At 71.6% G+C, this 55,334-nt stretch carries 52 protein-coding genes and 10 pseudogenes (1 of these 62 running past the window's edge); 30 read left to right on the plus strand and 32 right to left on the minus strand.

Annotated features, from left to right (window positions below; all coding sequences use genetic code 11):
* Positions 1-187: 187 nt before the first annotated feature.
* Positions 188-598 (plus strand): VOC family protein, encoded by a 411-nt coding sequence (locus KUM03_RS21800; RefSeq protein WP_217250966.1) that lies wholly within the window; start codon positions 188-190, stop codon positions 596-598.
* Positions 599-1,315: 717 nt separating this feature from the next.
* On the opposite strand, the gene KUM03_RS21805 is transcribed toward KUM03_RS21800, so the two are convergent.
* On the minus strand, positions 1,316-1,582 hold the full coding sequence (locus KUM03_RS21805) for a hypothetical protein (protein WP_254399734.1): 267 nt from the start codon (positions 1,580-1,582) through the stop codon (positions 1,316-1,318).
* Between the two features lie 168 nt (positions 1,583-1,750).
* The gene (locus tag KUM03_RS21810; RefSeq protein ID WP_217250968.1) at positions 1,751-1,963 is read right to left on the minus strand and encodes a hypothetical protein; all 213 of its coding nucleotides are present in this window, start codon (positions 1,961-1,963) and stop codon (positions 1,751-1,753) included.
* 49 nt (positions 1,964-2,012) lie between these two features.
* Here KUM03_RS21810 and KUM03_RS39285 point away from each other — a divergent pair.
* Positions 2,013-2,390 (plus strand): annotated as a pseudogene (locus KUM03_RS39285) (transposase); the annotation flags it as partial.
* Positions 2,391-2,506: 116 nt separating this feature from the next.
* On the opposite strand, the pseudogene KUM03_RS21820 reads toward KUM03_RS39285, so the two are convergent.
* Both KUM03_RS21820 and KUM03_RS21825 read right to left on the minus strand, forming a co-directional pair.
* Positions 2,507-3,251: pseudogene (locus KUM03_RS21820) on the minus strand (phosphotransferase family protein).
* 112 nt (positions 3,252-3,363) lie between these two features.
* Positions 3,364-4,092, minus strand: coding sequence for an SDR family oxidoreductase (locus KUM03_RS21825; protein ID WP_217250970.1), 729 nt, complete (start codon positions 4,090-4,092; stop codon positions 3,364-3,366).
* Between the two features lie 76 nt (positions 4,093-4,168).
* Here KUM03_RS21825 and KUM03_RS21830 point away from each other — a divergent pair, with 76 nt between their 5' ends.
* From KUM03_RS21830 to KUM03_RS38505, 4 genes and pseudogenes are all read left to right on the plus strand, one after another.
* The gene (locus KUM03_RS21830; protein WP_217250971.1) at positions 4,169-4,546 is read left to right on the plus strand and encodes a MerR family DNA-binding transcriptional regulator; all 378 of its coding nucleotides are present in this window, start codon (positions 4,169-4,171) and stop codon (positions 4,544-4,546) included.
* Between the two features lie 185 nt (positions 4,547-4,731).
* Positions 4,732-5,030, plus strand: a pseudogene (locus tag KUM03_RS21835) (transposase family protein); the annotation flags it as partial.
* Positions 5,031-5,232: 202 nt separating this feature from the next.
* Positions 5,233-5,706: a glycosyltransferase gene (locus KUM03_RS39290; RefSeq protein ID WP_374225376.1), complete on the plus strand. Its 474-nt coding sequence runs from the start codon at positions 5,233-5,235 to the stop codon at positions 5,704-5,706.
* A gap of 24 nt (positions 5,707-5,730) precedes the next feature.
* Positions 5,731-5,912, plus strand: a pseudogene (locus KUM03_RS38505) (VOC family protein); the annotation flags it as partial.
* Between the two features lie 45 nt (positions 5,913-5,957).
* On the opposite strand, the gene KUM03_RS21845 reads toward KUM03_RS38505, so the two are convergent.
* From KUM03_RS21845 to KUM03_RS21865, 5 genes are all read right to left on the minus strand, one after another.
* The gene (locus tag KUM03_RS21845) at positions 5,958-6,374 is read right to left on the minus strand and encodes a peptidoglycan-binding protein (RefSeq protein ID WP_217250973.1); all 417 of its coding nucleotides are present in this window, start codon (positions 6,372-6,374) and stop codon (positions 5,958-5,960) included.
* A gap of 99 nt (positions 6,375-6,473) precedes the next feature.
* Entirely contained in the window at positions 6,474-6,884 is a 411-nt protein-coding gene (locus KUM03_RS21850; RefSeq protein WP_217250974.1) for a hypothetical protein, read from the minus strand.
* 101 nt (positions 6,885-6,985) lie between these two features.
* On the minus strand, positions 6,986-7,411 hold the full coding sequence (locus tag KUM03_RS21855; RefSeq protein ID WP_217250975.1) for a peptidoglycan-binding protein: 426 nt from the start codon (positions 7,409-7,411) through the stop codon (positions 6,986-6,988).
* Positions 7,412-7,746: 335 nt separating this feature from the next.
* Positions 7,747-8,331 carry a peptidase inhibitor family I36 protein gene (locus KUM03_RS21860; protein ID WP_217250976.1) on the minus strand — a complete coding sequence of 195 codons (585 nt, stop codon included), beginning with the start codon at positions 8,329-8,331 and terminating at the stop codon, positions 7,747-7,749.
* A 77-nt stretch (positions 8,332-8,408) separates the two neighbouring features.
* The gene (locus KUM03_RS21865) at positions 8,409-9,368 is read right to left on the minus strand and encodes a helix-turn-helix transcriptional regulator (RefSeq protein WP_254399704.1); all 960 of its coding nucleotides are present in this window, start codon (positions 9,366-9,368) and stop codon (positions 8,409-8,411) included.
* A 178-nt stretch (positions 9,369-9,546) separates the two neighbouring features.
* Between KUM03_RS21865 and KUM03_RS39295 the strand changes: the two are divergent.
* Together KUM03_RS39295 and KUM03_RS21875 are read left to right on the plus strand one after the other, a co-directional pair.
* Positions 9,547-9,693, plus strand: a pseudogene (locus KUM03_RS39295) (hypothetical protein); the annotation flags it as partial.
* A gap of 18 nt (positions 9,694-9,711) precedes the next feature.
* Positions 9,712-10,020: pseudogene (locus tag KUM03_RS21875) on the plus strand (5-methyltetrahydropteroyltriglutamate--homocysteine S-methyltransferase); the annotation flags it as partial.
* Positions 10,021-10,600: 580 nt separating this feature from the next.
* Here KUM03_RS21875 and KUM03_RS21880 read toward each other — a convergent pair.
* The gene (locus tag KUM03_RS21880) at positions 10,601-11,068 is read right to left on the minus strand and encodes a MarR family winged helix-turn-helix transcriptional regulator (protein ID WP_217250978.1); all 468 of its coding nucleotides are present in this window, start codon (positions 11,066-11,068) and stop codon (positions 10,601-10,603) included.
* Between the two features lie 86 nt (positions 11,069-11,154).
* Between KUM03_RS21880 and KUM03_RS21885 the strand changes: the two genes are divergently transcribed.
* The gene (locus tag KUM03_RS21885) at positions 11,155-11,616 is read left to right on the plus strand and encodes an ester cyclase (protein ID WP_217250979.1); all 462 of its coding nucleotides are present in this window, start codon (positions 11,155-11,157) and stop codon (positions 11,614-11,616) included.
* 94 nt (positions 11,617-11,710) lie between these two features.
* On the plus strand, positions 11,711-12,205 hold the full coding sequence (locus KUM03_RS21890) for a SpoIIE family protein phosphatase (protein ID WP_308406378.1): 495 nt from the start codon (positions 11,711-11,713) through the stop codon (positions 12,203-12,205).
* Positions 12,206-12,316: 111 nt separating this feature from the next.
* On the opposite strand, the gene KUM03_RS21895 is transcribed toward KUM03_RS21890, so the two are convergent.
* The 3 genes and pseudogenes from KUM03_RS21895 to KUM03_RS38510 all read right to left on the minus strand — a co-directional run.
* The gene (locus tag KUM03_RS21895) at positions 12,317-12,778 is read right to left on the minus strand and encodes an HAD family hydrolase (protein WP_217250980.1); all 462 of its coding nucleotides are present in this window, start codon (positions 12,776-12,778) and stop codon (positions 12,317-12,319) included.
* 104 nt (positions 12,779-12,882) lie between these two features.
* Positions 12,883-13,623: an alpha/beta hydrolase gene (locus KUM03_RS21900; protein ID WP_217250981.1), complete on the minus strand. Its 741-nt coding sequence runs from the start codon at positions 13,621-13,623 to the stop codon at positions 12,883-12,885.
* A gap of 234 nt (positions 13,624-13,857) precedes the next feature.
* Positions 13,858-13,995, minus strand: a pseudogene (locus KUM03_RS38510) (DUF6086 family protein); the annotation flags it as partial.
* Between the two features lie 127 nt (positions 13,996-14,122).
* On the opposite strand from KUM03_RS38510, the gene KUM03_RS21905 reads away from it, so the two are divergent.
* Positions 14,123-15,313: a DUF418 domain-containing protein gene (locus tag KUM03_RS21905; protein ID WP_217250982.1), complete on the plus strand. Its 1,191-nt coding sequence runs from the start codon at positions 14,123-14,125 to the stop codon at positions 15,311-15,313.
* Positions 15,314-15,465: 152 nt separating this feature from the next.
* On the opposite strand, the gene KUM03_RS21910 is transcribed toward KUM03_RS21905, so the two are convergent.
* Positions 15,466-15,918: a MerR family transcriptional regulator gene (locus KUM03_RS21910; protein WP_217250983.1), complete on the minus strand. Its 453-nt coding sequence runs from the start codon at positions 15,916-15,918 to the stop codon at positions 15,466-15,468.
* A 409-nt stretch (positions 15,919-16,327) separates the two neighbouring features.
* Between KUM03_RS21910 and KUM03_RS21915 the strand changes: the two genes are divergently transcribed.
* Positions 16,328-17,833, plus strand: coding sequence for a SulP family inorganic anion transporter (locus tag KUM03_RS21915; protein WP_217250984.1), 1,506 nt, complete (start codon positions 16,328-16,330; stop codon positions 17,831-17,833).
* Between the two features lie 132 nt (positions 17,834-17,965).
* On the opposite strand, the gene KUM03_RS21920 is transcribed toward KUM03_RS21915, so the two are convergent.
* The gene (locus KUM03_RS21920; protein ID WP_217250985.1) at positions 17,966-18,739 is read right to left on the minus strand and encodes a polysaccharide deacetylase family protein; all 774 of its coding nucleotides are present in this window, start codon (positions 18,737-18,739) and stop codon (positions 17,966-17,968) included.
* A 233-nt stretch (positions 18,740-18,972) separates the two neighbouring features.
* Between KUM03_RS21920 and KUM03_RS21925 the strand changes: the two genes are divergently transcribed.
* The 4 genes from KUM03_RS21925 to KUM03_RS21940 all read left to right on the plus strand — a co-directional run bounded on the left by KUM03_RS21925 (position 18,973) and on the right by KUM03_RS21940 (position 21,988).
* Positions 18,973-19,479, plus strand: coding sequence for a DUF2617 family protein (locus tag KUM03_RS21925; RefSeq protein ID WP_217250986.1), 507 nt, complete (start codon positions 18,973-18,975; stop codon positions 19,477-19,479).
* The gene (locus tag KUM03_RS21930) at positions 19,476-19,877 is read left to right on the plus strand and encodes a DUF4247 domain-containing protein (protein WP_217250987.1); all 402 of its coding nucleotides are present in this window, start codon (positions 19,476-19,478) and stop codon (positions 19,875-19,877) included. The genes KUM03_RS21925 and KUM03_RS21930 overlap by 4 nt, the downstream gene beginning before the upstream one ends.
* Positions 19,878-19,941: 64 nt before the next feature.
* Positions 19,942-20,379 carry a DUF350 domain-containing protein gene (locus tag KUM03_RS21935; RefSeq protein ID WP_217250988.1) on the plus strand — a complete coding sequence of 146 codons (438 nt, stop codon included), beginning with the start codon at positions 19,942-19,944 and terminating at the stop codon, positions 20,377-20,379.
* A gap of 10 nt (positions 20,380-20,389) precedes the next feature.
* The gene (locus KUM03_RS21940; RefSeq protein WP_217250989.1) at positions 20,390-21,988 is read left to right on the plus strand and encodes a polyamine aminopropyltransferase; all 1,599 of its coding nucleotides are present in this window, start codon (positions 20,390-20,392) and stop codon (positions 21,986-21,988) included.
* Here KUM03_RS21940 and KUM03_RS21945 read toward each other — a convergent pair.
* Positions 21,982-22,767 carry a formylglycine-generating enzyme family protein gene (locus tag KUM03_RS21945; protein WP_217250990.1) on the minus strand — a complete coding sequence of 262 codons (786 nt, stop codon included), beginning with the start codon at positions 22,765-22,767 and terminating at the stop codon, positions 21,982-21,984. The genes KUM03_RS21940 and KUM03_RS21945 overlap by 7 nt on opposite strands.
* 196 nt (positions 22,768-22,963) lie before the next feature.
* Here KUM03_RS21945 and KUM03_RS21950 point away from each other — a divergent pair, with 196 nt between their 5' ends.
* Together KUM03_RS21950 and KUM03_RS21955 are read left to right on the plus strand one after the other, a co-directional pair.
* Positions 22,964-23,551, plus strand: coding sequence for a hypothetical protein (locus KUM03_RS21950; RefSeq protein ID WP_217250991.1), 588 nt, complete (start codon positions 22,964-22,966; stop codon positions 23,549-23,551).
* Positions 23,552-23,587: 36 nt separating this feature from the next.
* Positions 23,588-26,119: a DEAD/DEAH box helicase gene (locus KUM03_RS21955; protein WP_217250992.1), complete on the plus strand. Its 2,532-nt coding sequence runs from the start codon at positions 23,588-23,590 to the stop codon at positions 26,117-26,119.
* Positions 26,120-26,129: 10 nt separating this feature from the next.
* Here KUM03_RS21955 and KUM03_RS21960 read toward each other — a convergent pair whose 3' ends face one another.
* Positions 26,130-26,795 carry a maleylpyruvate isomerase family mycothiol-dependent enzyme gene (locus tag KUM03_RS21960; protein ID WP_217250993.1) on the minus strand — a complete coding sequence of 222 codons (666 nt, stop codon included), beginning with the start codon at positions 26,793-26,795 and terminating at the stop codon, positions 26,130-26,132.
* Positions 26,796-27,176: 381 nt separating this feature from the next.
* Positions 27,177-27,863 carry a hypothetical protein gene (locus KUM03_RS21965; protein WP_254399705.1) on the minus strand — a complete coding sequence of 229 codons (687 nt, stop codon included), beginning with the start codon at positions 27,861-27,863 and terminating at the stop codon, positions 27,177-27,179.
* A 196-nt stretch (positions 27,864-28,059) separates the two neighbouring features.
* Here KUM03_RS21965 and KUM03_RS21970 point away from each other — a divergent pair.
* A pseudogene (locus tag KUM03_RS21970) lies at positions 28,060-28,512 on the plus strand (ATP-binding cassette domain-containing protein); the annotation flags it as partial.
* 32 nt (positions 28,513-28,544) lie between these two features.
* On the opposite strand, the gene KUM03_RS21975 reads toward KUM03_RS21970, so the two are convergent.
* Positions 28,545-29,660, minus strand: a complete 1,116-nt coding sequence (locus tag KUM03_RS21975) for a MerR family transcriptional regulator (RefSeq protein ID WP_217250994.1) — start codon at positions 29,658-29,660, stop codon at positions 28,545-28,547.
* 197 nt (positions 29,661-29,857) lie between these two features.
* Here KUM03_RS21975 and KUM03_RS21980 point away from each other — a divergent pair, with 197 nt between their 5' ends.
* Positions 29,858-30,832, plus strand: coding sequence for an aldo/keto reductase (locus KUM03_RS21980; RefSeq protein WP_217250995.1), 975 nt, complete (start codon positions 29,858-29,860; stop codon positions 30,830-30,832).
* Between the two features lie 18 nt (positions 30,833-30,850).
* Here KUM03_RS21980 and KUM03_RS21985 read toward each other — a convergent pair whose 3' ends face one another.
* Positions 30,851-32,314, minus strand: coding sequence for a PLP-dependent aminotransferase family protein (locus tag KUM03_RS21985; protein WP_217250996.1), 1,464 nt, complete (start codon positions 32,312-32,314; stop codon positions 30,851-30,853).
* Positions 32,315-32,424: 110 nt separating this feature from the next.
* On the opposite strand from KUM03_RS21985, the gene KUM03_RS21990 reads away from it, so the two are divergent.
* Positions 32,425-32,889: a GNAT family N-acetyltransferase gene (locus tag KUM03_RS21990; protein ID WP_217250997.1), complete on the plus strand. Its 465-nt coding sequence runs from the start codon at positions 32,425-32,427 to the stop codon at positions 32,887-32,889.
* Here KUM03_RS21990 and KUM03_RS21995 read toward each other — a convergent pair.
* The 3 genes from KUM03_RS21995 to KUM03_RS22005 are packed head-to-tail and all read right to left on the minus strand — an operon-like array spanning position 32,857 to position 35,090.
* On the minus strand, positions 32,857-33,471 hold the full coding sequence (locus KUM03_RS21995; RefSeq protein WP_217250998.1) for an O-methyltransferase: 615 nt from the start codon (positions 33,469-33,471) through the stop codon (positions 32,857-32,859). The genes KUM03_RS21990 and KUM03_RS21995 overlap by 33 nt on opposite strands.
* Entirely contained in the window at positions 33,471-34,043 is a 573-nt protein-coding gene (locus KUM03_RS22000) for a chloramphenicol phosphotransferase CPT family protein (RefSeq protein ID WP_217250999.1), read from the minus strand. Before KUM03_RS22000 ends, KUM03_RS21995 begins: the two co-directional genes overlap by 1 nt.
* Before the next feature lie 33 nt (positions 34,044-34,076).
* Positions 34,077-35,090, minus strand: a complete 1,014-nt coding sequence (locus tag KUM03_RS22005) for a DUF6215 domain-containing protein (protein WP_217251410.1) — start codon at positions 35,088-35,090, stop codon at positions 34,077-34,079.
* 88 nt (positions 35,091-35,178) lie between these two features.
* On the opposite strand from KUM03_RS22005, the pseudogene KUM03_RS39300 reads away from it, so the two are divergent.
* The 6 genes and pseudogenes from KUM03_RS39300 to KUM03_RS22030 form a co-directional block, all read left to right on the plus strand.
* Positions 35,179-35,268: pseudogene (locus KUM03_RS39300) on the plus strand (short chain dehydrogenase); the annotation flags it as partial.
* Positions 35,269-35,349: 81 nt separating this feature from the next.
* Positions 35,350-35,511: pseudogene (locus tag KUM03_RS22010) on the plus strand (XRE family transcriptional regulator); the annotation flags it as partial.
* Between the two features lie 182 nt (positions 35,512-35,693).
* Positions 35,694-38,276, plus strand: a complete 2,583-nt coding sequence (gene lanKC / locus KUM03_RS22015; RefSeq protein ID WP_217251411.1) for a class III lanthionine synthetase LanKC — start codon at positions 35,694-35,696, stop codon at positions 38,274-38,276.
* Positions 38,277-38,333: 57 nt separating this feature from the next.
* Positions 38,334-38,462 (plus strand): SapB/AmfS family lanthipeptide, encoded by a 129-nt coding sequence (locus KUM03_RS22020; RefSeq protein ID WP_018849360.1) that lies wholly within the window; start codon positions 38,334-38,336, stop codon positions 38,460-38,462.
* A 127-nt stretch (positions 38,463-38,589) separates the two neighbouring features.
* Entirely contained in the window at positions 38,590-40,335 is a 1,746-nt protein-coding gene (locus tag KUM03_RS22025) for an ABC transporter ATP-binding protein (RefSeq protein ID WP_308406379.1), read from the plus strand.
* Positions 40,332-42,131 carry an ABC transporter ATP-binding protein gene (locus KUM03_RS22030; RefSeq protein WP_217251001.1) on the plus strand — a complete coding sequence of 600 codons (1,800 nt, stop codon included), beginning with the start codon at positions 40,332-40,334 and terminating at the stop codon, positions 42,129-42,131. The genes KUM03_RS22025 and KUM03_RS22030 overlap by 4 nt, the downstream gene beginning before the upstream one ends.
* A 45-nt stretch (positions 42,132-42,176) precedes the next feature.
* Here the strand turns inward: KUM03_RS22030 and KUM03_RS22035 are convergent, their stop codons facing one another.
* Entirely contained in the window at positions 42,177-42,776 is a 600-nt protein-coding gene (locus KUM03_RS22035; protein ID WP_217251002.1) for a response regulator transcription factor, read from the minus strand.
* A 413-nt stretch (positions 42,777-43,189) separates the two neighbouring features.
* The gene (locus KUM03_RS22040; RefSeq protein ID WP_217251003.1) at positions 43,190-43,726 is read right to left on the minus strand and encodes a hypothetical protein; all 537 of its coding nucleotides are present in this window, start codon (positions 43,724-43,726) and stop codon (positions 43,190-43,192) included.
* A gap of 494 nt (positions 43,727-44,220) precedes the next feature.
* Here KUM03_RS22040 and KUM03_RS22045 point away from each other — a divergent pair, with 494 nt between their 5' ends.
* Genes KUM03_RS22045 through KUM03_RS22055 form a run of 3 tightly spaced genes read left to right on the plus strand, consistent with a single transcriptional unit; the run spans position 44,221 to position 47,638 of the window.
* Positions 44,221-45,513 (plus strand): solute carrier family 23 protein, encoded by a 1,293-nt coding sequence (locus KUM03_RS22045; protein ID WP_217251412.1) that lies wholly within the window; start codon positions 44,221-44,223, stop codon positions 45,511-45,513.
* Positions 45,510-46,931, plus strand: coding sequence for an amidohydrolase family protein (locus KUM03_RS22050; protein ID WP_217251004.1), 1,422 nt, complete (start codon positions 45,510-45,512; stop codon positions 46,929-46,931). Before KUM03_RS22045 ends, KUM03_RS22050 begins: the two co-directional genes overlap by 4 nt.
* Positions 46,928-47,638, plus strand: a complete 711-nt coding sequence (locus tag KUM03_RS22055) for a sulfite exporter TauE/SafE family protein (protein WP_217251005.1) — start codon at positions 46,928-46,930, stop codon at positions 47,636-47,638. Before KUM03_RS22050 ends, KUM03_RS22055 begins: the two co-directional genes overlap by 4 nt.
* Positions 47,639-47,658: 20 nt before the next feature.
* On the opposite strand, the gene KUM03_RS22060 is transcribed toward KUM03_RS22055, so the two are convergent.
* The 7 genes in view from KUM03_RS22060 to KUM03_RS22090 are tightly spaced (at most 59 nt apart) and all read right to left on the minus strand, a layout consistent with a single transcriptional unit that may run on beyond the window.
* The gene (locus KUM03_RS22060; RefSeq protein ID WP_217251006.1) at positions 47,659-48,699 is read right to left on the minus strand and encodes a substrate-binding domain-containing protein; all 1,041 of its coding nucleotides are present in this window, start codon (positions 48,697-48,699) and stop codon (positions 47,659-47,661) included.
* A 59-nt stretch (positions 48,700-48,758) separates the two neighbouring features.
* Positions 48,759-50,174 carry an amidase gene (locus KUM03_RS22065; RefSeq protein ID WP_217251007.1) on the minus strand — a complete coding sequence of 472 codons (1,416 nt, stop codon included), beginning with the start codon at positions 50,172-50,174 and terminating at the stop codon, positions 48,759-48,761.
* A gap of 20 nt (positions 50,175-50,194) precedes the next feature.
* The gene (locus KUM03_RS22070) at positions 50,195-51,466 is read right to left on the minus strand and encodes an NADH:flavin oxidoreductase (protein ID WP_308406380.1); all 1,272 of its coding nucleotides are present in this window, start codon (positions 51,464-51,466) and stop codon (positions 50,195-50,197) included.
* Positions 51,463-52,461: an ABC transporter ATP-binding protein gene (locus KUM03_RS22075; protein ID WP_217251008.1), complete on the minus strand. Its 999-nt coding sequence runs from the start codon at positions 52,459-52,461 to the stop codon at positions 51,463-51,465. The genes KUM03_RS22070 and KUM03_RS22075 overlap by 4 nt, the downstream gene beginning before the upstream one ends.
* Positions 52,458-53,468 (minus strand): ABC transporter ATP-binding protein, encoded by a 1,011-nt coding sequence (locus KUM03_RS22080; protein WP_308406381.1) that lies wholly within the window; start codon positions 53,466-53,468, stop codon positions 52,458-52,460. Before KUM03_RS22080 ends, KUM03_RS22075 begins: the two co-directional genes overlap by 4 nt.
* Entirely contained in the window at positions 53,465-54,499 is a 1,035-nt protein-coding gene (locus tag KUM03_RS22085; protein ID WP_217251009.1) for an ABC transporter permease, read from the minus strand. Before KUM03_RS22085 ends, KUM03_RS22080 begins: the two co-directional genes overlap by 4 nt.
* On the minus strand, positions 54,492-55,334 hold the 3' portion of the coding sequence (locus KUM03_RS22090) for an ABC transporter permease (RefSeq protein WP_217251010.1). 126 nt of this gene lie beyond the right edge of the window; the window shows 843 of its 969 coding nt (coding positions 127-969); its start codon lies beyond the right edge, outside the window; its stop codon occupies positions 54,492-54,494. Before KUM03_RS22090 ends, KUM03_RS22085 begins: the two co-directional genes overlap by 8 nt.

Genomic DNA, 55,334 nt, shown 5'->3' on the forward strand with positions numbered 1-55,334 from the left:
GGCTCCATCACTACAATCACCACCGCCCCCACACCGCAACCGGCGGCAAACCACCCATCACCAGGTTGACCAACGTCCCTGGGCAGTACACCTAGGACCTGTGGTCCAGGGCGATCGGCCGATGGTCGCGCGAGAGCCTGATGCCTAGGCTGCTGAGCAGGAATCGGCAGCTCAGGAAGAGGTCACGATGCCCGTCAACGGTCATAGTCACATCCGCATCGCCCGGCCATCCCGGGACCTGGCAGTGGCCGAGCGGTTCTGGGTGCGGGGGCTGGGACTCGGTGTGGTGTGGCGGGCCGAGAGCGGGCCGGAGCCCGGTGGGCACGACCTGCTGATGGTGGGCTGGCCGGACGCCGACTGGCATCTGGAGCTGGTCCACGAGCCCGCCCGGCCCGTTGAGCCCCAGCCCACCGAGGAGGACCTGCTAGTGATCTACGTCGACGGCCCGGTCCCCGATGACCTGGTCACCCGCCTGGAGAAGCACGGCGGCAAGCGGGTGCCGTCGCCGAACCCGTACTGGAACCAGTGGGGCGTCACGATCGAGGACCCGGACGGCTACCGGCTCGTGCTCTGCGAGCGGGGCTGGTCGAACGCGTAGCGGCGGGTGCTCACCGGGCGCGCTGTCGGCGGGATGGCGCCGAGCTGCTCGAAAACGTCCCAGCCCGCCGGGCGAGGTCGGTCCACGCAGCTCCCAGAGCGACCCAGTAACCGCGGCGGGTGCGGATGGCGCGCATCGTCTCCCACTCTCCGGGACGCCCCAGGTCGTCGATGCCCGACTCGCTGCCACAAGACGGGCGGAGTTTCTCGGTAGGCACACCGTCACGCCAGAACGACGGCCCGGCCGGACCGCAGATCCGGCACACGGTCTCCGCCGTACCCAGCGACCCGGACGCGGCCCGTTCAAGGACTCGCCGTTCCCGGTCGACAGGGAGTGGCGGCGGAGTGCGCCACGGGGCGGGTATGTTCATCACCTGCTGGAACACGTCCCAGTCCCGCGGCTTACTGCGCGGTCTCCCCCACTGGGCGCCGTGGCCGATCCACCATCCCCGAAAGTCGTGCAGGCCTTGAACACCGTCCCACGAGCCGGGCTCCGCACCAACGTCGCCGATGCCAGACCCTCTGCCGCAGCAGCCACAGATGGCGGAGGTCGGCCAGCCGTCCTCCCAGAACGTGGCCCCGCCCCACCCGCACATGCGGCAGAACTCCTCGGGGGAACCGGCGCGCTCGGTATCGTCCCGTTGGCCGGCATCCTCAGCGCCAATCCCCAGGGGTGGTCTGTCTCTGTCGCAAGAGATCCCAGTTTCTCGGTTACCGGTCAGAGGGGATCGGTGAACGAGACCGGCTTGCCGGTGGCGTGGGCGTATGCGATCTCCCTGCTCGTGGACTCGCCGATATAGCCGCCCGGGTTGACGACCAGAACCCGGTCAGCCAGGTCGATCTTGCGCAGGTGGAGGGCGTCCAGCGCGGTCTTCTGCTCTTCGCTGATCAACTTCCCTGCTCCGTGTTCCTCGGCGCGCGGGAAGACGCCTGGCGCGACGACGATGACACCCTCGAAGGTCAGATCACGGTTGGCCGCGCTCATCTCGTCCACGAACCGGGTAGAGCCGCAGATGCAGACAACCTCAGGTCGGTCGGGCACGGCTCAGTCCTCCGGGTAGAACGGGAAACCTTCAGTGTGCGCGTAGCCGTCACGCACGGGCATACGAGCCAACAGTTTACGCAGCGAGAGGGACACCACGCGGCTGCACCGTCACACGCGGGGGGGGCGCGGACCTTGCGGTGCCTGCGCGTTGTCCTCTTCCTCGCCCTTGAGCATGGGCGGTACGGGGCACTTGTGGTGCGGGACGATCAGGCCGGTGTTGGCGTAGGCACCGTCACCGTCACCGAGGACAGTCACTCCATCGCAGTGGGCGGCCAGGCCGGAGTCCCAACAGGTTTTCGTCTCCGCCGCGTTGCCGGGCACCGGGCGGACCGTGGCCACTATCAGGCGCGTCTCCGGATGACCGGGCCGGCGACGGCTGCGGGACTGGAACGAGGCTGAGGTGTGGCAGCGCCTGCACCTGTTGCTGCTCTCCGAGCTGCGGACCGCAGACCTGCTGGACTTCTCCCTCGCAGCGGTCGACTCCAGCCACGTCCGCGCGAAGAAGGGCGGGCCGGTCACCGGTCCGTCCCCGGTGAGCCGGGCAAGGCCGGCAGCAAGCGTCATCTGATCGTCGAAGCGAAAGGCATCCCGCTCGCTGCAATCACCACCGGCGGCAACCGCAACGACGTCGCCCAACTGACCCAACGGATCCGGCTGATCCAGCTCGTCCCGCCGGTCCACGGCAAGCGCGGCCGGCTACTCGCGCCGCCCCAAGCGCCTGTACGCCGACCGCGGCTATGACCAAGAGGCGTTACTACAGGGATAAGACCGCCGGTTCCGGATCACCTCGTACGTCGTGCGCTGCTGCACTGGTTCCGCCGCCTGCGTATCCGCTGGAAGAAGCGTAGCCGGGCCCGCGCCGCCTCACATCCGGGATCTCAGGACGTCGACCTCACAGCCCGACGCGAAGGGGTCGAAGCCGTGCTCGATCAGCCAGCGAACTGCCAGCAGGCTTTCGCAACGACCACCAAGCGTGGAGTACGTGCAAGTCGATGTCGGCGCCATAGCCCGCGATGACGTCGTCGAGGTGCTCCTCATGTCCGAGCGTGAAGGTGGCGAGGTCGTACAGGGCGTCACCCTGGCCGGCTTCGGACCAGTCGATGATGCCGGTGACCTCGTCGCCTTCGACGAAGACGTGCGCGATCTGCAGGTCGCCGTGTGTGAACGCCGGAGTCCACGGCCGGAGTGCTGCCTCGGCGACCTGTCGGTTGCGGTCGACCAGGTCAGCGGGCAGGAGGCCGTTCGCCACGAGCAACTCGCACTCGTCGTCGAGTTCCGCCGCCAGCGCGACGACGCTCCGGCCGGCCCGGCCGGCTCGGGGCGGCAGGGGCGCGTCGTGCAGGGCCCGAATGGCGGCGCCCGCCGCGGCCCACGCCGCCGGCGAACCGGTCGACGGCCCACCGAGGCGCCCAAGTGTGGTTCCTGGGAGTGCGGCGATCGCGAGCACGGGGGGCTTGCGCCACAGGACTTCCGGGGTCGGGACCGGCGCGAGGGACATCGCCTCGACCTCGGCGTCGATGCGCGCCTGGTCGGCGTCCACCTTCAAGAACACGTCGCCGGCGCGCACCGTCACGCGCTCGGAATGGGCGACGACGACTTCGACATCCATGGGCGACCAGTATCCCGGGGATGACCGCCGACGTCGCCGGGTTTCTCACATGCGATTACGCGGCTGACCGCGCCCCTCTGACGAGGCCGGCCCACCACTCTGTCAGTAATTCCTAGGCCGCCATCAGCGCCGCCAGGGCGCGGTCCATCGCGGCGTTGAACTCTTCCGGCGTCAGCTGCAGACGGGACTTGACGTCCCGACTCCACTGGTCGGCGAGGACCTCGGTGGAGCCCGCCTCGACACCGTCGAGCGCCGCGTCGGCCAGGTCCGACGGCGCGATCTTGTCCACGGGCCAGCCCGCGGCCATGTCGGTGTCGGCCAGACCGAGATGTACCGCTGTGACGAGCGTGCCCTGCTCGGCGAGCTCCAGGCGGACGCCGTTGGTCATGGCCCAGGCGGCGGCCTTGGTCAGGTGGTAGGCATTGGCACCGTTGTTCCCGAACCACGACATGGCGGAGAGGACGTTGACGATCGCTCCCCCGCCGTTCCTGGCGAGCGCCGGCGCGAACTCCCGGATCATTCCCAGGTGGCCGAACATGTTGGTCTCCAGTTCGTGCCGCACCACGTCCAGCGAACCGGTCACCAGGTCGGTCCCCGTACTGATTCCCGCGTTGTTGATGAGCAGCGAGACGTCCGGGGCGGCCTCGGCGGCGGCCCTCACGGATGCGGGATCGGCGATGTCGAGGGTCAGCACCTCGACTCCGGGCAGCTCCACGGTCTCCGGCCGCCGGGCCGTCGCGTAGATCTTGCGGGCGCCCCGTTCGAGCAGGCGCTGGGTGAAGGCGCGGCCCAGGCCGCGGTTGGCTCCGGTGACAAGGGCGACGCAGTTGTTGATGTCCATGGCGGGTACGCTAAAACCTGACGTTGGCGTCAGGGGCAAGTGCTGGTCGTCGAGGCCGGCGGTGAGAGGAATCACCATGACTGTCACAGTGGCCGCAGCCGAGCGGCTGATCCGCATCGGCCAGGTGGCACAGGGAGCCGGCGTATCGGTGCGCGCCGTGCGCTACTACGAGCAGCAGGGGCTGCTCATCGCGGAACGCAGCCCATCCGGCCAACGCCTGTACCGGCAGGACGCCATCCCTCTGGTCCGCTTCTTCCAGCAGATGTTCGCCGCCGGCCTCACCAGCCGAAGGATCACCGAACTCCTTCCGTGTTGGGACTCCGGGCACACCGACGCCGAGCAACGAGCCATGCTGCGCGCCGAGCGTGAGCGCATCCAGGCCAAGATCGACGACTTGCAGGCTGTCCTGGGCCGCCTCGACGAGGTCATCGCTGTCACGGACACGCACCCGTAGGCGCGGTCGGCCTGACGTCTCACCAGCGATCCCGTAGGGGTCCGAAGAAGTCGCGCACCGCGTCAGTGAACGCTTCTCATCCTGTGGTCCGCGGGTGATGACGGCTGGTGGTCGGGGGCGTGACGGGGCAGGGCTCCTGATTGTTTCGTCTGGTGACCTCACTCGCCAACGTCTCGGCACAGGAAGTCTCCACCGCCACCGCCAGCCGGTACGTGAGCGAAACCGTCGGCATCCTCGCCGAGCGCGCCCCGAGCCTGCACGAGGCCTCCGCTGGCCGCCGCCCGACGGCTTCGCCATCCTCGACGGCACCCTGATCGCCACCGACCGCATCACGGCGGACGAGCCGTACTACTCGATGAAGCACCGCCGTCACAGGATGAACGTGCATGTCGTGGCCGCCCCAGACGGAACACCCCTGTGGTTCTCGCGAGCGTTGCCCGGCCGCACGCACGACCTGACCGCAGCCCGCGCACATGGTGTGATGGGTGAAACGACACCCACCGACAAGCTCCGCAACCGTCGCGCCGAGCTCGTCTTTCTCGGGCTCGAGAACACCATCGAGCACGACTACGCCGAGCGCGCCGGGACCTCCTTCCGCTACGTCCCCTTCACCGGGCTGCGCCGCCACCGCTCCGCCAACAGCCCGGCGATGCCGATGCCGATGCCGATGCCCTTGGCCGTTGCCCGTGGCGCCCCCGCCGCCTTCACGGCGCTGCGGCGCGAACGGCCCGGGGCTCGTACGTCTCAGTGCCCTTCGGTGTCGGCGCCGCGCTCGCCCGTGTCCCCGTCGTCATCCGCGAAACGACCCGCATCAGCACCGCCGTCCGCGCCCAACTCGGCGCCCCGCGCCAGCGGTATGGCGTCCTGCACGTCGTCTGCAAAGGCAACCTCGCCCCCAGCTCGCCAACCGCCCCGGGTACTGGCAGCTGGAGTACCTCCACGACGACATGCCGCACGCCCTGGCCCTGGCGGGCCTCGTCATCGGCCGGGCGGGAGCCACCACACTGGCCGAACTCGCCACCCTGGAACTGCCCGCCGTCCTGGTGCCGCTGCCGGCCTCCGTCAGCCGCGGGGACCAGGTTCCGTCTGCGCGATCTTGGACATCGAGGGGCCCGGGACCACTCTTGGACGGCCGCTTGGGATCGGCTCATCATCGCTGAGCTGCAGTGTGTGGTGGCGATGGGGCCTTCCAGCGGGCAGCGGACTATCATCCGCCCCTGTGGCCCGACCCATCCCGGCCTCAGCAGTTCCATCTGGACTTCGGCGTCACGGACTTGGACCAGGCCGAAGAACAGGTGCTGGCGGGCGGGGCCGGCGTATCTATGCCGACCCGGCAGGACATACGTTCCGCCTGGTCCGACACTGAGGACGGACCGCCGGATCAGAAGCTCCGGGGAAGACCACAGCTCGGTCAGCAGTAGAGCCGACGCAGGTGGGGCCAGGTCCGCGGGCCGACCTTGCCGTCCTCGGCCAGGTTGGTGTCGCAGGCGTAGTTCACGGTGCGCTGAAATTTCTTGGCCGCTGCCTGGGAGTTGCGGCCGAAGATGCCGTCGATCGTCCCCGGATTGTGGCCGTGGTACTGGAGGAGGCACTGGGCTTCCTTGCCGGCGGAGGTCACCTGCGAGGAGGACGGAACGACAGTGGTGCCGCTGTAGTAGCCGGCGGAGAGGCGGCCGGTGGAGCTCATGCTTACGTTGCACGAGTAGGCCGCAGCAGCGGTGGCGCCGGTCTCGGCCGCGGCGGCGACGCCGCCGGTGGCCGTGCCGCCCAGCAGGGTGAGGGAGGCGAGCACGAGCGAGGTACGCCTGCGGGTTGCGGTGAGTGCCATGGAGGGCTCCTGGAGATGAGTGTGGTCGATCTGGACCCTGAGCTGCCAGGTCACGTGCGGCGACGGCCGGCAACCCGTTGCTGAGCTACGTCGGGCCCGTCAGCAGCTGGAAGCGGTGTCGATGCGGATCCCGGTCACCGTGAAGGTGTTGCTGAAGTTCTGGTTGTGGTTCGGATCCACGCACAGATAGGACGTCGCACCGGTGCCATTGTGGATGTAGCGCAGGTAGACCCGGTCGTCGTTGCGCGTGTTGACGACATAGTTGGCGCCTCGGCTCCGGGAGCCGAGATTCTGGTAGGAGGTCGTGACGTCCTGGAACGCGGCCGTGGGGTCGTCGTCGTTCCAGTCGCTGGAGGTCAGATAGAAGCAGACGCGCGGCCAGTCGCACCCCCTGCGGGAATCAGCCGAAGCGGCCGGCGCCGTAACCATCGTGGTGGTGGCGAGGGCAGCGGCCGCTGTCGCCACAACGGCCGAGCGCTTGGTCGTCCTGCGGTTCGCTCGTACGCGCACAAGAATCAGCTCCCGTGTTGCTCTGGTGGATACACGTCCGGACAGGCACACCTGACTGTCTCCGCAGCACAGGCGCCACGGATACCGTCAAGGGATGCGGTTCAGCAGACCGTGGGGTTCAGGTCACGCAGCTTCGGCCAGGTCTTCGGGCCGATCGAACCGTCGGCTTTCAGCCCGTTCTTCTTCTGGAAGCGGATCGTCGCGGCCCTGGTGTCGTCACCGAAGATGCCGTCCACCGTGCCGGGGCTGCACTTGACGTACTCCAGCAGGCACTGGGCCTCCTTGACGATGTTGCCCTGGGAGCCCTTGGAGATGATGGTCGTCAGCGTCTTGCTGTAGTCGTAGCCGTGGTAAGGAGTGCCGTCGACGGTAAAGGCGATGTGGCGGTCCGTGCAGGGCGCGCTGGCCGTCACCTGCACTTCCTTCAGATCATCCTTGGCATGGGCCGAGCCCGCGAAGGCCGTGCTCGCGAGGGCGACGGTCGCGATGCCGATACCGGTGAGCCGAGGAGTCTTCGTGATGGTCATGGTCTCTCCCCGTCGTGGTCCATGGGTGAGGCGTTGCTCGCCCGCCCCAGTCTGGGGACGTCTCACGGCCGGCGGAACCTGGAACATTGCAGGTATGTGGCCGCCCGGCGGCGCGGCCCGCGCCGGAGCCGGCTGCCCCGGCGCGGGCCGCGGCCGGCGCCGCCGCCTTGAGCACGACTCGCTGAAGGGATCCGGCGAGCCGACCCGCTCGACCGCGCGTGCCTCGGACGGTCCTGCACCATTGGGCCCGCGCTGTGGCAGATCACGCTCTCCGGCGGTCCGCAGCAGCGGGTGCCCATTGGCTCGCTCGCCTCATTGGGCTAGCGGCGCCGCCCTCAGCAGACCCGGACCCCGTCGATCATGTTGTTCCAGGGGGTGTTCGCGAGGCTGTCCTCCGTGTGGTAGGCGTGGCTGTCGAACTTGTAGACCCAAGATCCCTGCCAGTTGTAGAACCGAGCCCGCGTGCCGGTGGTCTGGTTGTTCTTGTACGAGGTGAGGCGGTCGTTGAAGCCGTAGTCGCTCAGGTCGCGGAGTGCACACACGTACAACGACAGCTTGGTGCCGGTCCAGTTGGCGCCGTCCCACATGCACAGGTACGTGTAGGAACAGCCGGTGCCGGCCGCCGCGCCGGGCACGGACACCGTGATCTTCGCGCTGCCGTCCTTGGCACGGATCTCGTTGTAACTCACCTGTTCCGCCGGGACCTTGATGTCCGCCAGTTGGGCGTCCACCCGGTCTTGCAGCTGAGCCGCCTGCCGGGCCGACAGGCCGACCGCCTTCGCCTCCGCCGCGTACGTCGACTCGGCCGACTGCGTGGCCCGGTCGGCGGCGGCCGCGGTACCGCTGCCGACTCCGAGTGCCAGCGCCATGCCGCAGAGCAGGGCAGTCGTGCGCTTCGTGGTCCTGGCCTTGAACTTCATGGATTTCCCCTCCGTCGGGACCGTGCCTCATGAACAGGTTCCGACCGAGGGTGACTGTCGCGCACCACACTTTGGCCTCAGCCACATCGAACACCCAACAAGTCCAGTCCCATGGGCGTCGCCGTGTGCAGTACGTGCTTGCCGTCGCGGCGGCTGGTCAGCAGACCGGCTTCCCGCAGCACCGCCAGCTGCTGACTGGCGCTCGGCAGGGAAATGCCCACTGCCGCCGCCAATTCCGAGGTGGTGCCGCAGTCGCGCGCCGCCGTCTCGCGGAGCAGGAATGCCCGGGTTGAGCCAAGGAGCCGGGCAAGTTCGGGGGCGGCGGCCGAGAGCGGGGCGACCGTCTTGTCAGCCGGGTAGACCAGCACCGGCCGGAGTGCCTCGTCGATCAGGGTGATCGGCCGGCGCCAGCAGAAGTAGGAAGGGATCAGCCGCAGGCCGCGCCCGTGAAGATGCAGGTCTCGCTCGACCGGGTAGTCCACCTCCAGCACGGGCGGATGCCACACCGCCATGGGCCGGAACGTCTCCAGCAGGGCCCGTGTACCGCCGGCCGCCAGGGTGCGGGACCGCCAGGCGACGTCGGCGCGGACAGTCGCGTCGATCCGGTCCCAGGCGGGTGCCAGAAACGCCTCGTGGTAGGTCCGCAGTCCCTTGCCCAGCAGGCACAACGCCTCAATGTCGCCCCGGGCCAGAGCCGGGTAGGCGACCGGCTTCCTGGCCGCTGCCTCCAACGCTGTCAGCTCCGCGCGCAGTTGGCGTCCGGGCGTGGACAACACCCGGTCGATTCCGGCCGTCAGGCTGACGTTCTCACCCTCGAGGTGGGGAGTCAGGAAGTCCGGCATGTAGACGGCGTACGGCATCAGGGTTCGCAGCATTCGCACCGCCCACTGGGGCGCCCCGCCGCTCCTGATGCGCGTACGAACCGCCCGCCGCCAGGGGTCGAAGGCGATGGATCCGCCCTTGCTCTGAAGTCGGCAGACGCTGCAAACAATCTCCCAGAGCGGGTCGGGACTTCGGGCGATCCGGATGTTCTCCAAGTCCTGACTGGTGAAGTGGATCCTCAGCAACGACTTCCTCCGACGTCCTGGACGTGGGCACGAAACGCGCAAGGCCCAGGCTGAGGGCCTCGCATAGCCATTTGATCGACGTGGGATAAACGCGGCCGTCCGGGCGCTGCGTCGTAGGGATCACGTTCGTGCGCCGAGCGGCACGCACGTGGGAGGTGCGATCACCGCCCGGGGCCGTCCGGCGTCCGCGGCCCAGCGCGCCCACCTGCGCCTGCCGCTGCTGCCCACGACAGCCATCGGCTCGTTCCCGCAGACCGGCGAGATCCGGACCGCCCGCGCCGATCTGCGCGCCGGCCGCATCGACACCGCCGGGATCGTCGAGGCCATCGACGACCTCGACGCCGACGTGATCAGCCTGGAGACCGCCCGCTCACACATGCGGGTGGCCCGGGAGTTCGCCGCCCACGGCTACCCGCGGGAGGCCGGACCGGGTGTCTACGACATCCACTCCCCGCGCGTGCCGAGCACTGAGGAGGCCGCGGAGCTGCTGCGCACCGGCCTGTAGGCGATCCCCGCCGAGCGGCTCTGGGTCAACCCCGACTGCGGCCTGAAGACCCGCGCCTCGCTGGGGAACCTGGTAGCCGCCGCACGCGCCGTCCGCTGTGAGCTGCCGGCCTCCTGACGGAGGAACGCGGCAGGAATTGGGCCAACGGTGCGCGGCAAACCGCTCCAGGTCGGCGTGGACGGCAGGCCCGTGATCAGCCATGGCCGAGAAGGAGTTGGAGAGTCTGCCGGACATGCGCGGACAGCTCGGCAGCCCGACCGCCAGGATGCGGATGCTGCGTGACACGCGCTGGCCGACGTGGGCGGGTTTCTGGACTCTGTGGCCGAGGCGCTCGACGCCGACGCCCAGGACGGCGGCATCCCGAGCGTACGATTCCGAGACGCTTCGGTCCCCGCCCTGCTCACCAGCGCCCGACCGTGGAACACCTTGCCGTGACCGTTCCGGACGCGCGACCGGCACATGCAGCCCGTGAGTGGGAAACGAAAGCCGTCGATGTCACTGGGCCCGCGTCCCGCGCGGGCCGTACGTGTGGCCGCGCCTCCTTGCCTGTCGGTGTTCAAGGCCCGGTATGGAGGAGGACCGGGTGCGGGACCCAGCCGGTTCGCGTCGGCCGGCCGCGGCCACCCGGGCCGGCCGGCGGGTGCGCGCGGCCAGGTGTACGCCGGCGTCCGCGTCCGCCGCGGCGAGGTCGAGTGGGTCAGCGGGTGCGCAGGCGTGCGGTCTGTTCGGTGCCGACGTCGGTGGTGCGCCGCAGGTATCGCTCGATGACGGTGAGCTCGTCGTCGGTGAAGTCCTCCAGCGCCTGGCCGAAGGCTCTGCCGGGGGTGTCCCAGGCGGCTTCCACCTCGGGGGCGCGGCCACGGGTGAGGGTGACGAGCATCTTGCGCCGGTCGCGGGGGTCGGGGTGGCGTTCGACGAGGCCGGCTTTCTCGAGGCGGTCGACCAGACGGGTGGCTGATCCGGAGGTCAGTCCTGTCAGCTCCGCGATCTCGCCCGTGGTGCGGGGTCCGGGTTCGAGGGCGAGCAGGCTGACGCACTGGAGGTCAGTGGAGTGCAGGCCGAGGCGTTCAGCCATGGCCTGCTTGAACAAGGTGTAGGCGGCGTGGTGGCGCCGGGCCGTCACGGTGACCGCCTCGACCAGCTCCGCACGATTTCGCTTTGACATGGAATCGCCTCGCATCCTACTTATATTTGCGTCACGCAGATACTGTGTGGTGCAGATACTTTGTAGCACGACTCTTTGGGGGACCCATGACCACCCGCACTCCCGAGCACCTGCGGGCTCTCTACGGCCGCTGGAGCGACCTGTGGCGCGGCGACTTCGGCCACGCCGAGGAAATCCTCGACCCCGGCTTCGTCATCCACCAGGCCCGCCCGGACGGCAGCGACTCCGAGGCCACCACCGGTCCCGAGCGCCTGCTGCCCGAGATCGAGCAGACCATGGCCGCCTTCGGCGACATCACCATCACCACCGACCTCGGCCCGATCGTCGACGGCGACCTGATCTCCGCCCGCTGGACCATGCACGCCACCTACACCGGCGGCATCCCCCAGGCAACAGCCCCCGTCGACACGAAGATCTCCTTCAGCGGCAATGACATCCTGCGCGTCCACGACGGCCGGTTCGTCGAGTACTGGACCTGCACCGACGTCCTCGACGGCCTGTCCCAGCTCGGCGCCGTCTCCGGCCCCAACGGCCCTGCCCAGCGCTGACAGACACGACCGAACGCGAACAGGCAGCGGCGCAGGCAGTCGACGTGCCGATTGCTGAGCGGGGAGACGCGGGCACGTACCCGGCGACAGGGTCGTGTCCCTCGGCACGGCGCTGGGCGACGGCGGTGTCCAAGTAGCGGGTGTGCCGCGGGACGACGGCGTTGAGGACGAGGCCGAGGGCGGCGAGTTGCGGCAGTTGCTGCGCTGGGTGTCTGCCGGACACCCCACACCGGTGCTGGTCCGCGACGGGCGCGCCACGTCCCTGCCCTCCCCGCCCGGCGGACCGGGACTCCCCCTCGGTGTGCTGCCCGGCACGTCCTACACCGCCGACGAGACCCCGCTGCGGATCGGCGACATCGTCCTCATCTACTCGGACGGCCTCACCGAGCGACGGGACGGCGACCCGGACCTGGACACACTGCGCTTCCTCGACGCCGCCGAGTCCTCCTTGCGGACGGCGGCCCCGGGCCCGGTCCGGGAGGGGTTGCACGCCTACGCCGAGCACCTCGTCGCACGCCTCGACGGCCCGCACCGCTCGGACGACGCCACCCTCCTCGCCCTGCGCCGGATCGCCCCGCACAGCGGATAACGCACTGACCGACGTCGCGGTCCCGATCGCGGCGTACGCGTCGGCACGATGGGCTCCGCATGGGCTCACGGACCCGTTCTGATCCTCCAAGCGGCTCTGTCCGCAAGCCACTCACCGGTTGAGCAGCCCGGCCAGGGCCCCTCTCAGATCGTCGACGGTGCGAAAGAGCACCGCAGTCATCCCCAGCTCACGTGCCGCCTCGACGTTCTCCTCCCGGTCGTCGACGAAAAGACATCGGTCAGCGCGGGCACCGGCCTGCTTCGCGGCCATTTCATAGATGCGACGGTCCGGCTTGGCGACACCGACGAGCGAACTGTTGATCACGCTGTCCGCGAGGTCGGCCAGCCCGAGCGCGGTCAGGTCTTCGTCGAGCCACACAGTCGCGTTCGTGACGAGGACGACCGGACAATGCCTCCGGGCCTGACCGAGGAGGCTCACCACCGCTTCATCCGCCCAGAAGTCAGCTTCGGTGAACGCCTTGGCCAGCGCACGAGCGTCACTCAACGACGCGTGGGCTCCGAGGCCGTGCACGATCGACTGCGCCCACGCGTCCCTGGTGACCTGTCCGAGCAACAGCGGCAGGTCGTTCTCCGACGGCGTCGAAGGGCAGTTCAGAAGCTTCTGTCGCGGTCCTCATGCTGCATGGATACCACTGAAGTTGGCGTGGAACGCCGGCTTCACTTCAGGTGCCGAGCCAGGAACCCGGCCGCCGCTTCCCCCGCGAACTCCGGGACGCCGGTGTGACCGCCCATGTTGGCGTGCAGTGTCTTCTCCTGGGAGCCGAAGGCGTCGAACAGGTCCAGGGCCGACTGCCGGTCGTTCGCTTCGTCGTCCCACTGCAGCAGGACGTGCAGCGGGATGGTGACCCGACGAGCCTGCTCGAGGATGGCGCGAGGCACGAAGCTCCCGGCGAACAGGACGGCGGCCGAGACCCGCGGCTCCACCACCGCGAGGCGGACGCCGATGGAGATGACTCCGCCCGAGTAGCCGACCGGGCCACCGATCTCCGGCAGTGACAGAAGTGCGTCCAGGGCCGTCTGCCATTCCGGGACCGCCCGCTCGACCAGCGGCAGAACGAGGGCGTCGACGACCTCGTCGCCTACCCGCCGACCCGCGCTCATCGTACGGCGCAGATCGGCGCGGGCCTGCTCGACGGCGGGCCAACGGGGCCGGTCACCGCTTCCGGGGAGTTCGATGGTGGCCGAGGCGAAACCGTCCGCCGCGGCGCGCCGGGCCCGGGCCACCAGTCGGGGGTACATCCGCTGGAGTCCGAGCGGCGGGTGACCGAGCAGGATCAGGGGTGCAGATGCGGACGGGGATGCGGACGCGGGTGTCCACAGGATGCCGGGGATCTCGCCGATGGTGAACGGGCGCTCGCAGACACCGTCGTCGAGGCGTTGTTCGGAAGTGAACCGCATGGTTGTGCCTTTCGGGAGGGCTGTTGAACGGCGCTCCCGGACGACCTATCGCCCGACCGTGACTCCGGAGGAGAGCACCCATGTGGATTCGCTCACGGGTACCACCTCCTCGATCTCTCGCACGGCCTCCGGAAACGTAGCAGTGAGCACGGCTGTCCGCCAGTCATTTCTTCGGCGGCGCCCAAGCCGGAGAGGCCGTGGCCGGTCGGACTCTTGATACTCGGCTGGTCAGCGGAAGACCGCCACCTGACGCCGGAACATGCGGGATGCTCCGTTGGACGGGTCCCACAATGTCTCGTCACCGATGTGGAAGTACTGGCTCATCGCGGCACCTTTCAGTGGGTCATGACCGACCAGGGTGTTCGACCGGATCCTTGCGACCAATGGCTCTCAGTGCGCACCACGGGTCGAGCGCCCCGGAGACAGCCGTGTACGAAAGTCATGAGGCGATCGACTTATGGCTGATGCACCGTGCGTCTGGGCGCCGTTGACTGATCGAATGACGACCCAAGTGCCCGAACCGACCGCTCTCGCCGCGCGTGCCCTGGCGCCCGACTTGGCGCGAGGCTTCATGCTGCTGTTCATCGCGCTGGCCAACTCCCACTACTTCCTGAGGGGGCCGTCAGTGCTCGGAGGCTACCCACAGGGCGGCTCGCCTTCGGACTCGATGGTCATCTGGCTGATCTCGACGTTCGTCGACGGCCGGGCGTTCCCCATGTTCGGGCTCCTCTTCGGCTACGGCGTCGCCCACATCGTGCGCCGGCAGGAGGCCCGCGGGCCACGGTCGGTGCGGCGACTGCTGTGGCGGCGCAGTCTGGTGCTGGTTGTCGTCGGTTTCCTGCACGCGGTGCTGCTCTACGTCGGTGACATTCTGGCGGCATACGGTGTGCTGCTGTTGGCAGGCGCATGGATGGTCCGCTGGAAAGACCGCTGGCTGCTGCTGACCGCTCTGCTGTTCTTCGTACTCGTCTCCCTGCCGAGCGGCGACTCGGCGACCATCAGCGGCGATCCGCCGGACAGCTCGATGCTTCCCACGGACGTGCTCACGATGGTCACCGAGCGGGTACAGGTGGCGCCCTTGGTCGCGTTGTTCGGGCCGCTCGGATTCATGTGTCCGTTCGCTGTCGGACTTTGGGCAGGACGCCGACGGATCCTGGAGCAACCGGAACGGTATCGGATACTGCTGCGTGTCACGGCCTCCGTCGGAATCGCCGCCGCCGTACTCGGCGCCCAGCCCATATCGCTGATGCTTGCCGGCGCCGTGGGCGTTCCGGGCCAACCGGTACTGGAGCTGATCGGGCCTCTGCACGACTCGACGGGCATCCTGGGAGGGTTCGGGTACGCGGCTCTGGTGTCACTGCTTACCCGTCGGCTCGAGCTCCGACGGGGAACGATGGTGAACGCGATCGCCGCCGTCGGTCAGCGGTCGATGACCTGCTATCTGGCACAGTCAGTCATCTGGGCGCTGGTCTTCACTCCCTTCCTCCTCGGCCTCTCCGCGGCCCTGTCCGTCACCACTACGGCACTTTTGGCCCTCGCAACCTGGATCGCGACGGTGCTGCTGGCGCACCGCATGCACCAAGCGGGACAGCGCGGCCCGTTCGAGGTGCTGGTCCGGCGTGTCACCTATCGGCGCCCGGCCCGATCCGGGCGGGACCGCCCGGATCGGGCCGCACGACCGTCCCCGTGAGGTGAGTGGACCCCAGCTGGGTTGCGGCATCTACGCCAGGGACCGGCCCGGTCGACTTGGGCAACGGCGTGGCACTCGACCGAACCAACGTCCGGGGGCTGCTCGGGAGCCCGCGGGACGAACGACGTGAGCGCCATGGGGTGCTGTGATCCTCATGGCTTCCGGATACGGCCCGGTGCGACGCCGTGGTTCTGGACGCGGGCGTCCGGAGCGTTCTGGGCCAGGCGGGCGGCCAGGGTGGCTGCGAAGTCCTCGGCGCGGGCCAGCTGGACCCGCAGTTTCTCCACCTGTTCGGCGGCGGCCTGCTGGTACGTGCGCACGCGCTCCAGCAGGGCCTCGCGCTCGTCGGTGTCGAGAACGCCGTCGCCGTCCAGACGGTCGGTGGCGTCCAGCAGGTCGCGCATCTGCTCCAGGGTGAAACCGAGCGGCTTCATCCGGCGGATGACCATGAGCCGGGCGACGTCGGTCTCGGTGTAGAGGCGGAAGCCTCCCTGGGAGCGGGCGGAGGGAATGACCAGGCCGGTCTCCTCGTAGTGCCGGATGGTGCGCAGGGACAGCTCCGTCCGCGCGGCGACCTCGCCGATCTGCATGTGCTTGTCGTCCACGCCGTTCTCCTGGCTCTCCCCGTCGTGGCGGGCCGCTTCCCGTGCGACCCCACCCACCTCTACTCTAACGTTAGGGTAGAGTTGTCGACGGTGAGGGCGGCCCGGCTGTCCTGCCTCTGCCGTTTCCGGGGCCGATGACGCCCCCGGCGAAGACCCGATTCTTGCAGGAGTGAGCGTGCGCGAGCCCATGACGCCCATCGCCGCCGCCTGCCCGCCGTGACCCTTCGCCCGCGGATGTGAGCCGCCCGGCTGCCCGTGTGCGCCGCCCCGCCTCGCGTCCCTCCCCTTTCCGACTCAGCGGCCCGCTCTGCGGGTCGTCCGCGGGGTGCCGGTCCGGCCCCTGCTCGCCCTTCCCGCACGCCCCGGCCTGCCGCCGGCGTGCGCCCGAGCACGACAGGTACGCATCTCCTTGTCTTCTGCTGCTGTGACTCCTGCGGCGCGCCTGCGTGGCCTGCGCCCCGACTGGCTGAACAACCCGAAGGTCTGGCGCACCGAGGTCCTGGCCGGCCTGGTCGTCGCCCTGGCCCTGATCCCTGAGGCGATCTCGTTCTCGATCATCGCCGGTGTCGACCCCGCGGTCGGCTTGTTCGCCTCGTTCACCATGGCCGTGACGATCTCCGTCGTCGGCGGACGCCGCGCGATGATCTCCGCCGCCACCGGCGCGGTCGCGCTCGTCATCGCGCCCGTCAACCGTGAGCACGGCCTTGGCTACCTGGTCGCGACCGTCATCCTGGCGGGGCTCTTCCAGATCGTCCTGGGCGCGGTGGGCGTGGCCAAGCTCATGCGGTTCGTGCCTCGCTCCGTGATGACCGGCTTCGTCAACGCCCTCGCCATCATGATCTTCATGGCGCAGGTGCCGGAGATGCACGACGTGCCCTGGCCGGTGTACCCGCTGATCCTCGGTGGTCTGGCGCTGATGGTTTTCTTCCCGAAGGTCACCAAGGTGATCCCGGCGCCCCTGGTGTCCATCGTCATCCTCACCGTGATCACCGTGGCAGCCGGGATCGCGGTGCCCACCGTCGGCGACAAGGGCGAGCTGCCGTCCTCGCTGCCGGTGCCCGGCCTGCCCGACGTGCCCTTCACCCTGGACACCCTGACGACCATCGCCCCCTACGCCCTCGCCATGGCGCTGGTCGGCCTGATGGAGTCGCTGATGACCGCGAAGCTGGTCGACGACATCACCGACACCCACTCCTCCAAGACCCGTGAGTCCATCGGGCAGGGCATCGCCAACATCGTCACCGGCTTCTTCGGCGGCATGGGCGGCTGCGCCATGATCGGCCAGACCATGATCAATGTGAAGGTGTCCGGCGCCCGCACCCGCGTCTCCACGTTCCTGGCGGGCTCGTTCCTGATGGTGCTGTGCATCGCCTTCGGGCCCGTCGTCTCCGACATCCCCATGGCCGCCCTGGTCGCCGTCATGGTCATGGTCGCCTTCGGTACCTTCGACTGGCACTCGATCGCGCCCAAGACCCTCAAGCGGATGCCCACCGGCGAGATCGCCGTCATGGTCATCACCGTGATCGTCGTGGTCGCCACCGACAACCTGGCCATCGGGGTCGTGGTCGGCTCCCTCACCGCCATGGTCATCTTCGCCAAGCGCGTCGCGCATCTCGCCCAGGTCACCGCCGTCACCGACCCTGACGGCAGCACGGTCGTCTACCTGGTCACCGGCGAGCTGTTCTTCGCCTCCTCCAACGACCTCGTCGGCCAGTTCGACTACGCGGGCGACCCGGAGAAGGTCGTCATCGACCTCTCGGCCGCCCACATCTGGGACGCCTCCTCCGTCGCCGCACTCGACGCGATCGAGACGAAGTACAAGCAGCGCGGCAAGACGGTGGAGATCACCGGCCTGAACGACCCCAGCGCCGACCTCCACGGCAAGCTCACCGGCGAACTCGCCGGCAGCCACTGACCCCGGCGCCGCACGCCCACAGCAGAGGACCCCGGCCCAGCAGGACCGGGGTCCCCTGCGCCCCTGAAGAGGGCGGACTCGCAGCAGGCGTGCGGGCCTGGTTCCGCTTCGCGGAGTCCGGCGAGTACGCGGTCAGTGGACCGGAAAGCCGAACGAGTATCCCTGCTCCTTGAGCCAAGGGAGGACCTTGCGCAGGGCTTCGACCGTCTGGGCGCGGTCTCCCCCGGCGTCGTGGAAGAGGATCGTCGGCCCGTTGGGCAGCTCGCGCTGAACGGTGGCGACGATGGTGTCCGTGCCGGGCCGCTCGAAGTCCTTGGTGTCCACGTTCCAGCCCAGTGGACGCATACCCCGGGATGCGGCCAGCTTGCGGCTGTGGGGGGTGAAGGCGCCGCCGGGGGCCCTGTAGTACATCGGCCGTACGCCCCCGGACGTCTCGGTGATCATGCGCTCGGTGTCAAGGATCTCCTTGGACTGGTACGCCTCGGACTTCTTGTCCATGGCGGTGTCGTGCGACACCGAGTGGTCGCACAGCCGGTGCCCGGCCGCGACGACGTCCTTCACGAGGTCCGGGTGGGCCTGGGCCTGCGTGCCCGTCATGCAGAACGTGGCCCTGACCCCGTACTCACGCAGCAGGTCGAGCACTTGCGGCGTCCAGGCGGGGTCGGGGCCGTCGTCGATGGTGATGTTGACGCCCCGCGCTCCCGCGTCGGAGGCGTGCGCGATGGCCGGGTCGACCGGGTCGACGTCACTGCCCGGCGTGGCCGACGCGGTCGCCTTCGGTGCCGCTGCGTCCACGGGTCCGGCCTGCGCGGTCCACACCGAGGCGCCGACCGCGAGGACCGTCACTCCGAGCGCCGCCCCGACCACTTTGCCGTACCAGGCCCGTCCGCCGCCGTGCCGCGCCATGTCCGTCCCGCCTTCGCGTAGTTCCTCGCCGTTCCCCGGTCCTGTCGGGACCACATGGCAGGACGGAAGACCGGGGCCGGAGGATGCGTCCGTTACCGATCACGGAGCTCGAGCGGCGACGGCCGGCGCGGCGGTTCGGCAAGGACCTGCCGCGGGCACCCCGCCGTTCGGACACCCGACGGCCCGTGTGCCATACTCAGCGCCGCTCATAGCAATATCGGACCGGGGGCCGCATGCACGCACTGTCACTGCAAGCCCCCTATCTGGACACGGACGCGGACCAGCTCTGTTTCTCACTGGACCTGGGCGAGCGGCCGGCGCTCGCCGAACGTGAAGTGCTCGTGGGGGGACTGACCGTACGCATGCGGCTGCTCGGCGCCTCACACCAGGTGTTCGCCGGACCCGTGCGGGAGACCGTGGCGTGCCTGCCGGGTGCCGCCCGAGGGCTGCCGGCCGGACTCACCCGGCAGCTGGCGGGCTGGACCTACGACTTCAACGCCTCCACCGCGCGTCTCGAACCTGCCGAGTTCAGCGCGCGGGTGGCGAGGATCCTCGGCCGGTCGGCGGACGCGGAGCACAGCCTGTGCGGAACCTTCCCGGGTTCGCCGGAGGCGGTGACGGCGGTGGTCGTCGAGGCGTCCGACGAGGCGTCACGTCCCCCACTGGCCTGGCGCACCTGGCACACGTATCCGCAGAACGGGCAGATCGTATCGACGCGCACCCGACTGGAGGCCCGATGAACAGCGCCCGACTCGTCCGCGCAGCGGTGGCGGCCGCTCTGCTCACCGTTTCGCTCGCGGCCTGCTCCAGCGACGGGGACGACGGGGTTCCCCGCTCCTGGATCCGCGACCAGTACACCGCCAGCGGGTCCCGGTGGCTCGACAAGGACAGCGCCCCGACTCGGGTCGCCGACGCGATCGACGACAAGCGCGAGGCCCTCGACCGGTCTTCCGGCGGCGGCATGCAGTTCCTGCGCTACGGCGACGACATGGTGACCGTCTCGCCGTACCGGGGCGGCAGCATGATCGAGATCGAGGACTACCGCAACGGTTACCGCCGCCACCAGCAGCACCTCGTCAACTGGCCCAACCCGAACAGTCAGAGTTACCGCGGCGGCGGTCCGGGCGAAGGCAAGTGAGCCCCGTGCCGGCCAGGCAGTACCACCTCCTCGCTCCGACGACGCTCTCCAGAAAGGCATCCCTGTGACCGAGATCTTCGAGTCGGCCGGTCAGGCCCTGCTCTACGGAGTCGTGGGACTGGTCGTGATGGCCGTCGGCTTCGTCGCCCTCGACCTTGTCACGCCCGGCAAGCTCTTCCACGTGGTGTGGCGGGACCGCAACCGCGGGGCGGCCGTGCTGCTGGGCAGCCAGTCCGTGGCGGTGGGCCTGGTCGTCATGGAGGCCATCCGGGCGAGCGAGTCGGAGGAAGGACTGGGCCAGGGCCTGTTCAGCACGCTCCTCTACGGCTTGGCCGGCGTGCTGGTGATGACACTGGTCGGCATCGTGATCGGCAAGCTCGCGCCGGGTCAGATGGGCGCGGTCGCCCTGGAGGACAGCGGGGACCGCCCGCACCCCGCCGCATGGGTGCAGGCCGGCATGTACCTGGGCACCGCCTTCATGGTCGGCGCGGCCCTCTCCTAGAACGGCTCCCATGAGTTCCACCACCCTGGACGACCGCGACACCACGGCCACCTCCCGCCCCCCGGGGACTCCTTCGCCCCGGGGGGCGCGGTTCCTTCTGCTGCTCGCCGTCTTCCTCTGTGCCGCCTGCGGCCTCGTCTACGAACTGGCGCTGACCGCGCTGGGCAGCTACCTCGTCGGCAACTCGGTGCTGCAGACCTCTGTGGTCATCTCCGTGATGGTCTTCGCCATGGGCGTGGGCTCGCTGGCGGCCAAACCGCTGCGGCGCCGCGCGGTCGTCGCGTTCGCGGTGCTGGAAGGCGCCCTGGCGCTGATCGGCGGCCTGTCCGTCCTGGCCCTGTACGCGGCCTTCGCCTGGCTGCAGCTCTACATGCCCGCGATGATCGTGGTGTCCCTGGTGGTCGGTGTTCTGATCGGCGCCGAGATCCCGCTCCTGATGACCCTCCTGCAGCGGATCCGCCGGCAGGACGCGAGCAGTGCCGTCGCCGACATGTTCGCCGTCGACTACATCGGTGCCCTCGTCGGCGGCCTGTGCTTCCCGCTGCTCCTGCTGCCGGCCTTCGGCCAGTTGAAGGGCGCACTGGTGGTCGGCTCGGTCAACGCGGTCGCCGGCGTCATCGTCGTGGTGTTCATCTTCCGCCGCGAGCTCCGCCGTATGGTGAAGGCGGGTCTGCTGGCGGGCGTCGCCGCGGTGCTTGCCGTGCTCTGCACGGCGTACGTGTTCGCGGACGACCTGGAGGTCACCGCGCGTCAGCACATGTACGCCGATCCCATCGTGCACGCCGAGACCACGCAGTACCAGGACATCGTGATCACCCGGTCCACCGCCTTCACCGGGGACCCCGACATCCGGCTGTTCCTGAACGGCGATCTCCAGTTCAGTTCCGTCGACGAGTACCGCTACCACGAGTCCCTCGTCCATCCCGCGCTGTCGGGCCGTCGCTCCAACGTGCTGATCCTGGGAGGCGGTGACGGGCTCGCGCTGCGCGAGGTGCTGCGGTACGAGGACGTCCAGCACGTCACCCTCGTCGAACTCGACCCTGCCATGACCCGGTTGGCGCGGGATTACGGGCCGCTGCGCACGCTCAACCGGGACGCGCTGGACGACCCGCGGACCGAGGTGGTGAACGCCGACGCCTTCAACTGGCTGCGCGGTGCCCGGCAGCAGTACGACGCGGTCGTCATCGACTTCCCCGACCCTGATTCGGCGTCGCTGGCCAAGCTGTACTCGGTGGAGTTCTACCATCTGCTCGGCCGGGTCCTGACGCCGCAGGCCAAGGTGATGGTGCAGAGTGGATCGCCGTTCTTCGCGCCGAAGACCTACTGGTCGATCGCGAAGACGATCGAGGAGGCGGGGTACGCGACCACCGAGTTCCAGGTCGATGTGCCGAGCTTCGGCAACTGGGGGTTCGTGCTCGCCGCCCGCGGCAGCGAGGCACCTGAGCTGCGGCTCGCCGCCGAGGCTCCCGAGTTGCGGTACCTGGACGACGCGGTGCTCAGGGCGGCGGCCGTGTTCCCCGTCGACCGCCGCCGCACCGACGTACGGCCGAGCACGCTGATGGATCCCGCGGTGCTCGAGTACGTCCTGGACGAGTGGCGCAATTACTGAGTCCCGGCAACCGGCCGGGCCGGTGCCGCCAGGCGGAAGCCCACGCCGATCGCCGCGAGGTCCGGTTCGTAGGCGCCGTGCCGACGGGCGCACCGGGCCAGGTCCCGGTCGTGACGGAACGCGCCGCCCCGGGTGATGTGCGGGTCGAAGGCCCAGTCTTCGGTGCTCGGCACCTCGGCGGGGGCGCCGGGGTAGGGAGCGTAGAGGGTCGAGGTCCACTCGTCGGCGTTGCCTGCCATGTCGAGCACGCCGAAGGGGCCGGCTCCGTCGGGGAACGAGCCGACCGGCGTCGTGGTGCCGATGCCGAGGTCCACGAGATTGGCCAGACCGGCGCGGTACTCGTCGCCCCACGGGAACTCCCGGTCGTCGTCGCCGCGCGCGGCGCGCTCCCACTCGTCCTCCGTGGGCAGCCGCACGCCGAGGCCGATGCGGTTCCCGAGCCACCGGCAGTAGGCGGTCGCCGCCTCCCAGGAGATCCCGATGACGGGGTGGTCCGCCGGCGCCGCCGGGACCGATCGGCCGGAGGCCGCCGCGAAGGGCGCCCACTGGCCGACCGTGACCGGCGTGCGGGCGATCCGGAACGCTGGAACGTGGATCTCCGCACGCGGGACTTCCTTCCTGTACCAGTCCACCGGCACCCCGGTGTCCGCGTAACGGCGGGCCACCGCCGCCACTTCGTCGCCCGGCGTACCCCGACGCAGCGTTCCGGCCGGGACCTCGACCCAGTCCACCTGCTCCACCCGCACGGCTCCTCCTCCGCTTGAACGGACGACTCCCATGATCGCCTCGGTGGCGGTGGCGGGCTTCGGCCGATGGTCCCGTCCCGACCGCGACCTTGGAACGAGGACCTCGCTGCGGCCCGCCGCCCTGCTCGAGCATTAGCTAAAGCGTGACCCTTGCCGCTCTGCTGTATGTACAGTGAGCGGTCGGAGTGGGCACGGCCCTGCCTCGCGCACACGTTGGAGGTTCACGCACATGCGCATCATCGACGGAACGCCCGAGGAGATCGTGGAGTACGAGCGACTCACCGGCCGCGCTTCCCGGAACTCGCTCGCCGACGCCGCCCTCTCCCCCGACGAGAGCGCCGAGGCACAGACGGCCGAGGAGACGACCGCGCTCAGCACGGCGGCGCCCTTGCCGGCCGCGGACCACGTCGCCCTGATGAAGTTCATCTACGGACGGGCCGGCAAGAACCCGGAACGCACCTTTCAGACCGAGAGGTTCATCAAGAGGCTCCTGGACGAGGAGGAGGTCGTCGTGGCCTTCGGCCGCTCCTCCAAGACCCCTGACGGCCTCGCCGACTACCTGATGATCCGCGACAACGGACCGCAGCGCTACGGAGCAGTCGCGTACCTGCGGCCCATCAACGGAGGCCTGACCATACGCCTCGGCCCCGACGACCTCCACCGCCTCGGCATCGACGGGACGGACGACCGCATCCAGCTCCGCAGCGTCGCTCCTTCCGACCCCTACAAGCTCAACTGCCCTCTCGCCCACGACGAAGCCGCCGAGCTCGCCTCCACCCTCGTCCGCGCCGCGCTGGCCATCGTGCGCAGCGAATGACCCCGCCCCCACTTCCCCTCAGACAGGCACCTCACCATGCCGCACCCCCAGCTCCGCCCGCACCAGCGGGAAGCCGTCGATGCCGTGCTGCGTGCCCTCGAATGCCCGGCAGGGACGACGGTGCCGCCGCGAGGACTCCGCACCCAGGTGATCATGGCGACCGGGTCGGGCAAGAGCCTCGTGGCCGTCCGGAGCGCTGAAGAGCTCCGCGCCGGCCGTGTGCTGGTACTCGTCCCCTCGCTGGACCTGCTGACCCAGACCGAGACCGCCTGGCGCGAGGGAGGCCGCACGGGCCCGGTGGTCGGGGTCTCCTCCCTGCGGGGTGAGGACGGGGCCTTTCCCAACACCACGGATGTGCGGGAACTGGTCGACTGGGTAAGGCCGTTCGACAAGGTGACGGTGTTCGCCACGTACGCCTCCCTCGGGCTCGGCACGCTGGAGCGCGCCCACCGGGCCGGCCTTCCGGGCTGGGACCTGATCGTGGTCGACGAGGCGCACCGGACGTCGGGCCGGCTGGGCAAGCCGTGGGCGGTCGTCCACGACAACACCCGCATCCCCGCCCTGCGACGCCTGTACATGACGGCCACGCCCCGGCTGTGGCAGTTGGACGAGGACGCCGGCCGGGGCGCGCCGGGCGATCTGGTGGCGAGCATGGAGGACGATCCGGAGGGTCCGTTCGGCAGCCGGGCCTTCAGCCTGTCGTTGTCGGAGGCGATCGACCGGGGGATCAGCGCGCCGTACCAGGTGGTGTGCGTGGACATCACCGACACGCAGCTCCAGGCCGCCCGGCTCCTGGGCGCCGAGGGGCTCTCCGACGAGGTCCGCGGAGCCCGGCTCGCGGCTCTGCAGACGGCGCTCGTGAAGGCGTCGGCCGAGGAGGGATTCGACAGGACGCTGGTCTTCCACCATGTCGTGAAGGAGGCCGAGGCCTTCGCGGCCGGCCTGCCGGACGTCGCCGCGCGGCTGCACGCCGCCGACCCGGAACGGTACCCGAAGTCGGTCTGGGCGGACTGGTTGTGCGGTGAGCACAAGCCGGGCCACCGACGACGGGTGCTGGACGAGTTCGCCGACGGTGTCGCCACGGACGGCACAGCTGTGGCGAAGCGCTGTCTGGGGTCGGTGAAGGTGCTGGGCGAGGGAGTCGACACCAAGAACTGCGACTCCGTCTACTTCGCCGACGTACGGGGGTCCATGCCCGACCTCGTCCAGGCCGTCGGCCGCGCTCTGCGGATGCGGCCCGGCGAGGGCAAGCTCGCCTCCCTCGTGGTTCCGGTCCTGCTCGGGCCCGGCGAGACGGTCGACAACATGCTCACCAGCAGGGCGTACGGCGGCCTGGCCAAGCTCTTGGAGGCGCTGCGGGCTCACGACGCCCGGGTCGTCGAGCAGCTCGCCGAGCAGCAGGCGCCGAGTCGTGTCCGGGGCGTGCAGAGCCGTGGCGGGGTGGAAGGCGAGGAGGCCGTGAGCGACCGTGGGTTGTCGGTGCCGGCTCGTGCGCTGCTGAGATTCTCCACGCCTCGGGACCCCGCGCAGCTGGCCGCGTTCATCAGCCTGCGCGTCCTCAACCCCGAGCACCGTCACTGGCGGCGCGGGGTCGAGGCCGCCGTCCTCTACAACCGCGAGTACGGCGACCTCAAAGTGCCGTTCACCTACCGCGTGCCCGGCAGCGACGGCCAGGAGTCCGGAGCCGAAGTCTGGCCGGCCTCGCTCGCCGGCTTTCCCCTGGGGCAGTGGATCGCCGACGCCCGGAGGGTCTACACCCGCGGAGAGATGGACGTCGATCGCGTCGAGCAGTTGGAGAAGCTCGGCATGGTGTGGTCACACTTCGACGTCGCGTGGGAAGAGGGCCTCGCGGCGGCGCGCGGGTGGGCCGCCGGGGCGGGCCATCTCCTGGCCCCGCTGGACGCCACCTATCAGGGCTGTCGGGTGGGCATCTGGCTGAAGAACGCCCGGGCCGCCGCTCGGAAGGCCGCAGAGGTCGAGCAGGGGCGGGCCGAGGGCCTGCCGGTGCAGTCGTCGGCCGGGACGCTGTCCGAGGATCGGCGTGCGCAGCTGGAGGACATCGACCCGTCCTGGTGCCCGGCCTGGTCGGTGGACTGGCAGCGGTGCTTCCATCTGCTCCGGCGCCACCTCGAGGCCGGCGGTGAGCTGCCGATGGAGCCGGGCACGGTCGTCCGCCAGGGCGAGGACCTCGGCCGGTGGGTGCGGACGGTCCGCCTCGCCTGGGACAAGCTCACCACCGTGCAGCAGTGGATGTGTGAACACGTCCTCGGGATCACGCCCGCGGCGGAGGAGGAAAAGCCTCCCCCGCGCCGAGCGCATGCCGACAAGTGGGCCCTGAACTACGTGGCCGCCCAGCAGTTCTACGAGCGCGAGGGACACCTGCGGGTGCCGAGGAAGCACATCGAACGGATCGTCCTCGACCGCGGCGCGGACGGGAGAGCGGAACAGCAGGAGGTGCTGGACCTGCGGCTCGGCGCCTGGATCGGGAACCAGCGGAGCAGGGCCGCGACACTGTCGCCGGAACGGGTGGAGCGGCTCTTGGCGGTCGGGATGCGCTGGACGACGTAGAAGGCTGCCCTCACGCCGTTCCGCAACGCTCGCGCAGGAGCTCGACACCGTCGCCCTCCAGGTCGTCGAGATGGGCCGCGCGTCCGGTCATGGCCATCGTCAGGGCCAGAGTGCTGCCGGACACGACGGGGCCGGATCCGGTTTCGAACGGGCCGTCGTTCGCGACGAGTCGCAGGTCGGTGATGCGTCCCTTGGCAACGACCACCTGATCCGTTCCGCGGTAGTACTCGGCGACCCGTGTGACCGCCCGGGTCGGGTAGTCGCGACGCAAGTCCAGCGGACGCCGGATGTCCTCCGCGTGCACGATCGTCTCGCCGAGCATGGCCACGGCGGGGAGGGGAGGCTTGGTCCTGCTGGGTACGACATGCTGGAACCGGTCCAGTGTTTCGGAGGGGGTCGCACCGAGCTGTTCGGCCAGCCGCATCGCCACCTGTCTGTCGAAGTCGAACCGGCAGCGGATCACGCCCGCCAGCCAGCGCACGGCATTGAGGCTCGCCCCCGCGGTGAGGTGCGCCAGTACCTCACGCACCGTCAACCCGGTGCACAGCGACGGGGTCGTCCATCGGTCGTCGGGCAAGTCGGCAAGGTCGGCTGCCAGTGCCGCTCGCTCCGTATGGATCCATGACCAGACCTCGGTCCTCGGATTGCGGTCTGCTGCCAGTTCCGAACCAGTCATGCGGGCGAATCTCCTGTCACGAGCCGTGCTCCGGATCGCACCTGGACCGGAAGAACGTGCTCGTCCGGCAGGTGTTCGGACAAGAGACTCCCCCACTGGAGGAAAGTCGTCGCCCACCGCGGCTTGTCGCTCGGGGCAGTGCGGTGGCACTCTGGTCTGCCCGGTACCCCGGCCACACTGTTCCAGCATGCCCTCCGGCTGCGTCGTCTGACGCCGGACGAGCCCCTCTTCCGCAGCGGAGAGCCGTTCCCCGGCGCGGAGCGGCGCCGACGACAGCGGAAGCAACCGTTTGACGCCGGCCGCGGTGACGCCTCTGGCTCGCGGACTCCACGGCCCGGAATCCGGTCTGCGTGCTCTTCGGGACGACGGGCCGCACCCCGCTCAGGGCTTCTCGCCGCGCGTGTACGGGCCGAGGATTTCTCGGAACACGGTGTCGCCGGGAGGCTCGAACTCCTTGGTGTCCGCACCGCGTTCGACGAACGGCGTGCAGGTGGCAGAGGTGCGGGCGACCATGTGGTGGGTGCCGAGCAGGCGGCCGGTGCGGGCCTCCAGGATCCGTAGCTCGTACCGGCCTTCGTAATGGGAGATCTCCCGCCGTCCCGCTGCGGCGGCGGGCGAGTCGTACCGGCACACCTTGAGGAGCTTGCCCAGCCCTTCGTACCGGGCGCAGGCGACGAGTTGCACCCGCTCCGGCAGCGGTGCGAACGGATCGGTGCGGTCGCGGTCGCGGCCTCGGCCCTCGAACTGGTGCAGCAGCCCGTTGACATGGACGACCACAGGGCGCGGTCCGGACGTCGACACACGTGCCGCCCGGGGCACCGGCCGGCTCCCCTCCTCCTGGCACAGGCCGACGAACGAGAAGAGGCTGAGGCGCGTCTCCACCGGGCTTTCCGGCACCGGAGTGACCGGCTGCCCGGAGGATCCCGGGGCGACGGAGAAGGCCGGGATCGTCGCGGCGGGTCCGCCGGTATCACCGTCACTGCCCGCCGGCCGTCCCAGCAGCCCGATCAGGACCGCGACCCCGGCCAGGGCCACCACCCCGGCCCCGTAGCGCGCCCGTCCAGCCATCCCGCCCGCCCCCTTCCGGCGTCACCGCCCGCCGATTCTCCCGCCCCGGTGCGCTCCGGGCGGCGGCGGACGAGCGACATAGGGGAACCACCGTAGCCCTTCGGCACCGACCGCGTGCCGGACCGGGAGGACGGCCTATGCGGTTCGTGCCCGGCGCGCACGCCCCGCCGTACTCCTCGGCGAGTTGCCGGGTTCCCCGGCCCGGGACCGGGTCCGCGGCCTGCTCGACCGGGTCCACCTGCCCGCGGACGCCGCCCACCGGCTGCCCCGCGAGTTCTCCGGGGGCCAGCGGCAGCGCGTCGCCATCGCCCGTGCCCTGGCCCTGCGTCCCCGGCTCGTCATCTGCGACGAGCCGGTCTCCGCGCTGGACCTGACGACCCGAAGGGCCGTGCTCGACCTGCTGCTGGACATCCAGGAGGAGACGGGCACGGCGTACCTCTTCGTCACGCACGACCTGTCCGTGGTCCGCTTCATGAGCCACCGGGTGGCGGTGATCCACCGCGGCGAGATCGTGGAGACGGGCGGCGCCACCGACGTCACCGGTGCGCCGCAGCACGCCTACACGCGGACACTGATGCTGTCGGCCCCGGTGGCGGACGTCGCGGCGCAGCGCCGGCGCAGGGAGGCGGCGCAACGTCTCTCCGGGTGAGGCGGCGAGCGTCCGGTTGTCCGGCCGCCGGTTCACGTCACGAGAAGGCGCAGACCGAGCTCTGCGGCGTCGAGGGCGACGACATCGCGGTTGCGCTCGGCCCACCGGCCTGAGGAAAGGTCGTCGCGCAGGCCGTTCACCGCCCGCTGCTCCGCCTCCGGTCCGACCCGGGTCCACACGGACACCGCGCGGCGTACCTGTTCGTCCAGGTACGCCTCGGGCCGGCGCCAGTGGGCCTCGAAGAAGCCGTCGGCGCAGTCCCAGGGGACGAGCACCGGTTCCGCACGACCGTCGATCGCGCGGGCCAGGTCGGCCAGCGAGGGCCAGTCGGTGAGGAGGCCGCCGAACTCGGGCAGGTAGTCGCGGGTGAGCCAGAAACGGTCACGCCAGCCGGTGCTGCTCGCGTCGTAGGTGAACACCACCACCCGGCGGGCCACGCGCCGCATCTCCCGCAGACCGGCGACCGGGTCCGGCCAGTGGTGAACGGTGCTGACCGCCATCGCCGCGTCGAACGACTGGTCCTCGAAGGGCAGGTGCTCCGCGGCGGCGGCCACGCACGGCGCCGAGCCCGCCGGGCGCTGCGCACGCATGACGGCCGACGGTTCCACCGCCGTCACGTCACGGTCCGGGGGCTCGTAGGAGCCGGTGCCGGCCCCGACGTTCAGCACGGTCCGCGCGTCCCCGAGCGCGTCCCAGATCCTTTCGGCGATCCGCGGCTCGGTGCGCCGCGTCGCCGGGTAGGCGGATCCGATGACGTCGTACAACTGGGCGCCGAGCACTTTCAGTTGTTCCTCCGGCGTCGTTCGCATCCCCATGGCCCGTGCCTCCAGCTCTCTGTCGATGGCCGTCACGGCGGCAGCGGCGTGATCGCGCCGGTCCAGCAGCAGACCGCGCAGACGGCGCAGGTGTGCCACCGCGTCGGTGGCGGGGTCGTCGACCAGGTCCGCGATCTCGCGCAGTCCGAAACCCAGTCGCCGGTAGGCGAGCACCTGCCGCAGCCGCTCCACGTCGCCCGCCGCGTAGGCCCGGTACCCGGCCGAGGTGCGCGCGGACGGCCGCACGAGGCCGATCTCGTCGTAGTGGTGCAGCGTGCGAACGCTGACGCCGGCCAGCCCGGCCACGCGTCCCACGGTCAGGTGCTCTTCCATGCCACGGACTATGCGGGATGACGCCACGTGAGGGTCAAGCACTCCGAGGCCGGACCGGGCGGCGGCAGGCGCGGATCGGTCCGGTTTTCCGGTGTCCCAATGGACCGGGACACCGGACCGTTGTCTTTCTACGGTGGAGCCGTTCCTGTCCGAGCCCGCACGTCTTCGGCGTGCGGGCACGAATCGAGGTGACACCGTTGCTCCGACGCCGAATCGGGGGCCCGTCGGGCCCCGTCGTCAGCGCCCTGTGCCTGGGCGCACTGCCCTTCGGCACCACCGTGGACGAGAAGACGTCCTTCGCCATTCTCGACCGGTTCACCGAGGCCGGCGGCGATCTCGTCGACACCGCCGACAACTACGCGTTCTGGGTTCCCGGCGGGACCGGGGACGAGAGCGAGAGCACCGTCGGCCGATGGCTGGCGAGCCGCCGCATGCACGACAAGGTCGTGATCTCCACCAAGGCGGGGGCCCGGCCGACCGTGCCCGGCAGCGGCCTGGAGACGGCCGAGGGGCTGTCGGCACCGGTGATACGCAAGGCCGCGGAAGACAGCCTGCGACGCCTGGGCACCGATCGCCTCGACCTGTACTGGACGCACATCGAGGACCGGTCCGTCCCCCTGGAGGAGACGCTCGGGGCGCTCGAGGAACTGGTCGGCGGCGGCAAGGTGTCGGTGCTCGGCTGCTCCAACCACGCCACCTGGCGGACCGAGCGGGCCCGCGCGATCGCCCGGACCAACGGCTGGACCGCGTACACCTGCGTCCAGCAGCGCTACTCCTACCTCCAGCCGCGCTTCGACATCGGACTGCCGGAGAGCGGGCACGTCCATGTGATCGCCGAGCTCCTCGACTACGTGCGCAGTGAGCCGGACCTGACGCTGATGGCCTACTCGTCGCTGCTCTCGGGCGCGTACACACGGCCCGACAAGTCCTTGCCGGCCGCCTACGACCACCCCGGAACCGGGCAGCGCCTGACCGTTCTGCGGGAGGTGGCCGCCGAGCTGGGGGCCACGGCCAACCAGGTGGTACTGGCCTGGCTGCTCGGGGGCGACCCGCCGGTGATCCCGATCGTGGGGGTGAGCTCCGTCGCGCAGCTGGACGAAGTGCTGGGCGCGGTGGAGCTGGAGCTGCCCGGGGAGAGCAGGGCGCGGCTCGACCACGCCGCGACGGGCTGACGGGCCGCCCGCCGCCCCTCAGGCCGGCCGCTCCCCGGCCCTCGCTGCCTCGGAATCCCGCCCGTTGGTCCGCCGGGCCGCGTCTACGGCCTGTGCAAGGCGTCGCACGGCGCCGGGCACGGCCCGGTCGGCGAGATTGCCGTAGCCGAGGACCAGTGTCGGGCCGGCGGCGTCCGCGGTCCGCACCATGCGGTAGTCGTCGAGGTCCGCGAGCCGCACGTCGCGCCGTGCGGCCTCCTCGACGACGGCGGGCGCCGGGCAGTTGGTCAGGGACAGCAGCAGATGGAAGCCGGCCGCCGCGCCGGACACCCGGAACCCGGGCAGCGACTTGGTGAGTTCGCGCAGGAGGTGGTCGCGGCGGCGTTTGTAGCGCAGCCGGGACGCCCGCAGGTAACGGTCGTAGGCTCCGCGGTCCAGGAACCGGGCGAACGCCTCCTGGTCGATGACGGGCGGTGGCATGCCTGAGACGTGGTCCGCGGCCAGGGCGTCGGCCCAGCGCGGCGGCGCTGCCGCCCAGCCGATCCGCAGGGCCGGCGAGAGCGTCTTGCTGACCGACCCCATCAGCACGACGTGCTCGGGGGCCATGCCCTGGAGGGCGCCCACGGGGTGGCGGTCGTAGCGGAACTCGGCGTCGTAGTCGTCCTCCAGGACCAGGCCGTCGACCTCACGGGCCCAGGCGACCAGATCGGCGCGACGGGCCGGGGCGAGGACCACGCCGGTCGGGAACTGGTGGGCGGGAGCGAGGATCACCGACCGTACCTGCGGCGTGCGCCGCAGCAGGTCCACCCGCAGGCCGTCACGGTCCACGGGAACCGGGACGGGCACCAGACCCGCCGCCCCGGCCGTGGCGCCCAGCCGCGACCAGCCGGGGTCTTCCACGGCCACATGGGTGTGACCGTCGGCCCGCAGGGCACGGCACAGCCTGAGCACCGCGTCCAGTGTGCCGGCGCAGACCACGAGCTGCCGGGCGTCCAGCGACGCGCCGCGGCCCCGCACGAGGTACGCGGCGAGCCGTTGCCGGAGCCGGGCGAGACCGGCCGCGTCGGGGTAGCCGAGCTCGCCCCACGTCAGTGCGCCGGTGGCCTCCCGTACGGCGTCCGCCCACCGTCTGCGGGGAAACGCCCGCAGGTCGGGTACGCCGGGCAGCATGTCGAACTCCGGCTCCCAGCGCGTACCGGCGTCGGTGGGGCTCGTTGCCGGTGCGGGGACGGCCTGTGCCCGGACCCTGGTGGCCGAGCCGCTGCGCGCCTCCAGGTAACCCTCGGCGACGAGCTGTGCGTAGGCCTCCGTCACGACCCACCGCGAGCAGCCCAGATCCGCCGCGAGGGCCCTGCTCGGCGGCAGGGCGCTGCCGGAGGCGATCCGCCCACCGGTCACCGCCGCCCGCAGGGCCCGGGCCAGCCGGACGTGCATCGGGCCCTCGGTGGGACGGCCGAGTTCGAGGAAGGTCCCCCAGGCCGAGTCCGTCCGATCGTCTGCCACGGCAGCCGATGCTACCGACCGGCCCGCGACGGTCGAGCGGCGGGCGCAGCGCTCGGCATGGGCGGAACACTGCCTCCACCGCGTGGGACCCGGTCTGCGAAACTGTGCGGATGAACGTCAGACTCGCCGAGGCGCAAGACGTCCCGGGTTTCCTCGCGTTGGCGGGGCAGGTCGAGCACTGGTTCGGTCCGATGGTCGGTGAGGCCGGCTTCCACGCGGCGGTGCGGGACCACATCCGACGGTCGGAGGCGCTCGTGGCCGGCCCCGCCGGCTCGCCCCTGCTCGGCGCCATGTTGTTCGGCCCGACGGCACCGGCTTACCACGTTCACTGGCTCGTCGTGTCCGAGCAGGCGCGCGGGACGGGCGTCGGCCGCGCGCTCATGGACGACGCGCTGCGCCGGTGGGTGCGCGGCCCCGGCACGGTCGAGGTGGTCACCTTCGGCAGCGACCACCCCGGAGCACACGTGAGCGGCGCGCGCGTCTTCTACGAGCGTCTCGGTTTCGTCCCCGCAGAGGTCGCCGGTCCTGGGCCCGAGGGCGGTTCACGGCAGGTCTTCCGCCGCACGGTCGCCTGAGGCACCAGGCAGGTACGGGCGGCGTGCCGCGACAACCGCGGAACTGAACGGTGTGGTGAGTACTTCGGTGGCCCGCAGCGCTGGATGAGCGAGATAGAACAGGCGGAGCTCGTCCACTTCGCCACCGAAACGGGGCGGCCAGTGGAGCGAGGGCGTGAAGTCGTCCAGGACCAGCAGGCCGCCCGGAGCGAGCAGTTCGACGACGCCCTCGGGGTCGTCGAGCTTGCCTCCGCCGTCGCAGAAGAAGACGTCGAAGGGGGCGTGCCGTTCAAGCAGCCGCCAGTCCCCGGTGAGAACGCTGACGCGGTCGTCGTCCGCGAAGACACCGGCCGCTCGACGGGCCGGCCCCTCGTCACGCTCGACGGTGATCAGGCGGGCACCGGCGCCCAGGCCACTGTGCAGCCAGGCGGTCCCCACTCCGAAGCCGGTGCCGCTCTCGGCGACGACCCCGTGCGGCTTCGCGGCAGCGGCCAGGCCGAGCAGCCTGCCCACTTCCGGGATGCAGCTCTGCTCGAACCCCGCCTCGGCAGCGGCACGTTGCGCGGCTGCCACGCGGGGCGGAACCGCACGTCCTTCCGTCATCAGGATCTCCGGCGCCGGCTCGGCAGACAGCGTTCGCGCAGGCGGGTGAAGGCGGTGGGGGTGGGGCGCCGGGGAAGGAAGTCCTTGATCCGCTCGGCGCATTCCCGTGGGGTCGCCGTGCCGGTGTCGCATTCCATGTCGTAGTCGCCGTGCGCGTGCACCAGGTCGTACTGGAGCTCCGCGAGGCCCGTGGGCCGGTCGCCCCGGGCCAGCTCGCGACGGACCAGTTCGTCGAGCGGGCAGCGGACACCGACGAACATGACGTCCTGGGGGCGCAGCACCGTGAGGCAGTCGAGCAGGCGCCAGGGCTCACTGAGGACGTGGTCGACCACGATGTTGTTGCCCACCTCGGCCATGGCCGCGATCGAGCGGTGAAAGCCCTGCCTGGTGCGCCGCAGGGCGGCGTCGAGTTCCTCGGGGCCGAGGTCTCGCTTGGTGCGCATCGCGTTGAAGCTGTCCACCGACAGATGGAAGTAGACACCGTCGTCCAGTACGCCGAGCAGTTCCCGGGCGATGCTCGACTTCCCGGAGCTGGAAGTGCCGTTGAGGAAGATGACCTGACCGAACGCCATGCGCCTCATGATCCCATGGTGGTGAGCGGCGGTTCAGGCGGCCGGTCCGGAAACCGTCGGGAGGACCTTCTCGGCGATGTCGACGAGAACGCTGTCCTCCGGGGGGAACCCGGACGTGCTCCAGACGGTGATGTCGTAGCAGCCTCCCCGGTCCTTCCCGTCGAGGGCCACCGACAGGGTCCTGGCCGGGGGCCCTTGTTCCACCGGACCGCTCGATCCGCCGCTTCCGAGATCGATGGTGATCTTCATGGTGTGGTCCGAGGAGAGGACCGCGGGCCGGCCGATGACCTCGAGCGCCTCGTAGTCCTTCTCGCCGCCGATCTCCAGCACCCTCACGTACTGGGCGATCGACAGGTCGTTGTAGGTGGCCGAGACGTTGACGGTGTACGTGTCGAAGGCGACCTCTGCCTCCGGCCGGGCGACCTTTCCGTCCGTCAAGGGCGCGGTGCCGCTGCTGCCGGACGCCGCGGTCGCGATCTCCGAGGGGATTCCGAGGAGCGGGGCCAGGCCGGGCCGGTTGAGCGCCTCGCACAGTTCGTCACCGGTCACGGCCTCGGGCGTCTCCCGGTAGGCCTGCGGCAGTTCCTCGTCGGCACTCGGACACGAGACGGCCCGGGGTGTGTCGTCGTCGGAGGCAGGCAGCATCTTCGGGCCCGCCCACAGCGCGCCCCCGAGCGCCGCGAAGAGGGCCACGGCCAGGACGGCCTGGCCCCACGCATTGGGTTCCTTCTCCGCGGCTGCCGGGACGGGACGCGTCACGGGTGCGGCCTGCCCCTGCGGCTGCGGCTGGGTCCGGTCCGGATCACGGGCCGGGACATGGACGGCGGCATCGGCCGGGCCCGGTTCCCGGCGTGCGCGCAGGGCGCGGGCCTCCCGGCGGACGCGTACCGCGGTGAACACGAGGAACACCACCGCGAGAGAGGCCAGGACCCGGTCGTCGTCGCGGAAGGCGAGGTACATGAGGCGTACGCCGAGAACGGACCCGACCACGATGAGCAGCGGCTCGCGGACCCAGAAGGGCAGGAGACGGAGGAGGAAACCCAGCACCTGGTGATATGAACAGGTCAAGATCGTGTCCGCCATGACGGAAGCCACAGTTCCGGACCGGGTGTGACCTCGGTGAACGAGGGGCCCGGTCTTCCGCCTCGAACTCGACCGGCGCAGCAGAGCGGCGGGCTGGGGCATCACGAGCAACCTCTCCCACCCGGGAGTCGCACCGACGAGCCAGGCCGAAGAGACCGAAGGCGATCTTCGACTGGCTGTAGGCGCGCACGCCGTTGCAGGAACGCTCCCAGTTCAGGTCGCCCCATTCGTCCACCCGGAGGCCGGCGCCCTGGAACTGAACTGCCAGACCCTCCTCGACCCGGAGCAGTCACACCGTCTGGTCGTCTACACCGCGGCCCCGGGCAGCGAGAGCCACGACCGGCTGCGCCTCCTCGCGGTGATCGGCCCGCAGGACCTGCGCTGACCCGCTGCGGCGGAAGGACCGGGGAACTCGTGGCGATGCGCTCATACACGCGAACGGAACCCGAACGTGAGTGCAGTTACCTGTGAGTTCCGCACGCCGGACAGGTGACAGCTGTGACTGTCCCCGGCGAGGTGGCCCGTGACAGCGTCTTACCCGGCACCGACCCGGTGGAGGGAGAAGGCGTGAACAAGGGCTACGCCGTGTACTGCGACGCAGACCCGCACTTCTACGACGCGCCGCACCGTGCCACTCCCGGCACGGCGACCGCCGGCACCCGGTACGCGGTGGCCGACCTGCCGGTGCCGCCGGGATGGCGGCGCACCGAGATCGGCGACTGGCTCGCGCTGCGCCCCGTGGACGCCGTACTGCCGGCACAGGGCTGGAAGCTCCACGTGTCCGCCTGTCTGGACAACGCCGAGTCCGTGCTGGCGCGAGTACGGGAGTACTGCCTCGACCGCGGCATCGCGTTCAAGTTCGTGCCGAGCCGCTACCTGCTGCACCAGCGCAACGCCAAGTACGCGGACCGGTCGGGCAGCGGGAAGTTCGTCACGGTGTACCCGGCGGACGAGGGGCGGTTCGAGCGGGTCGTGGGCGAGTTGGCCGCTCTGCTGGACGGCGAGGCCGGGCCGCACATCCTCAGCGACCTGAGGATCGGCCGGGGCCCGGTGCACGTGCGCTACGGCAGCTTCACCCGCCGCGACTGCTACGACGACCAGGGGGAGCTGCGGCCGGCCGTCGCCGATCCCTCCGGTGAGCTGGTGCCCGACCTCCGCGGACCGGTGTTCCGCGTGCCCGACTGGGTGAGTGTCCCCGCCTTCCTGAAACCGCACCTCGACGCGCGGGACACGGTCACGATGGCCGGCATCCCGTACACCGTCGAGTCGGCGATCCACTTCTCGAACGGCGGTGGTGTCTACCGGGCCCGGGACACCCGCACCGGCGAGGCAGTCGTCCTGAAGGAGGCCCGTCCGTACGCCGGGCTGGCGGCGGACGGCGCGGACGCGGTGGCACGGCTGGACCGCGAGCACCGGGCGCTCGAGCGGTTGTCGGGGCTGGACTGCACGCCCGAGGTACGGGACCGCTTCGCCGTGGGCGAGCACCACTTCCTGGTTCTGGAGTACCTGGACGGCAAGCCCCTCAACACCTTCTTCGCCCGGCGCCACCCGCTCATCGAAGCGGACCCGGACGACCGGCGGCTGGCCGAGTACACCGAGTGGGCGCTCGACGTGCACGGCCAGGTGGAGCGGGCCGTCTCACAGGTGCACGCTCGGGGCGTCGTCTTCAACGACCTGCACCTGTTCAACATCATGGTCCGCGACGACGGACGGGTGGCCCTGCTCGACTTCGAGGCCGCGCACCACGTCGACGAGCCGGGCCGCCAGACGGTCGCCCACCCCGGGTTCGTGGCCCCTCCCGGCCGGCGGGGCACCGCCGTGGACCGGTACGCGCTGGCCTGTCTGCGCCTGGCCCTCTTCCTGCCGCTGACGAGCCTGCTGGCCCTGGACCGGCGCAAGGCGGAGCACCTCGCGGATCTGGTCGCGCGGCAGTTCCCCGTTCCGCGCGCGTTCCTGGACGCGGCAGTCGACGAGATCACCGGCGCGTCCGGCGCGTCACCGGCCGCCCGCCGTACGGGGCGTCGGTTCGTCCCCGTGCCGCCCGGTGACTGGCCCCGCAGCCGGGACTCGATGACGGCGGCCATCCGCGCATCGGCCACGCCCGCCCGCGACGACCGTCTCTACCCGGGGGACGTCGCCCAGTTCGCCACCGCGGGCGGCGGGCTCTCGTTCGGTCACGGAGCGGCCGGCGTGCTGTACGCCCTGGCCGAGAGCGACGCGGAGCGCGACGAGAACGCGGAGCAGTGGCTGCTCGACCGGACGGAGGAGCCGCCCTCGGGGATGCCGCTCGGCTTCCACGACGGGATCGCCGGCACCGCGTGGGTCCTGGACCGTCTCGGCCACCGGGCGAGGTCGCTGGAGCTCGCGCGGCTCCTGGTCGAGCAGTCGCCCGACCGTCTCTCCACCGACCTGCACAGCGGGACGGCCGGGGTCGGACTGGCGCTGGACTCCCTGGCCGACCGCACCGGCGACACCGCCCTGCGCGACGCGGCGACGAGGTGCGTCGAACTCAGCGCCCGCCGCCCGGCGGACGACGCACCAGGCCGCCGGAGCCGGGCCGGGCTGCTGTACGGCGCGACGGGCGGCGCCCTGTTGTTCCTGCGCCGGTACGAGCGCACCGGCGACGCCGGCCTGCTCGATCTGGCGCGCGACGCACTGCGCCGGGACCTCTCGCACTGCGTGCGCGGCGCGGGAGGAGCCCTCCAGGTGGACGAGGGCTGGCGCACCATGCCGTATCTCGGCGCAGGGAGCGTGGGCATCGGCATGGTGCTCGACGACTACCTCGCGCACCGCGCCGACGAGCGGTTCGAGCGGGCGCGGGACGAGATCGTACGCGCGGCGCAGGCCATGTTCTACGCCCAGCCGGGACTGTACCGGGGAGTGGCCGGCATGGTGCTCTTCCTGGGGCGCACGACCGCCACCGGACCGGGAACCGGCCCCGCTGCGGTCCGGCGGCAGATCGACGCGCTGGCCTGGCACGCCATGTCGTACCGCGATCACCTCGCCTTCCCCGGCGAGCAGATGATGCGCCTGTCCATGGACCTGTCCACCGGGACGGCCGGGTGTCTGCTGGCCGTCGCCTCCGTCCACGGCGACCGCCCCGCCGGTCTGCCGTTCCTCCCACCGCCGCGGGACCAGCGGCGCCCATGAGCCGGCCCCGCCGGGGCCGTGGAGAGAACACCCGTTGTCGTACGGAAGGAAGAGCACATGAACCTGTTCGAGCTGCAGTCGCTGGAGACCCCCAAGGAAGAGGCCATGGGCGACGTGGAGACCGGCAGCCGCGCGAGCCTGCTGCTCTGCGGCGACAGCAGCCTCAGCGTGACGACCTGTAACTGACGTCGTCCGGACCGGCCGACACGGTGAGCGCGGCACGCCGCGCTCACCGTGTCGCGCCCCGTGCGGCGCCGACCAGGAGAGGGGCAGACCGGTGGGAAGCGCTCCGGTCCCTGGGCGTTCGCGTCCGGTGGAAGAGTCGTCCGGCACCGATCCGGGGCGCGTGCCGGAGCTGCTGGTGCTGGGATGCTCGGTGGCCGCGGCGGCCGCCGCCGTCGCCCAGCCCTTCGTCCTCGGCCGCACCCTCGATCTGCTGCTGGGCGGGAGCGACGCCGGTCTCTGGCTCGCGGCGAGCGTCGCACTTCTCGTCGGCGAGATCCTGCTCGACTGCCTCACCGCGTTCCTGACCGGCCGGTGCACCGCCGACTGGACGGCCGCCATCCGCTCCCGCGCACTGCGCGGGCTCCTGTACGCCGTGCCGGACACGGCCCGCGCGCACCCTCCCGGGGACGTGGCGACCCGGCTCACCCTCAACGCCTCGGACGCGGGTGCCGCACCGGCGGCCGGGGCGGCTCTTGCGGCCTCACTCGTCACACCGGCCGGCGCCCTGGTCGCGCTGGCCGTCGTCGATCTGTGGGTCGCCGCGTGCGTCCTCGTCGGGTTGCCGGCCCTCGCCCTGCTGCTGAGGGCGTTCGCGCGGGACACGGGGGTGTCGGTCGGGGCCTACCAGCGGGTGCAGTCGGACATCGCTTCCCGGCTGCTGGAGGCCGTCGAGGGCGCGGAAACCATCGCCGCCGCGGGAACCGCCGCCCGTGAACGCGACCGCGTGCTGCGCCCGTTGACAGAACTGGGAGCGCTCGGTGAACGCATGTGGAGACTGCACGGGCGGGCGCTGGCCACCGGTGGTGTCCTCGTTCCGCTGCTGACCGTGGCCGCCACCGCCGTGGGCGGCCTCCGGCTCGGCGCGGGCGCGCTCAGTGCCGGCGACCTGCTGGCGGTGATCCGGTACGCCCAACTGGCCGCGGGGATCGGCGGCGCGGCCACGCTGGTCGGCGCGGTGGCCCGGGGCCGCTCGGCGCGGGAGCGCACCCGGACCCTGGAGGAACTGCCCGCTCTCTCCTACGGAACCCGCACGCTCTCCCCTGGAGGGCCCGGGACACTGGAGTTGCGCGGGGTACGGGTGTCACGAGGCGGTACGGAAGTCCTGCGGGCGGACCGGGTGACGGTGCCGGGCGGCCGGACCGCCGCGGTCGTGGGTCGCAGCGGCTCCGGCAAGTCCCTCCTGGCCGCGGTGGCCGGCCGGTTGACCGATCCGGACCGGGGGCGGGTCCTGCTGGACGGTACGCCTCTCGATGCGCTGACCCGGCCGAGTCTCCGCGTCGAGGTGGGCTTCGCCTTCGCCCGTCCGGAACTGGGCGACCGCACCGTCGCGGAGGCAGTGGCCGCCGGCCCCCGCGCCGTCTCACCCGACCAGGTCCGGTCGGCCGTCCGCCTCGCCGGTGCCGACGCCTTCGTCAACCGGCTGCCGCAGGGGTACGACACACCGCTCGCCGACGCGCCGCTGTCGGGCGGCGAGTACCAGCGCCTGGGGCTGGCGCGGGCGTTCGCGCACGCGGGCCGGGTGCTGGTCATGGACGACGCCACCTCCAGCCTCGACACCGCCACGGAGCACGCGGTGGAACAAGCTCAGCGGCGCTCCCCCTCCGTGATCACCCGCCTGGTCGTCACGCACCGTCCGTCGGTGGCGGCACGGGCCGATCTGGTGATCTGGCTGGAGGACGGACGGGTCCGGGCGGTCGGCCCCCATCGGCGGTTGTGGCGGGAGGCCGCCTACCGGGCGGTGTTCGGTGCGCTGGAGGAAGGCGACGGAGCGTCCATCGCCGAGGCGCCCTCCAAGGGGCGGGCCGGCGCGCTGGAGAGGGAGCCACGACCATGACGCCCGCCGCAGAACAGGGGGTCGCGGCGGACTCCCGCCGCGGCTCGGGAGCGGAGCACCGGCTCGGGCCGTCCGCCCGTCGTTTCCTCGCCGGACGCAAGGGCGTGCTCGCGCGGCTCGCGGCGTGGTCGGTGGCGGAGTCGGTGCAGACCTTCCTGGTCGGCTACGGCGTGGCGCAGGCCCTCGACCGCGGATTCCTCGCCGGTGACACCGTCGCGGGACTCGGCTGGCTGGCGGTCGCCGCCGGTGCGGTGCTGCTGGGAGCCCCGGTGATCAGAGGGGTCTTCGCCGAGCTGGCCGGGCTGACGGAACCGTTGCGGGACCGTCTCGTGCGCCGCGCGGTGGACCGGTCGCTGGCCCGCGCCCTGTCCCGGCCCGGTGGCGGGGACCGCGCGGCCGTCTCACGGCTCACCAACCAGGTGGAGATGGTGCGGGACAGCTTCGCCGGTCTCGTGCTCACCCTGCGCTCCTTCGTCTTCACGGCGGCCGGGGCACTGGCCGGACTGCTCTCGTTGCACCCGGCTCTCGTGCTGGTCGTCGTGCCACCGCTGGCCGGAGGCGTGGCCCTGTTCCTGCTGACGCTGCGTCCGATGGCGGCGGCCCAGCGGCGGGCCCTCGCCGCGGACGAGGCGCTGGGCGACCACGCCGCGCGAGTCCGGAAGGCGCTGCGCGACGTCACCGCGTGCGGAATCCTGCCGGAGACGTCGCGGGACGGGGAACGCCTCGTCGCCCGCGCCGCGGCGACCTCCCGTGTCCTCGCCCGCTGGGCCGCGGTACGGGCCCTGGCGCTCGGGGCCTCGGCACAGCTGCCCGTGCTGCTCCTGCTGGTGGCCGTGCCGTGGCTGCGCGCACAGGGCGTCACCACGGGCGCTCTGCTGGGGGCGTTCACCTACCTCGCGCAGGCGCTGCTGCCCGCGGTGCACTCCCTCGTGACCGCCATCGGCGCGGCGGGGAGCCGGCTGCTCGTCGTCCTCGAACGGTTCACCGGCCCGGAGGCGAGCCCGCCCGTCGCCGTCGCGCCCCCGCTCGGGCGGCGGGCGGGCCTCCCCCGCCCTCCGGCTCCGGCACGGTCGCAGGCGGCCGCCGCCGCGGTGGAGCTGTGCTCGGTGACCGTGCGGTACGGGGCTCGGGCGGAGCCGGTTCTCGACGCGCTGGACCTGCGCGTGGAGGACGGCGAGCACGTGGCCGTCGTCGGCCCCAGCGGCATCGGCAAGTCGACCCTCACCCGGCTGATCGCCGGCCTGTGCGTGCCGCAGACCGGTACCGTGCGGGTCGCGGGCCGGGAGGTCACCGGCCGACCTCCGGCGGAACTCCGCGCGCTGCGAGTCCTGGTCCCCCAGCAGGCGTACGTGTTCACCGGGACGGTCCGCGACAACCTGACGTACCTGCGGCCCGGCGCCTGTCGGGCCGACATCGAGGCCGCCGCCCTGGACCTCGGCGCGGCGCCCCTCGTCGAGCGGCTGGGCGGGCTCGACGCGGTGCTGCGGCCCGAGGACCTGTCGCAGGGCGAGCGCCAGCTGATCGTGCTGGCGCGCGCGTACCTGTCCACGGCCCGGCTGCTCCTGCTCGACGAGGCGACCTGCCACCTGGACGCCGCGTCGGAGGAGCGCGCCGAGAAGGCGCTCGCACGACGCCCGGGAACGCTGCTCGTCGTGGCCCACCGCATGTCCTCGGCGGTCCGGGCCGACCGGGTCCTGCTCCTGGACGGCGTGCGGGCGGCGTTCGGCACGCACGAGGAACTGCTCGGACGCTCCCCCCTCTACCGCGATCTGGTGGGGCACTGGAGCCGCACCTGAGCGTGCGGGGGGGGCGGGCCGGGCGCTCGTCCGCCCCGCCCGCCGTCACAACCAGCCGGCGCTCTGGACGATGCGGATCGCGTCCACGCGGTTGCGTGCCCCGACCTTCCGGATCGCGCCGGCCATGTAGTTGCGGACGGTTCCCCGGGACAGGTGCAGGCCGACGGCGATCTCGGCGACGGACGAGCCCCGCGCGGCCTCGGCCAGGACGCTCAGTTCGCGGGCCGTCAGCGGCATCTGCGACGCCCCCAGCAACGCGACCGTGAGCCGTTCGTCGAGGAAGCGTTCCCCCTTGGCCACCGTGTGCACGGCGTCGACCAGCCGCCGCGCGGGCGCGTCCTTGTCCACGAAGCCGAGCACGCCCGCGTCGAAGGCCCTGCGCAACACCCCCGGCCGCTCGGGCGCGGCGAGGACGACGAGGCGCGCCCCGCACCGGTCCCAGAAGGACGCACGGGCGACTTCCTCCCGCGGCCCCTCCAGACAGTCCCCGTCGACCACGCAGACGTCCACGGGTAAGTCGTGGTCGTCCGGTTCGTCGCCGCGGGCCGGCATGGACGACACCTCGAGTCCGTCGGCGGACCGCAGCAACTGCACCAACGCCGACCGCAACAGCGCGGCGTCGTGCACCACGAGAACACGGACCATGTACAACCCCCTGCCTTCCCCGGTTGCCCCTGCGGACCACCGGGCTCGTCCCCCAGTCCCCCAGCCGTCTGCCCCTGGGCACCGTCCCAGAAGCACGGAGTCCGGCCGCACCGGAGTCGAAGCGATGCCAACGCGCCGTTCTCGACGCCCGGAAGGCGGCCCGGGGCGAGGCGGGAACCGGCCGGAAACACTCCCGTGGCGCCACCGCGCCCTCGGGGCGCGTCCGAGGGGCGGTGCGCGCTTTGGCTGCTCCTGTCGGGTGCCGTGACGGCGGATGCCCGGCGGGCGGGGCGGCACTGCGAGGTCAGGCCGTGGTCACCGGAGCGTCACAGACTCAAAACAGGCGAAGTGAATGTGGCTCGAACGGCCCGCCCGCTCGGGCTTCCTGGGCGTGCACCGGTACGGCCGCCGTGTCACTGGATCAGCGAGTCCGCGGCGATGACCACGAGCCCGATCAGCATGTCCGCGACTCCTGCCCGGCAGGAGGCCGGCCAGCCGAGCCCGGCGGTGCGGGCCGCCGAGACTCCCAGGCCGAACAGGGCGACGGTGTTGAACAGCAGGGCCACTTCGGCGGCCGTGTCCTCGCTCCACCACTGAGCCTGCGCGCCGAGCAGGAGCAGCACGGTGGGCAGTACGGCGGCGACCAGCGGCCACTCGGCGAGCACCGCCCGCGTCCTGCCGTGCCCCGCCGCTCCTTCCGTGGAGGCCCGCTGGGCGATGACGTGCGCGTACCCGTGGGCGGCGCCCGAGGCCAGCGCGGTCAGGAGTACCCACAGCGCGTCCTGGCCGGGATCGGCCTCCTCCCCCGGCACGTCCAGCGCGGCCACCAGTGCGCTGGCCAGCACCAGACCGTAGATGCCCCGGAACAGCCACCGCTCGGCCAGTCGTGGCCGCAGGCCACCCGTCGGTGCGGTGGCCTCGGGACGGACGTGGTCGGCACGGTCGGGCATCGCATCGCCTCGGTACGAGTGGGAATACTGGGTCGCTCCATGCTCACCCGGCACGTCTGCGGGCGACGTGATGCCACGCGGGCCGGACACTCACCGGTGACCGCCGCTCGGATACCGAGCGGGGCGAGTGGGCGTCGTCCGGCCGGACGGCGAAGGCCTTGACGATGGCTGAACGGCCTTCCATACTGACGGCCAAATCGATTTGGCCAAATCGATTTGGCTCCCCGTCCGGGGCCGGATCGCGGCTGAAACCCCAGCGTTGTGCCCGTACGCCCGAACGGAGCCCGAGCGTGTCCGATCCCCGCAAGAGCCGGCCCGGAGCCGGCCAACCGCCCACACCCGGCCGGACGGCAGCCACCGACTTGTCCGGCCAAGCAGTCGCCGTCGACCCCACCGGGACCGATCATCCCGGTGCGGCCCGTGACAGCGACACCGCTGCGACCGGTGCCCGTCCGGCGCCCCACCCCGTCGACGAATCGCGTCCGCTCCTGCGGATCGTGCTCTTCGGCATCCAGCACGTCCTCGTCATGGCCGCGACCCCGATCTCGGCGATGTTCCTGATGAGCGCCACCCTCGGGCTCGGCGCCGAACTGACCGTCCAGCTGCTCTCGGCGGCCTTCGTGCTGTCCGGCGTCGGATCGCTGATCCAGTCGCTGGGGCCCTGGAAGTTCGGGCCGCGGCTGCCGTTCGTCATGCTGCCGGGCGGGGCGCCGCTCATCCTGTTCCTGTCCATCGCCGACCAGCACGGGCTGCGTACCGCCACCGGCGCGGTGATCCTCACGGCGGCGTTCTACTTCGTCGTGCTGCCGGTCTTCTCCCGGCTGCTGAGGTTCTTCCCCGCCCTGGTCATCGGCACCATGATCGTCATCGTGGGCGTCAACCTGGTGAAGGTCGGCGCGGTGCTCGTCACCGGGCGACCCGGTACACCCGGCTTCGCCGACCCCTCCAACCTCGGTCTCGGCATGGCCACGATCGGGTTCACCGTCGCCTTCTACCTGCTCTTCACCGGCATCCTGCGCCAACTCGCCGTGATGATGGGACTGCTCGCCGGCACCGCGCTCGCCGGTGTGCTGGGCGCGATCGACGCCGGGAGCGCCGGGGGCGGCGGTCTGTTCAGCGTGCCGGAGCCGATGCCCTTCGGCTCGCCGGTCTTCAATCTCGTCGCCGCGCTGCCGCTGATGCTCTACAGCCTGGCCTCCATGGCCGAGGCCACCGGGCAGACCGTCATCAACGCCGAGGCCGTCGGCAAGGACATCGACCCGCGCACCGACGTGCCCAAGACCGTCCGCGGTGACGCCTTCACCTCCCTCCTGGGCGGGTGCTTCGGCCTGCCGCTCATGGTGACCAGCGGGGAGAACATCGGCATCGTCCGCGTCACCGGCGTCCGCAGCCGGTTCGTCACCGCCGCGGCCGGGGTCGTCCTCATCGTGATCGGGTTCCTCGCGCCCGTCAGCCGCGCGATCAGCGTGATCCCCTCCGCGGTCGTCGGAGGCACCGCCATGGTCGTCTTCGCCGTCATCACCGTGCTCGGCATCCAGATGCTGGGCCGCTCCGACCTCGACAAGCACACCAGTACGTTCATCTGCGCCGTCGCCCTGGCCCTGGGGCTGCTGCCGATCCTCGTGCCCGGGGTGTACGGCGGGTTCCCGCCGAACGTCCGCATCCTCCTGGAGAGCGGCGTCGCCGTCGGCGCGTTCGTCGCCGCCGTCCTCAACATCCTCTTCCACCACGTCCGTCCGGGCATCACCGCCCGGCTGACCGCAGCACGCACAGAAAGCGACCGATGACCCACTCCGAACGCGATCTCCTCGCCGCCCCCGGCCCGTTGCTCCTCGTGCCGGACAAGCTCCTGCTCCCCGAAGGGCCCGTCGACGGCTGGTCCGTCGTGGTCCGCGACGGCCGCTTCGAGGCCGTCGGTCCGGTGGAGGAGGTGCGGCGCGCCCACCCCGGCCTGCGGGCCGTGCAGTTGCCCGGCCGGCTGCTGATGCCCGGCTTCGTCGACGCCCACCATCACCTGACGCAGAGTTTCGGCGCCGCGCTCGCCTTCGGGGAGCCGTCGGAGATCTTCCGCCGGGTGTGGGTGCCGCTGGAGGGCGCGCTGGACGAGGAGTCGGCGTACACGGCGGCCAAGCTGGCCGCGCTGGAGGCGCTGCGCGGGGGCTTCACCACCGTCGCCGACGCCGGCACCCGCGCCGACGTGGACGTCGAGGTGGTCGCCTCGGCGGCGCGCGACGCCGGGATCCGCTGCGTCCTCGGCCTCGTCTGCAACGACGCCGACGAGGCCGGCGGCGGTGACGGCTCTCCTGCCGTCCTGGAGCGGGCCGAGAAACACCTCGCCCGTTACGACGGCGCCCCACTCGTCCACGCGTCCCTGGCCGTCTCCATCCCCGAGGCGGCCACCGAAGGGACCCTGCGCGCGACCGCCCGCCTGGCCGCCGAGGCCGGGGCCGTCGTACAGATCCACGTCAACGAGCACCTGGCCGGCGTGGAACGCTCCCTCGTACGGCACGGACTGCGGCCCCTGGAACACCTGCACAGTGTCGGCGCGCTCGGCCCCCAGCTGCTCGCCGCGCACGCCACGCTTCTCACGCCGCGCGAGCTGACCCTGCTCGCCGACACCGGAACCGCCGTCAGCTACAACCCCGTGGCCAGCGCGTGGAAGGGCAACGCGGTCGCGCCCGCCACCGCGATGGCCGAGCGCGGCGTCCGCTTCGGGCTCGGCACCGACGGCACCCGCGGTGACGGCTTCCGGCTCGCGGAGGCCGCCGAGTTCGCCCAGCGGCTGGCGTACGGTCTCGTCAACGGGGACTCCTCGTGCGGTGCCGGCTGGACCTGGCTGGAGCACGCCACCCGAGGCGGTGCGGACGCCGTCGGTCTCGGTGCCCGCACCGGCACCATCGCGCCGGACATGGCGGCCGACTTCCTCCTCGTCGACGTCGACACCCCGGAACTGGCGCTCTCCTGGGACCTGCCCTGGGAGCTCGTCCGCCGCGGCAACCGGGACCAGATCACGGCCGTCTTCGTCGCCGGGCGGCTGCGTCTGTGGCACGGCATGCCCGTCGACTGGGACGGTCCCGCGCTGGTACGGCGCGCGAGCGAATTCGCCCGCGCCGCCGTGGAACGGGCCGACGTGACCCGGGTGCACCCCACCTCCACGGCGGCACGCGCACTGCACCAGGCGGGGGAACGGGGCGCGGCACGGTGACGTTCGCAACGCTGGCGGTGCTCGCCGTCACGGTGGCGGTGGCCGCGTTCGTCCAGGGCAGCAGCGGCCTCGGCTTCGCCCTGATCGTCGCTCCCGTGGCCGGCATCATCGACCCGCACCTGGTCCCGGTCTTCGTCCTGGCGTCGATGATCCCGCTCAACCTGTACGTCGCCTGGCGGGAACGGGCGTCGCTCGATCTGCGCGGCGCGGGCTGGATCACCGGTGCGCGGCTCGCCGCCACCCCGGCCGGGCTGGCGGTGCTCTGGCTGATCCCGGAACGCAGCCTCGGTGTGTTCGTCGGCGTGGCCACCGTGCTCGCAGCCGTCGTGAGCCTGGCCGCGCCCGCGTTCACCCCCGGCCGGGCCGCCTATGTCGGCGCGGGCGCGGTGACCGGGCTGACCGAGACCGCGACCGGCGTCGGCGGGCCTCCGCTGGCGCTGGTCTACCAGCACCGGCCGCCCGCCGAACTGCGCTCCACCGTCGCCGCCTGCTTCCTCGTCGGGGAAGTGGCCTCCCTGGCCCTGCTGTTCGGCACGGGCCAGGCGCAGGCCGCGGAGCTCGGCCAGGCCGTCGTACTGCTGCCGGCGATCGCCCTGGGCGCGTGGCTCAGCCGTCTGGTGCACCACCGGCTGGACGCCCGCAGGACGCGCCTGTTCGTCCTGGTCTTCGCGCTGGTCTCGGGGCTCGTCCTGATGCTGGGAGTGTGACGGGCCGGTACCGTCCGGGTTCAGGCCCGGGCGGTACGCAGCGACGACGCGCGGGTGATCACCCGTGGTTCCGGGGACACCGCCACCCAGGGTGCGGCGGTGTCCCCGCGCAGCCGCCCCAGCAGCAGTTCCACGGCGTCCGACGCCGCGCGGTCCAGGTGCAGGTCGACCGCGGTGAGCGGTGGCTCGCAGGTGCGGGCGCGCAGGCCGTCGTAGCGGGTGACGACCATGACGTCGTCCGGTACGGCACGTCCGCTGTCGCGGATCGCCCGGACGGCGCCCACCGCGAAGGCGTCGACCAGCGCGCAGACGGCGTCGGTGCCGGGGTGCTCGGCGAGCAGGGCGGCGCAGCACTCGTACCCGGCCTGCTCACCGCCCGACTCGGGCACCTTCGCCACGACCGGCGTCCAGCCGTGCTCCTTCGCGCGCGCCTCGTAGGCGGCGACCGCTTCCACGGACGAGTGCCGGGAGCCGGCGCCCACGATCAGCGCCGGACGGACGGCGCCCTGCTCGCGCAGATGGTCCAGGAGCAGGTCCGCGACCAGGTGGCCGCGCAGGTCGACGTACGGGGCGTCCTCCTCGGGCGACACGGGCCGGCCGAGCGCCACGTACGGCAGTCCCCGCTCGCGCAGTTGGGCGGCCGCGGCGTCCTCGACGTCCGGTTCGACCACGATGGCCCCGTCGATGTCGACGGAGTACAGCGCCGAACCCGACTGCACGGGCGGCACGAGCACGAGCGCGTAGTCGTGGAGCAGGGCGCTCTCCGCCGCCGCGGCGGCGACCTCCATGTAGAACCCGAGCCGGGACGGCCCGCCCGCCACCGCGAACGGCATGGAGGAGGCGAGCGCGATGGCCTTCGCCTGCCCGCGCCGCAGCCGCTGCGCCCGCAGATTGGGCCGGTAACCGAGGTCCGTCGCGACCTGCCGGATGCGTTCGCGCGTGCGGGGGTCGACCTTGCCCAGCCCGTTGAGGGCGTGCGACACGGTCGTACGGGAGACCCCTGCGACGCGTGCGACGTCCGTGATCGTGGGCGGCCTCGGACCCGAGGCGGACGGAGCCATGTGGAACGGACACCCCTCACCGGCAGTTGTGGCTGACCCAGCCATCTTCGCCGATCAGCCTACGGCCACTGGTCGCGGGTGGTGGGCGGGCCGTCCCAGGGCGCCGCCTCCTCCAGCTGTGCCGCGAGGGCGAGCAGCACTCCCTCGCCGCCGAGGGGCGCGGCGAACTGCACGCCGAGCGGCAGGCCCTGGGCGTCGTGGCCGAAGGGGACGGACATCGCCGGCATCCCGGTGACGTTGTGGACACTGGTGAAGGCTGAGTACACGGAGGCGTGCCGGTAGATCGACTCCGGGTCGGATGTGTCCAGGGTGCCGAGCGGGGGTGTCGGCTGCGCGAGCGTCGGGCTGAGCAGTACGTCGACCTCGCGGAACGCGGCGCCGACGGCCCAGCCGATCTCCTGGGCCCGGCGCAGCGCGCGGCTGACGTCGGCGGCGGGCAGCGCCCGGTAGGTCTCGAGGAGGACCCGGGTGAAGGACTCCACGTCGTCGTCGGCCAGGGGCCGGCCGAGCTGGGCGAGGCGGGCGTCGATCTGTGCGACGAGGTCGGCGCCCATCAGTACGCCCGAGGTGCGGCCGACGTCGGCGGGCCGGTAGCGGGCGGTGGTCTCGACGACCTCGTGGCCGAGGCGTTCGCACAGCAGGGCGGCGGCGCGTGCGGCCCCGGCGCAGTCCGGGTGCACGTCGGGGCCGTCCGGCAGGTCGGTGAGCAGGCCGATCCGCAGCCGGCCCGGGTCGCGGCGGGCGAGTTCGGCGAAGGGCGCCACCGGCTGGGGTGCGGCGTACGCGTCGCCGGGCAGCGGGCCGGCGGCGACGTCGAGGAGCAGCGCGCTGTCGCGGACGGTGGTGGTGACGGCGTGGTGTCCGGAGACCAGGCCGGACAGGGTGGTGGGCCGGGGTGCCGGTGAGACGCGGCCGCGGCTGGGCTTGAGGCCGAAGAGCCCGCAGGCCGCCGCCGGGATGCGGATGGAGCCGCCGCCGTCGCTGGCGTGCGCGACCGGGACCAGGCCGGCCGCCACCGCCGCCGCCGAGCCTCCGCTGGACCCGCCCGGTGAGTGCTTACCGCTCCAGGGGTTGCGGGTCGGTCCGAAGAGGGCCGGTTCAGTGGAGGCGTTGAGGCCCAGCTCGGGCGTGTTGGTGGTGCCGAGGACGACGGCGCCGGCGCGGCGGTAGCGGGCGACCAGTTCGCTGTCGCGCCGGGCCGCGGGTCCGGCGAAGAGGCGGCTGCCGCCGGTCGCGGGCAGGCCCTCGACCTCGGTGCCGAGGTCCTTGACCAGCATGGGTACGCCGTGCAGCGGGCCGTCGGGCAGGCCGGCGGCCACTTCGGCGAGGGCGGCCTCGAACCGGGTGTGGATCACCGCGTTGAGGGCGGGGTTCAGCTTCTCGATGCGGGCGATGGCCTGCTCGGTGACGGTGCGGGCGTCGCTCTCGCCGTTGCGGACGGCGGCGGCCGTGGCGACCGCGTCGGGGCCCCTCACGCCACGTACGTCGGGGCCCCTCATGCCACGTACCCGGCGGGCTTGCCCCAGGTCTCGCGGCGGGTGGTGCCGCGGTCGACCAGGACGCAGCGGGTGCCGGTGAAGTTGGTCGGCATGCACTTGTTGCAGTGGATGCACAGGGACGGCGTACCGGCGTCCTCCCGCAGCCGGTTGACCAGGTCGGGTTCGCGCAGCAGGGCGCGGGCCATGGCGACGAACTCGAAGCCCTCGCGCATCGCGAGGTCCATGACGGGCTTGTCGGTGATGCCGCCGAGCAGGATCATCGGCAGCTTCACGGCGGCGCGGATCTGCCGGGCGTCCTCCAGGAGGTAGGCGTCCCGGTAGGGGTAGCTGCGCAGGAACCGCTTGCCGACCGTCTGGACGCCGAGCTTGATCGGCTGCGGCATGATCGCGGCGAACTCCTTGAGCGGTGCGTCGCCCTTGAAGAGGTACATGGGGTTGAGCAGGGAACTGCCCGCGGTCATCTCCAGGGCATCGACCGTGCCGTCCTGTTCGAGCCACTGGGCCACCGGGATGGCTTCGTCGAGCCAGAAGCCGCCGGGGACGCCGTCGTCCATGTTCATCTTCGCGATGACGGCGATGCGCCCGCCGACCGCGTCGCGGACGGCCCGCATGATCTCGCGGGCGAACCGGGCGCGGTTGGCCAGGCTGCCGCCGTAGGCGTCGGTGCGGTGGTTGACCTTGGGGCTGAGGAAGGAGCTGGCCAGGTAGTTGTGGCCGAGGTGCACCTCGACGGCGTCGAAGCCGGCCTCGATCGCGCGGCGGGCGGCCTCGGCGTGGGCCTCGGTGATGCGGTCGATGTCGGCGAGGGTCGCCTCCTGGGCGAAGGACAGGGTGGTGGCGTGGAAGTGCCGGGACGGGGAGAGGGCGGGGGCGCCGTTGCCCTTGGGGTTGGCGACGGGGCCGCCGTGGCCGATCTGGGCCGAGACCGCGGCGCCCTCGGCGTGCACGGCGTCGGTGAGGGCCCGCAGGCCGGGCATCGCCTCGTCCGTCCAGTGGATCTGGTGGCGGTCGGTGCGGCCCTCCTTGGCGACGGCGCAGTAGGCGACGGTGGTCATGCCGACGCCGCCTCGGGCGTAGGCGACGTGGAAGTCGACGAGGTCCTTGGTGACCAGGGACTTGTGGCTGAGGCCCTCGTAGGTGGCGGCCTTGATGACGCGGTTGCGCAGTTCGACGGGGCCCAGCTTGGCGGGGGCCAGCACGTCGGGGGCGGCCGGGGTCTGAGGGGTGGCGGGGCTCTGCGGGGCGGCGGGGGTCTCGCTGGTGGTCACGGGGTGTTCCTCCTCGGTTCGGCGTGGTGGCAGGCGATCCGGTGGCCGGGGCGGAGCTCCCGCTGGGCGGGCTCCTCGGCGGCGCACCGTTCGGTGGCCAGCGGGCAGCGGGTGCGGAAGCGGCAGCCCGACGGCGGGTTCAGGGGTGAGGGCAGTTCGGCGGCCGGTGTCCCGGCGGCGGTGCCGGCGGGTGCGGCGGGGTCGAGCTGTGCCTCGGGGAGGGAGGCGAGCAGGAGCCGGGTGTAGGGGTGGGCGGCCTCGTGCTGCATGTCGTCGGAGGGCAGTACCTCGCAGACCTTCCCGAGGTACATCACCATCACGCGGTCGCTGATGTTCTTCACCACGGACACGTCGTGCGCGATGAAGACCATGCTCAGCGAGCGCCGGCGGGCCGTTGTTTCCAGCAGGTTGAGGATCTGCGCCTGGACCGACACGTCCAGACTGGAGACGGGTTCGTCGCAGATCAGTACCTCGGGGTCGAGCATGAGTGCGCGGGCGATGCAGACCCGCTGGCACTGGCCGCCGGAGAGTTCGTGCGGTCTGCGGTCCCGTACGGTCGCGGGGTCGAGACCGACGTCGCGCAGGGCGGCGTCGACACGGGCGTCCTTGTCGCGGGTGTCGCCGCCGTCGCCCCAGATCGACGGGCCTTCCCACACCAGGTCCTTGACCCTGCGGCGGGGGTTCAGGGCGGAGACCGGGTCCTGCATGATGATCTGCATCCGGGCGCGGGCGCGGCGCAGTTCGCGCGGGGCGAGCCCGGTGAGGGTGAGGTCGCCGAGGCGGACGGTGCCGGAGTCGGGCGGCGGCAACTGGATCAGGGAACGGCCGACCGTGGACTTGCCGCAGCCGGACTCGCCGAGGATGCCGAGGGTTTCGCCCGCCGCGACCTGGAGGGAGACGCCGGAGACGGCGTGCACCTTCTGACCGCGTCCGGCCGGGAACTCCACGACGAGGTGCCGCGCCGACAGGGCGGGGGCGTCCGGGGTGGTGGTCATACGGTCGCCTCCTCGGTGGCGTCCAAGGGGTGGTGGCAGGCGACGACTCCCCCGGTGTCGCGGTCACCGGCGTATCCGGTGAGCGGCGGGGCCTCGGTGGCGCAGCGGTCGGTGGCGGTGGCACAGCGCGGGGCGAAGCGGCATCCGGCGGGCGGGTGCAGCAGGTTGGGCGGGCGGCCCTCGATGGTGGGCAGCAGGGTGTGCGGGGGCAGGTCGAGGCGCGGGATGGAGGCGATGAGCGCCCGGCTGTAGGGGTGCCGGGGGCGGTCGAAGACGGCGGCCGTGTCCGCGTACTCGACGAGGCGGCCCGCGTACATCACCGCGACGCGGTCCGTGCGGCCGGCGACGGTGGCGAGGTCGTGGCTGATGAGGACGGTCGCCATGCGCAGTTCCTCGGTGAGCGAGCGCAGCAGATCGAGGATCTGCTTCTGCACGGTGACGTCGAGCGCGGTGGTCGGTTCGTCGGCGATGAGGAGCCGGGGGCCGCAGGCGAGGGCCATGGCGATGACGACGCGCTGGCGCATGCCGCCGGACAGTTCGTGCGGGTACTGCCCGGCCCGCCGGGACGGTTCGGGGATGCCGACCTGGCGGAGCAGGTCGACGGCCCGCTCGCCCGCGTCGGCGCGGCTGAGACCGAGGTGCAGCCGGAGGCTCTCGGTCAGGTGGGTGCCGACCTTCTTGACGGGGTTGAGGGAGGTCATCGGGTCCTGGAAGACCATGGCGACGTCGGTCCCCCACAGGGCGCGCCGCCCGGCGGGGCTCAGGGCGTGGACGTCCTTGCCGCCGATGAGGACCGTGCCGGACACGGTGGTGCCGGGGCCGTCGGTGATCAGCCCCATGAGGGTGCGGCCGAGCACGGACTTGCCCGACCCGGACTCGCCGACGATGCCGAGGGTCTCGCCCTCGGCGAGGGTGAGGGACACGCCGTCGACGGCCCGCACGGGCCCGCGGGGCGTGTGGAAGGCGGTGCGTACGTCGGTGGCGGTGAGCAGCGCGGGCGGGGTCACAGTTTCACGCTCCGGGAGTCCCAGCGTCCGCGAGCCTTCTCGCCGACGATGTTGAAGGCGAACACGGTGAGGAAGAGGAAGGCGCCGGGCACGAGGACGATGTGCGGGTGCTCCTCGAAGACCTGGCCCTCCCCCTCGGCGATCATGTTTCCCCAGGTGGGTTCCGGCGGCTGGATGCCGAGGCCGAGGAAGCTGAGGGAGGCCTCGGCGACGATCAGCACCGAGATCATCACGACGGCGAGGGACAGCACCGGCAGCAGCACGTTGGGCAGCAGTTCGCGCAGCAGGATGCGGGAGCGGGTGGCGCCCATGGCGCGGGCGGCGACGACGAACTCCCGGTTGGCGTAGGCCATGGTGGTGGCGCGGGCCAGGCGCACCATGCCGGGGATCGTGAGCAGTGCCAGGGAGAAGGCGACGTTGCGCAGGTGCGGTTCCAGGACGGTGGCGAGGGCGATGAGCAGGATCAGCGGGGGCACGGCGAGCAGGGAGTTGGTCGCGATGCCCACGGCCCGGTCGACGGTCTTCTGGAAGTAGCCGGCGACCATGCCGATCGCGCCGCCGATGACGGTGCCGAGGGCTACCGCGGACAGGGAGATCAGCAGCGAGGAACGGGCGCCGTAGAGGGACCTGGCGAGCAGGTCGAGGCCGAAGGCGTTGGTGCCGAGCGGGTGGGCGCCGGTGAACGTGGGGGTGGCGAAGACGGGTTCGGCGACCGTGCTCGCGACGTCGCGGTCCTCGGCGAGCGGCAGCCACGGGGCGCACAGGATCGCGAGGCCGAGCAGCAGCAGCCAGCCGGCGCCGAACCAGAACACGACGTCGAAGCCCGGGCCCGCCCACCGTTTACCGAGCCGGGAGGCGCCGGCGAACAGCAGGCCGAGGCCGAGGAGGGCGACGGCGGCCTTGGCGGGCGTGACGAGTTGGGGTGTGGTCGCGCCGAACACCAGCAGGACCAGGCCGACGACGGTGAGGCCGACGCCGACGAGCAGGGGCGGCGGGAAGGCGGTCCGCGTACGCGGAGCGATGTCAGACATGGACACGTCGCGTCCTCGGGTCGAGGTAGCCGTAGGAGAGGTCGATGCCGGCGTTGATCACCACGTAGATCACGGCGATGGTGAGCACGGCGCCCTGGACCATCGGGTAGTCGCCCTGGCCGGCGGCGTTGACGATGAGGGTCCCCATGCCGGGCAGCGAGAAGAGGTACTCGACGACGACGGTGGAGCCGATCAGCCGGCCGAGGCTCAGGCCGAGCAGGGTGACCAGGGAGAACGAGGAGGGGCGCAGGGCGTCGGTGAACAGGATGCGCAGCGGGTGCATGCCCTTGGCGCGGGCAGCGAGGATGTAGTCCTCGCGGAGGGTGACGATGAGGTCGCCGCGCAGGACCCGGGTGAACATGGCGAGTTCGGCGAGGGCGACGGTCAGGGCGGGCAGGAAGGCGTGGTGCAGGTTGGCCGGCAGGTCGCCGTCGCCGATCCGCACCCACTCGGAACGGGGGAACCAGCCCACCGAGTTGACCATGACCAGGATCAGCAGCAGCCCGGCGAGGAAGCTGGGCACGGACAGCACACCGAAGGTGCCGGCGCTGATGACCCGGTCGGCCACCGAGCCTTCCCGATACGCCGACCACATGGCGAGCGGCACCGCGATCAGCAGGGCGATGAGCAGGCCGAGCGCCGCGATCTCCAGGCTGACCGGCAGGGCGGACAGCACCCGGTCGGTGACGTCGCTCTGCGGCGGGACGACGGACCGGCCCAGGTCACCGGTGAGGACGCCGCCCAGCCAGTCGAAGTAGCGGCTGACCAGCGGCTCGTCGAGGCCGAGTTCCGTGCGGAGCGCGGCGTACTCGGCGGGTGCCCGGCCGGCCCCGAG

Source organism: Streptomyces sp. AC602_WCS936, assembly GCF_019049125.1.
GTDB lineage: Bacteria > Actinomycetota > Actinomycetes > Streptomycetales > Streptomycetaceae > Streptomyces.

Bases quoted from the DNA above. Each gene is read 5' to 3' on its own strand.
- KUM03_RS22020 (WP_018849360.1), top strand. From the start codon at position 38,334: ATGAACCTGTTCGAGCTGCAGTCGCTGGAGACCCCCAAGGAAGAGGCC.
- KUM03_RS21860 (WP_217250976.1), bottom strand. From the start codon at position 8,331: ATGAAGTTCAAGGCCAGGACCACGAAGCGCACGACTGCCCTGCTCTGC.
- KUM03_RS21945 (WP_217250990.1), bottom strand. From the start codon at position 22,767: ATGGGAGTCGTCCGTTCAAGCGGAGGAGGAGCCGTGCGGGTGGAGCAG.
- KUM03_RS21885 (WP_217250979.1), top strand. From the start codon at position 11,155: ATGACCACCCGCACTCCCGAGCACCTGCGGGCTCTCTACGGCCGCTGG.
- KUM03_RS21930 (WP_217250987.1), top strand. From the start codon at position 19,476: ATGAACAGCGCCCGACTCGTCCGCGCAGCGGTGGCGGCCGCTCTGCTC.
- KUM03_RS21925 (WP_217250986.1), top strand. From the start codon at position 18,973: ATGCACGCACTGTCACTGCAAGCCCCCTATCTGGACACGGACGCGGAC.
- KUM03_RS21995 (WP_217250998.1), bottom strand. From the start codon at position 33,471: ATGACGGAAGGACGTGCGGTTCCGCCCCGCGTGGCAGCCGCGCAACGT.
- KUM03_RS22000 (WP_217250999.1), bottom strand. From the start codon at position 34,043: ATGGCGTTCGGTCAGGTCATCTTCCTCAACGGCACTTCCAGCTCCGGG.
- KUM03_RS21830 (WP_217250971.1), top strand. From the start codon at position 4,169: ATGACTGTCACAGTGGCCGCAGCCGAGCGGCTGATCCGCATCGGCCAG.
- KUM03_RS21880 (WP_217250978.1), bottom strand. From the start codon at position 11,068: ATGTCAAAGCGAAATCGTGCGGAGCTGGTCGAGGCGGTCACCGTGACG.
- KUM03_RS22050 (WP_217251004.1), top strand. From the start codon at position 45,510: ATGACCCACTCCGAACGCGATCTCCTCGCCGCCCCCGGCCCGTTGCTC.
- KUM03_RS22040 (WP_217251003.1), bottom strand. From the start codon at position 43,726: ATGCCCGACCGTGCCGACCACGTCCGTCCCGAGGCCACCGCACCGACG.
- KUM03_RS22060 (WP_217251006.1), bottom strand. From the start codon at position 48,699: ATGGCTCCGTCCGCCTCGGGTCCGAGGCCGCCCACGATCACGGACGTC.
- KUM03_RS21905 (WP_217250982.1), top strand. From the start codon at position 14,123: ATGACGACCCAAGTGCCCGAACCGACCGCTCTCGCCGCGCGTGCCCTG.
- KUM03_RS21940 (WP_217250989.1), top strand. From the start codon at position 20,390: ATGAGTTCCACCACCCTGGACGACCGCGACACCACGGCCACCTCCCGC.
- KUM03_RS21975 (WP_217250994.1), bottom strand. From the start codon at position 29,660: ATGGAAGAGCACCTGACCGTGGGACGCGTGGCCGGGCTGGCCGGCGTC.
- KUM03_RS21950 (WP_217250991.1), top strand. From the start codon at position 22,964: ATGCGCATCATCGACGGAACGCCCGAGGAGATCGTGGAGTACGAGCGA.
- KUM03_RS21990 (WP_217250997.1), top strand. From the start codon at position 32,425: ATGAACGTCAGACTCGCCGAGGCGCAAGACGTCCCGGGTTTCCTCGCG.
- KUM03_RS21825 (WP_217250970.1), bottom strand. From the start codon at position 4,092: ATGGACATCAACAACTGCGTCGCCCTTGTCACCGGAGCCAACCGCGGC.
- KUM03_RS21965 (WP_254399705.1), bottom strand. From the start codon at position 27,863: ATGGCTGGACGGGCGCGCTACGGGGCCGGGGTGGTGGCCCTGGCCGGG.
- KUM03_RS21960 (WP_217250993.1), bottom strand. From the start codon at position 26,795: ATGACTGGTTCGGAACTGGCAGCAGACCGCAATCCGAGGACCGAGGTC.
- KUM03_RS21805 (WP_254399734.1), bottom strand. From the start codon at position 1,582: ATGAGCGCGGCCAACCGTGATCTGACCTTCGAGGGTGTCATCGTCGTC.
- KUM03_RS21800 (WP_217250966.1), top strand. From the start codon at position 188: ATGCCCGTCAACGGTCATAGTCACATCCGCATCGCCCGGCCATCCCGG.
- KUM03_RS22085 (WP_217251009.1), bottom strand. From the start codon at position 54,499: ATGTCTGACATCGCTCCGCGTACGCGGACCGCCTTCCCGCCGCCCCTG.
- KUM03_RS21845 (WP_217250973.1), bottom strand. From the start codon at position 6,374: ATGGCACTCACCGCAACCCGCAGGCGTACCTCGCTCGTGCTCGCCTCC.
- KUM03_RS21855 (WP_217250975.1), bottom strand. From the start codon at position 7,411: ATGACCATCACGAAGACTCCTCGGCTCACCGGTATCGGCATCGCGACC.
- KUM03_RS21955 (WP_217250992.1), top strand. From the start codon at position 23,588: ATGCCGCACCCCCAGCTCCGCCCGCACCAGCGGGAAGCCGTCGATGCC.
- KUM03_RS21900 (WP_217250981.1), bottom strand. From the start codon at position 13,623: ATGCGGTTCACTTCCGAACAACGCCTCGACGACGGTGTCTGCGAGCGC.
- KUM03_RS22030 (WP_217251001.1), top strand. From the start codon at position 40,332: ATGACGCCCGCCGCAGAACAGGGGGTCGCGGCGGACTCCCGCCGCGGC.
- KUM03_RS21920 (WP_217250985.1), bottom strand. From the start codon at position 18,739: ATGGCGCGGCACGGCGGCGGACGGGCCTGGTACGGCAAAGTGGTCGGG.
- KUM03_RS22075 (WP_217251008.1), bottom strand. From the start codon at position 52,461: ATGACCACCACCCCGGACGCCCCCGCCCTGTCGGCGCGGCACCTCGTC.
- KUM03_RS22035 (WP_217251002.1), bottom strand. From the start codon at position 42,776: ATGGTCCGTGTTCTCGTGGTGCACGACGCCGCGCTGTTGCGGTCGGCG.